Annotated in this window: 54 protein-coding genes, 1 tRNA gene and 1 other annotated feature (2 of these 56 only partly in view); of the genes, 31 read left to right on the top strand and 24 right to left on the bottom strand. The window is 66.5% G+C overall.

The window, feature by feature from the left end; genetic code table 11:
• The 8 genes from LQ953_RS05400 to LQ953_RS05365 form a co-directional block, all read left to right on the top strand.
• On the top strand, positions 1–582 hold the 3' portion of the coding sequence (locus tag LQ953_RS05400; RefSeq protein ID WP_231029658.1) for an undecaprenyl-diphosphate phosphatase. Its footprint begins 219 nt before the window's first position; 582 of the gene's 801 nt are visible here — the last part of the coding sequence; its start codon lies beyond the left edge, outside the window; the stop codon is at positions 580–582.
• Positions 583–725: 143 nt separating this feature from the next.
• Positions 726–2,168 carry an NAD(P)-dependent oxidoreductase gene (locus LQ953_RS05395; protein ID WP_231029657.1) on the top strand — a complete coding sequence of 481 codons (1,443 nt, stop codon included), beginning with the start codon at positions 726–728 and terminating at the stop codon, positions 2,166–2,168.
• Positions 2,169–2,179: 11 nt separating this feature from the next.
• Positions 2,180–2,869: a hypothetical protein gene (locus tag LQ953_RS05390; protein ID WP_231029656.1), complete on the top strand. Its 690-nt coding sequence runs from the start codon at positions 2,180–2,182 to the stop codon at positions 2,867–2,869.
• A complete protein-coding gene (locus LQ953_RS05385) occupies positions 2,866–3,612 on the top strand; it encodes a DUF2059 domain-containing protein (protein WP_231029655.1) in 747 nt (248 codons plus the stop codon). The genes LQ953_RS05390 and LQ953_RS05385 overlap by 4 nt, the downstream gene beginning before the upstream one ends.
• A gap of 40 nt (positions 3,613–3,652) precedes the next feature.
• Positions 3,653–8,161: a glutamate synthase large subunit gene (gltB, locus tag LQ953_RS05380; RefSeq protein ID WP_231029654.1), complete on the top strand. Its 4,509-nt coding sequence runs from the start codon at positions 3,653–3,655 to the stop codon at positions 8,159–8,161.
• Between the two features lie 129 nt (positions 8,162–8,290).
• Positions 8,291–8,710, top strand: coding sequence for a hypothetical protein (locus tag LQ953_RS05375; RefSeq protein WP_231029653.1), 420 nt, complete (start codon positions 8,291–8,293; stop codon positions 8,708–8,710).
• Between the two features lie 46 nt (positions 8,711–8,756).
• Positions 8,757–9,428: a glutathione S-transferase family protein gene (locus tag LQ953_RS05370; protein WP_231029652.1), complete on the top strand. Its 672-nt coding sequence runs from the start codon at positions 8,757–8,759 to the stop codon at positions 9,426–9,428.
• Positions 9,429–9,517: 89 nt separating this feature from the next.
• Entirely contained in the window at positions 9,518–11,137 is a 1,620-nt protein-coding gene (locus LQ953_RS05365; protein ID WP_231029651.1) for an MFS transporter, read from the top strand.
• Between the two features lie 33 nt (positions 11,138–11,170).
• Here LQ953_RS05365 and LQ953_RS05360 read toward each other — a convergent pair whose 3' ends face one another.
• From LQ953_RS05360 to glmM, 4 genes are all read right to left on the bottom strand, one after another.
• Positions 11,171–11,815, bottom strand: coding sequence for a ribonuclease HII (locus tag LQ953_RS05360; protein ID WP_231029650.1), 645 nt, complete (start codon positions 11,813–11,815; stop codon positions 11,171–11,173).
• Complete coding sequence (thiD, locus tag LQ953_RS05355; RefSeq protein WP_231029649.1) at positions 11,808–12,965, bottom strand: bifunctional hydroxymethylpyrimidine kinase/phosphomethylpyrimidine kinase; 1,158 nt, start codon at positions 12,963–12,965, stop codon at positions 11,808–11,810. The genes LQ953_RS05360 and thiD overlap by 8 nt, the downstream gene beginning before the upstream one ends.
• Before the next feature lie 3 nt (positions 12,966–12,968).
• Complete coding sequence (locus LQ953_RS05350) at positions 12,969–13,193, bottom strand: DUF1272 domain-containing protein (protein ID WP_231029648.1); 225 nt, start codon at positions 13,191–13,193, stop codon at positions 12,969–12,971.
• 262 nt (positions 13,194–13,455) lie between these two features.
• Positions 13,456–14,796 carry a phosphoglucosamine mutase gene (gene glmM, locus LQ953_RS05345; protein WP_231029647.1) on the bottom strand — a complete coding sequence of 447 codons (1,341 nt, stop codon included), beginning with the start codon at positions 14,794–14,796 and terminating at the stop codon, positions 13,456–13,458.
• Positions 14,797–14,867: 71 nt separating this feature from the next.
• Here glmM and LQ953_RS05340 point away from each other — a divergent pair, with 71 nt between their 5' ends.
• Positions 14,868–16,130: a dicarboxylate/amino acid:cation symporter gene (locus tag LQ953_RS05340; RefSeq protein WP_231029646.1), complete on the top strand. Its 1,263-nt coding sequence runs from the start codon at positions 14,868–14,870 to the stop codon at positions 16,128–16,130.
• Between the two features lie 52 nt (positions 16,131–16,182).
• Here LQ953_RS05340 and gorA read toward each other — a convergent pair whose 3' ends face one another.
• The 3 genes from gorA to pgi all read right to left on the bottom strand — a co-directional run bounded on the left by gorA (position 16,183) and on the right by pgi (position 19,391).
• Positions 16,183–17,529, bottom strand: a complete 1,347-nt coding sequence (gene gorA, locus LQ953_RS05335; RefSeq protein ID WP_231029645.1) for a glutathione-disulfide reductase — start codon at positions 17,527–17,529, stop codon at positions 16,183–16,185.
• Between the two features lie 69 nt (positions 17,530–17,598).
• Positions 17,599–17,901: an alkylphosphonate utilization protein gene (locus LQ953_RS05330; protein ID WP_231029644.1), complete on the bottom strand. Its 303-nt coding sequence runs from the start codon at positions 17,899–17,901 to the stop codon at positions 17,599–17,601.
• Positions 17,898–19,391 carry a glucose-6-phosphate isomerase gene (pgi, locus tag LQ953_RS05325; protein ID WP_231029643.1) on the bottom strand — a complete coding sequence of 498 codons (1,494 nt, stop codon included), beginning with the start codon at positions 19,389–19,391 and terminating at the stop codon, positions 17,898–17,900. Before pgi ends, LQ953_RS05330 begins: the two co-directional genes overlap by 4 nt.
• Positions 19,392–19,503: 112 nt before the next feature.
• Here pgi and lepB point away from each other — a divergent pair, with 112 nt between their 5' ends.
• From lepB to era, 3 genes are read left to right on the top strand one after another with little or no spacing between them, the layout of a single operon-like run.
• The gene (gene lepB, locus LQ953_RS05320) at positions 19,504–20,349 is read left to right on the top strand and encodes a signal peptidase I (protein ID WP_231029642.1); all 846 of its coding nucleotides are present in this window, start codon (positions 19,504–19,506) and stop codon (positions 20,347–20,349) included.
• Positions 20,346–21,017, top strand: coding sequence for a ribonuclease III (gene rnc / locus LQ953_RS05315; protein WP_443026550.1), 672 nt, complete (start codon positions 20,346–20,348; stop codon positions 21,015–21,017). Before lepB ends, rnc begins: the two co-directional genes overlap by 4 nt.
• A 39-nt stretch (positions 21,018–21,056) precedes the next feature.
• On the top strand, positions 21,057–21,959 hold the full coding sequence (gene era, locus LQ953_RS05310; protein ID WP_231029641.1) for a GTPase Era: 903 nt from the start codon (positions 21,057–21,059) through the stop codon (positions 21,957–21,959).
• 8 nt (positions 21,960–21,967) lie between these two features.
• Here the strand turns inward: era and LQ953_RS05305 are convergent, their stop codons facing one another.
• Positions 21,968–22,663, bottom strand: a complete 696-nt coding sequence (locus LQ953_RS05305) for an NAD-dependent deacylase (RefSeq protein ID WP_231029640.1) — start codon at positions 22,661–22,663, stop codon at positions 21,968–21,970.
• Positions 22,664–22,756: 93 nt separating this feature from the next.
• Here LQ953_RS05305 and LQ953_RS05300 point away from each other — a divergent pair, with 93 nt between their 5' ends.
• From LQ953_RS05300 to LQ953_RS05280, 5 genes are all read left to right on the top strand, one after another.
• A complete protein-coding gene (locus LQ953_RS05300; protein WP_231029639.1) occupies positions 22,757–23,101 on the top strand; it encodes a hypothetical protein in 345 nt (114 codons plus the stop codon).
• A gap of 39 nt (positions 23,102–23,140) precedes the next feature.
• A complete protein-coding gene (gene dapB, locus LQ953_RS05295; RefSeq protein ID WP_231029638.1) occupies positions 23,141–23,869 on the top strand; it encodes a 4-hydroxy-tetrahydrodipicolinate reductase in 729 nt (242 codons plus the stop codon).
• Positions 23,866–24,537 carry an endonuclease III gene (gene nth / locus LQ953_RS05290; RefSeq protein ID WP_231029637.1) on the top strand — a complete coding sequence of 224 codons (672 nt, stop codon included), beginning with the start codon at positions 23,866–23,868 and terminating at the stop codon, positions 24,535–24,537. Before dapB ends, nth begins: the two co-directional genes overlap by 4 nt.
• 45 nt (positions 24,538–24,582) lie before the next feature.
• Positions 24,583–24,659 (top strand) — tRNA-Arg (locus LQ953_RS05285).
• A 25-nt stretch (positions 24,660–24,684) separates the two neighbouring features.
• On the top strand, positions 24,685–25,566 hold the full coding sequence (locus LQ953_RS05280) for an aldose 1-epimerase family protein (protein WP_231029636.1): 882 nt from the start codon (positions 24,685–24,687) through the stop codon (positions 25,564–25,566).
• Between the two features lie 23 nt (positions 25,567–25,589).
• On the opposite strand, the gene LQ953_RS05275 is transcribed toward LQ953_RS05280, so the two are convergent.
• The gene (locus LQ953_RS05275) at positions 25,590–26,720 is read right to left on the bottom strand and encodes a site-specific DNA-methyltransferase (RefSeq protein ID WP_330999383.1); all 1,131 of its coding nucleotides are present in this window, start codon (positions 26,718–26,720) and stop codon (positions 25,590–25,592) included.
• A gap of 362 nt (positions 26,721–27,082) precedes the next feature.
• Here LQ953_RS05275 and LQ953_RS05270 point away from each other — a divergent pair, with 362 nt between their 5' ends.
• Positions 27,083–27,700: a YbhB/YbcL family Raf kinase inhibitor-like protein gene (locus LQ953_RS05270; protein ID WP_231029635.1), complete on the top strand. Its 618-nt coding sequence runs from the start codon at positions 27,083–27,085 to the stop codon at positions 27,698–27,700.
• 142 nt (positions 27,701–27,842) lie between these two features.
• Here LQ953_RS05270 and LQ953_RS05265 read toward each other — a convergent pair whose 3' ends face one another.
• The 4 genes from LQ953_RS05265 to LQ953_RS05250 form a co-directional block, all read right to left on the bottom strand.
• The gene (locus tag LQ953_RS05265) at positions 27,843–28,700 is read right to left on the bottom strand and encodes a glucose 1-dehydrogenase (RefSeq protein ID WP_231029634.1); all 858 of its coding nucleotides are present in this window, start codon (positions 28,698–28,700) and stop codon (positions 27,843–27,845) included.
• A 502-nt stretch (positions 28,701–29,202) separates the two neighbouring features.
• Complete coding sequence (locus LQ953_RS05260) at positions 29,203–30,219, bottom strand: GGDEF domain-containing protein (protein ID WP_231029633.1); 1,017 nt, start codon at positions 30,217–30,219, stop codon at positions 29,203–29,205.
• A 135-nt stretch (positions 30,220–30,354) separates the two neighbouring features.
• Positions 30,355–30,894, bottom strand: coding sequence for a peroxiredoxin (locus LQ953_RS05255; protein ID WP_231029632.1), 540 nt, complete (start codon positions 30,892–30,894; stop codon positions 30,355–30,357).
• 23 nt (positions 30,895–30,917) lie between these two features.
• Positions 30,918–31,967, bottom strand: coding sequence for a phospholipase A (locus tag LQ953_RS05250; RefSeq protein WP_231029631.1), 1,050 nt, complete (start codon positions 31,965–31,967; stop codon positions 30,918–30,920).
• 74 nt (positions 31,968–32,041) lie between these two features.
• Here LQ953_RS05250 and hisN point away from each other — a divergent pair, with 74 nt between their 5' ends.
• Positions 32,042–32,827, top strand: coding sequence for a histidinol-phosphatase (gene hisN, locus LQ953_RS05245; protein WP_231029630.1), 786 nt, complete (start codon positions 32,042–32,044; stop codon positions 32,825–32,827).
• A 6-nt stretch (positions 32,828–32,833) separates the two neighbouring features.
• Here the strand turns inward: hisN and LQ953_RS05240 are convergent, their stop codons facing one another.
• Together LQ953_RS05240 and LQ953_RS05235 are read right to left on the bottom strand one after the other, a co-directional pair.
• Positions 32,834–34,507 carry a PAS domain-containing protein gene (locus LQ953_RS05240; protein WP_231029629.1) on the bottom strand — a complete coding sequence of 558 codons (1,674 nt, stop codon included), beginning with the start codon at positions 34,505–34,507 and terminating at the stop codon, positions 32,834–32,836.
• A gap of 184 nt (positions 34,508–34,691) precedes the next feature.
• The gene (locus LQ953_RS05235; RefSeq protein ID WP_231029628.1) at positions 34,692–36,842 is read right to left on the bottom strand and encodes an AsmA family protein; all 2,151 of its coding nucleotides are present in this window, start codon (positions 36,840–36,842) and stop codon (positions 34,692–34,694) included.
• Between the two features lie 179 nt (positions 36,843–37,021).
• On the opposite strand from LQ953_RS05235, the gene rpmI reads away from it, so the two are divergent.
• From rpmI to LQ953_RS05205, 6 genes are all read left to right on the top strand, one after another.
• Entirely contained in the window at positions 37,022–37,225 is a 204-nt protein-coding gene (gene rpmI, locus LQ953_RS05230; protein WP_184089783.1) for a 50S ribosomal protein L35, read from the top strand.
• Between the two features lie 14 nt (positions 37,226–37,239).
• Positions 37,240–37,605: a 50S ribosomal protein L20 gene (rplT, locus tag LQ953_RS05225; RefSeq protein WP_231029627.1), complete on the top strand. Its 366-nt coding sequence runs from the start codon at positions 37,240–37,242 to the stop codon at positions 37,603–37,605.
• 96 nt (positions 37,606–37,701) lie between these two features.
• Entirely contained in the window at positions 37,702–38,322 is a 621-nt protein-coding gene (locus LQ953_RS05220) for a LysE family translocator (RefSeq protein ID WP_231029626.1), read from the top strand.
• A 58-nt stretch (positions 38,323–38,380) separates the two neighbouring features.
• The gene (gene pheS, locus LQ953_RS05215; protein ID WP_231029625.1) at positions 38,381–39,472 is read left to right on the top strand and encodes a phenylalanine--tRNA ligase subunit alpha; all 1,092 of its coding nucleotides are present in this window, start codon (positions 38,381–38,383) and stop codon (positions 39,470–39,472) included.
• Positions 39,469–41,832, top strand: coding sequence for a phenylalanine--tRNA ligase subunit beta (gene pheT / locus LQ953_RS05210; protein ID WP_231029624.1), 2,364 nt, complete (start codon positions 39,469–39,471; stop codon positions 41,830–41,832). Before pheS ends, pheT begins: the two co-directional genes overlap by 4 nt.
• Positions 41,833–41,834: 2 nt before the next feature.
• The gene (locus LQ953_RS05205) at positions 41,835–42,233 is read left to right on the top strand and encodes a hypothetical protein (RefSeq protein ID WP_231029623.1); all 399 of its coding nucleotides are present in this window, start codon (positions 41,835–41,837) and stop codon (positions 42,231–42,233) included.
• 40 nt (positions 42,234–42,273) lie between these two features.
• On the opposite strand, the gene LQ953_RS05200 is transcribed toward LQ953_RS05205, so the two are convergent.
• The 4 genes from LQ953_RS05200 to LQ953_RS05185 form a co-directional block, all read right to left on the bottom strand.
• A complete protein-coding gene (locus LQ953_RS05200; protein ID WP_231029622.1) occupies positions 42,274–42,888 on the bottom strand; it encodes a DedA family protein in 615 nt (204 codons plus the stop codon).
• A gap of 15 nt (positions 42,889–42,903) precedes the next feature.
• On the bottom strand, positions 42,904–44,982 hold the full coding sequence (locus LQ953_RS05195; protein ID WP_231029621.1) for a M13 family metallopeptidase: 2,079 nt from the start codon (positions 44,980–44,982) through the stop codon (positions 42,904–42,906).
• A 186-nt stretch (positions 44,983–45,168) separates the two neighbouring features.
• Entirely contained in the window at positions 45,169–46,056 is an 888-nt protein-coding gene (locus LQ953_RS05190) for a bestrophin family protein (RefSeq protein ID WP_231029620.1), read from the bottom strand.
• A 38-nt stretch (positions 46,057–46,094) separates the two neighbouring features.
• Entirely contained in the window at positions 46,095–46,295 is a 201-nt protein-coding gene (locus LQ953_RS05185; RefSeq protein WP_231029619.1) for a hypothetical protein, read from the bottom strand.
• Between the two features lie 158 nt (positions 46,296–46,453).
• Positions 46,454–46,509: a sequence feature (sul1 is cis-regulatory element that is thought to sense ions involved in sulfur or methionine metabolism; They are found in Alphaproteobacteria), on the top strand.
• A 74-nt stretch (positions 46,510–46,583) separates the two neighbouring features.
• Here LQ953_RS05185 and LQ953_RS05180 point away from each other — a divergent pair.
• From LQ953_RS05180 to pdeM, 6 genes are all read left to right on the top strand, one after another.
• Positions 46,584–48,080, top strand: coding sequence for a SulP family inorganic anion transporter (locus LQ953_RS05180; RefSeq protein ID WP_231029618.1), 1,497 nt, complete (start codon positions 46,584–46,586; stop codon positions 48,078–48,080).
• A gap of 59 nt (positions 48,081–48,139) precedes the next feature.
• A complete protein-coding gene (locus LQ953_RS05175) occupies positions 48,140–48,886 on the top strand; it encodes an SDR family NAD(P)-dependent oxidoreductase (RefSeq protein ID WP_231029617.1) in 747 nt (248 codons plus the stop codon).
• A 69-nt stretch (positions 48,887–48,955) separates the two neighbouring features.
• Positions 48,956–49,807, top strand: a complete 852-nt coding sequence (locus tag LQ953_RS05170; RefSeq protein WP_231029616.1) for an MBL fold metallo-hydrolase — start codon at positions 48,956–48,958, stop codon at positions 49,805–49,807.
• Positions 49,808–49,817: 10 nt separating this feature from the next.
• Positions 49,818–50,408, top strand: a complete 591-nt coding sequence (locus tag LQ953_RS05165; protein WP_231029615.1) for a 3'-5' exonuclease — start codon at positions 49,818–49,820, stop codon at positions 50,406–50,408.
• Positions 50,409–50,597: 189 nt separating this feature from the next.
• On the top strand, positions 50,598–52,010 hold the full coding sequence (locus LQ953_RS05160; RefSeq protein ID WP_231029614.1) for a M20/M25/M40 family metallo-hydrolase: 1,413 nt from the start codon (positions 50,598–50,600) through the stop codon (positions 52,008–52,010).
• Positions 52,011–52,051: 41 nt separating this feature from the next.
• Positions 52,052–52,714: a ligase-associated DNA damage response endonuclease PdeM gene (pdeM, locus tag LQ953_RS05155; protein WP_231029613.1), complete on the top strand. Its 663-nt coding sequence runs from the start codon at positions 52,052–52,054 to the stop codon at positions 52,712–52,714.
• Here the strand turns inward: pdeM and LQ953_RS05150 are convergent.
• The 5 genes from LQ953_RS05150 to LQ953_RS05130 all read right to left on the bottom strand — a co-directional run.
• On the bottom strand, positions 52,711–53,862 hold the full coding sequence (locus LQ953_RS05150) for a GGDEF domain-containing protein (protein WP_231029612.1): 1,152 nt from the start codon (positions 53,860–53,862) through the stop codon (positions 52,711–52,713). The two genes, pdeM and LQ953_RS05150, sit on opposite strands and share 4 nt — an antisense overlap.
• Before the next feature lie 117 nt (positions 53,863–53,979).
• Positions 53,980–54,702, bottom strand: coding sequence for a head GIN domain-containing protein (locus LQ953_RS05145; protein ID WP_231029611.1), 723 nt, complete (start codon positions 54,700–54,702; stop codon positions 53,980–53,982).
• Positions 54,703–54,806: 104 nt separating this feature from the next.
• Positions 54,807–55,340 (bottom strand): CarD family transcriptional regulator, encoded by a 534-nt coding sequence (locus LQ953_RS05140; protein WP_231029610.1) that lies wholly within the window; start codon positions 55,338–55,340, stop codon positions 54,807–54,809.
• Positions 55,341–55,581: 241 nt separating this feature from the next.
• A complete protein-coding gene (fdxA, locus tag LQ953_RS05135; protein WP_231029609.1) occupies positions 55,582–55,920 on the bottom strand; it encodes a ferredoxin FdxA in 339 nt (112 codons plus the stop codon).
• A gap of 43 nt (positions 55,921–55,963) precedes the next feature.
• Positions 55,964–55,970, bottom strand: partial view of an RNA-binding S4 domain-containing protein gene (locus LQ953_RS05130; protein WP_231029608.1) — the 3' end only. It continues 326 nt past the right edge of the window; the window shows 7 of its 333 coding nt (coding positions 327–333); its start codon lies off the right edge, out of view — the gene reads right to left on this strand; its stop codon occupies positions 55,964–55,966.

The following is a 55,970-nucleotide window of genomic DNA, read 5'->3' as shown; positions in this document are numbered from 1 at the left end:
TCCTGGGAAGCCAATTCGGTGCGGTTCGTGCGCAACCTGCTGATCGCCTTCGTGCCCGCCGTGGCGCTGGGGCTGTTGTTCAACGATCAGATCGAGGCGCTGCTCGAAAACGCGGTGATCGTCGCCTGGGCACTGATCGCCGGCGGCATCGGCATCCTGGTGGTGGAGCGGCTGGCGCGGACCAAAAATGTGCTCGGCATCGCCGGCGTGTCGTTCTCTCAGTCGGTTAAGATCGGCCTGGTGCAGTGCATCGCGATGATCCCGGGCGTCAGCCGCTCGGGCGCGACGATCATGGGGGCGATGGCGCTGGGCGTGGACCGCCGCACCGCCGCCGATTTCAGCTTCTTCCTGGCGCTGCCGACGCTCACCGGCGCGACCGTGCTCCAGTTGTTCAAACACCGCGATGCGCTCACCGCGGACAGTTTCGGGCTGATTGCCGTCGGCTTCGTGGTGTCGTTCATCGTGGCGCTGGCGGTGGTGAAGGCGTTCCTCGCGGTGGTGACGAAGCACGGCTTCGCACCCTTTGCCTGGTACCGAATCGTCGCGGGCACGGCGGCGCTGATCTGGCTGTCGATGCGATAAGGTCCGGTTCGGCCTCTTCTTCTCCGCTGAAGAAGCGGAATGCTAGCCCCTGCGGGAGCTGCTCTGAAGAACTGGGACAGCATTGCTGACCTATTGTTCGAATCATGCGTGACTTGGGTCTGCTGCATCGCTAAACGTACGGCATGGCAAATGATGCGATGCTCAAATTCGTGGGGCGCGACCAGGCGTATCCCGCCAAGCGCCCGGCCGATCTTCGTGCGGAGGATTTCCGGGAGATCGCCAACCGCTATGCGGTGCCGGATGCCGAGGCGCAGGCCGGCCGCTGCTCGCAATGCGGCGTGCCCTATTGCTCGGTGCATTGCCCGCTGCACAACCACATCCCCGATTGGCTGCGCCTGACGGCGGAAGGGCGGTTGCAGGAAGCCTATCAGCTCTCCAACGCCACCTCGACAATGCCCGAGATCTGCGGCCGCATCTGCCCGCAGGATCGGCTGTGCGAAGGCAATTGCGTCATCGAATTCTCCGGCCACGGCGCCGTCACCATCGGGTCGGTCGAGAAGTTCATCACCGACAAGGCTTGGGAAGAAGGCTGGGTGGAGCCGGTGCGCCCCGGCCCGGACAAGGGCCAGTCGGTCGGCATCATCGGCGCGGGGCCTGCCGGGCTCAGCGCCGCCGAATATCTGCGCGAGATGGGCTATGCCGTGCATGTCTATGACCGGCACGACCGTGCCGGCGGGCTGCTGACCTATGGGATCCCCGGCTTCAAGCTGGAAAAAGACGTGGTGATGCGCCGCGTCGCCCGGCTGGAGGAAGGCGGCATCGTCTTCCACACCAGCTTCGAAGTCGGCCGCGACGCGAGCCTGGACGAACTGCGCAGCCGCCACGACGCGGTGCTGGTCGCCACCGGCGTGTACAAGGCGCGCGGCATCAAGGCGCCGGGCGTCGGTGCGCAGGGCGTGGTCGAGGCGCTGGATTACCTGACGGCTTCCAACCGCAAGAGCTTCGGCGACGCGGTGCCGGCGTTCGACGATGGTAGCCTCAATGCGGAGGGCAAGCATGTCGTGGTGGTCGGCGGCGGCGACACGGCGATGGACTGCGTCCGCACCGCGGTGCGCCAGGGTGCGGCGTCGGTGAAGTGCCTCTACCGCCGCGACCGCGCCAATATGCCCGGCTCGCAGCGCGAAGTCGCCAATGCCGAGGAGGAAGGCGTCGAGTTCGTCTGGCTGTCCGCCCCCGAAGCGTTCGACGGCGGCGATGCGGTAACCGGCGTGCGCGCCTCGCGCATGCGCCTCGGCGCTCCCGACGCAACGGGCCGCCGCGCGCCGGAAGTCGATCCCGGCGGCGCCATGGACCTCCCCGCCGACCTGGTGATCAAGGCGCTGGGCTTCGAGGCGGAGGACCTGCCCAAGATGTTCGGCGCGGAGGCGCTCGGCGTCACCCGCTGGGGCACGCTGCGCACCGACGGGCGCACGATGATGACCAGCCTCGACGGCGTGTTCGCGGCGGGCGATATCGTGCGGGGCGCGAGTCTGGTCGTCTGGGCGATTCGCGACGGCCGCGACGTGGCGGCGCACATGCATGCCTGGATGCGGGCGCGCGCGGCATCGGCCGTGCGGGCCGCTTGAAGGAAACCACCATGAAGTCTGTGTTTGCCGCCCTGCTGCTGGGCACCGCCACCGTCGCTTCCTTGCCGGCGCAGGCGCATCCCGTTCTCCAGGCGGCGAACGCCAAGGCGGAGGCCGACCGGCTGGTCGGCGTTATGCTGAGCGATGCGGCGATGACCGACGTCGCCAGCCGCTCCTTCACCTATGGCATGGAGCAGCAGCTGGCGGGCGATCCCGCCACGCAGAAGATGTACGCCGCGAACCCAGGCATGAAGGATCATGTCGCAGGCCAGGTCCGCGCTGAGTTCCTGAAGGTCATGAAGGGCGAGTTGCCGGCGCTGCGCAGCGACGTGTCGCGCCTGATCCAGGCCGATATGACTGCGGGCGAGATCGCCGAAGCCCGCACCTTCCTGGAAAGCGCCACGGGCCGCAAGGTCGCCGCGCAGATGTACCGCTCGATCGGCGACAAGCCCGATCAGTCGCAGGAGCAGATGCAGCAGGCGGCGATGGCATCGCTGATGAGCTCGCTGACGCCCGAGGACTACCCGGCACTGATGGCGTTCGGCGGCAGCCCGGCAGCCCAGAAACTTCAAGCACTTAACCCCAAGATCACCGCCGCCAGCCAGGCCTGGTCGACTCGCCTGATCGCCGCCAACGAAGCCCGCATGAAGGCGCTCGCCGCTCAGTCCGCCGCGCAGTTCCTCAAGGGCAAGAAGCCGTGATCCGCGTCGACAAGATGCTGGCCATCGCCGCCGCGCTGGCGCTCGCCACCGGCAGCGCGTTCGCCCAGACCCCGGCCGATCCCGCCCGCCTCACCGCCGCGCGCCAGGTCGTCGGCAAGCTGCTGCCGCCCGGGACCTACAAGCGGATGATGGACCAGAGCATGGGTCCGCTGATGGGCAGCATGACGCAATCGGTGGGCCAGCTGCCGGTGCAGGAACTGGCGCGGCTGAGCGGCATCACCCAGGAGGAGGCGAGCAGCCTTGGTCAGGGAACGGTGGAGCAGGTCATGGCGATCTACGACCCGCATTGGCGCGACCGGCTGAAGCGCAGCACCGACGCGATGATGGGCGGCATGACGGAGATGATGGGCAGCATGGAACCGGCGATGCGCGAAGGCCTGTCGCGCGCCTATGCCCGCGAGTTCAGCGGCGCCGAACTGAGCGAGATGGACCGCTTCTTCGCCACTCCCGCAGGCCGCCACTACGCGCTCAAGTCGCTCCAGCTGTTCATGGATCCGGAGATGGTGAAGATCATGTCCGACATGGTCCCGGAAATGACCAAGCGCATGCCCGACATGATGGCCAAGGCCGAAGCGGCGGTGGCCAGTCTGCCCAAGCCGCGCACCAACAGCGACCTGACTCCCGCCGAGCGCGACAAGCTGGGCAAGCTGCTCGGCGTCTCGCCCGATACGCTCAAGACCAACCCGGAACCGGAAGCAGGGGCGGACGACGCGGAGGATTGATCCGCCGCCCGCCATATTCCTGCGCCTTAGGACTAACGCCATGACGATCGACCAGACCGAACGCGACCGCCTCGCCCGCGAAGGCATGTACCGCCCCGAATTCGAAGGTGATGCCTGCGGCGTGGGCCTGATCGCGGCGACCGACGGCGTGGCCTCGCGCCGGGTGGTTCAGTCGGCGATCGATGCATTGAAGGCTGTGTGGCACCGCGGCGCGGTCGACGCCGATGGCAAGACCGGCGACGGCGCCGGGCTCCATGTCGACCTGCCCGTGCGCTTCTTCGACGATGCGATCGCAATGGGCGGGCACCGCGTGCTGCCCAACCGGCTGGCCGTCGGCATGATCTTCCTGCCGCGCACCGATCTGGCCGCGCAGGAGACCTGCCGCACCATCGTCGAATCCGAGATCATCGAGGCGGGCTACACCATCTATGGTTGGCGCCAGGTGCCGGTCGACGTGTCGGTGATTGGCATGAAGGCGCAGGCGACCCGCCCGGAGATCGAGCAGATCATGATCGCCGGGCCGCTTCCCGACGATCAGGACGAGGCCGAGTTCGAGAAGAACCTGTACCTGGTCCGCCGACGCATCGAAAAGCGCGTGATCGCGGCACAGGTCGGCGGCTTCTACATCTGCTCGCTGTCCACCCGCTCGATCATCTACAAGGGCCTGTTCCTCGCTGAATCGTTGAGCGAGTTCTACCCCGACCTTCGCGACGAGCGCTTCACCAGCCGCGTCGCCATCTTCCACCAGCGCTATTCCACCAACACCTTCCCGCAATGGTGGCTGGCCCAACCGTTCCGCTGCCTCGCCCACAATGGCGAGATCAACACGGTGCGCGGCAACAAGAACTGGATGCTCAGCCACGAGATCAAGATGGCGAGCATCGCGTTTGGCGAGCAGAGCGAGGACATCAAGCCGGTGATCCCTGCCGGCGCGTCCGATACCGCGGCGCTCGACGCGGTGTTCGAGGCGATCTGCCGCTCGGGGCGGGACGCGCCCACCGCCAAGCTGATGCTGGTGCCCGAGGCGCCGGGCGACGACACGCCCGAAAGCCATGTGGCGATGTACAAATATCTCGCCAGTGTGATGGAGCCATGGGACGGCCCGGCCGCGCTGGCGATGACCGATGGCCGCTGGGCGGTGGCCGGGGTTGACCGCAACGCGCTGCGCCCCCTGCGCTACACGCAGACCGCCGATGGCCTGCTGATCGTCGGGTCGGAAACCGGCATGGTGCCGGTGCCCGAATCCACCGTGGTCGCGCGCGGTCGCATGGGTCCGGGGCAGATGATCGCCGTCGATCTCGCCGAGGGCAGGCTCTACACCGACGCCGAAATCAAGGACCAGATCGCCGGCGAAGCCGATTACGCCGCAATGATCGGTGAGTTCCTGACACTCGACGAACTGCCCGATGGCCCCGCTGATGCCCACTACGACCGCGCCGAACTCACCCGCCGTCAGGTCGCGGCGGGCCAGACGCTGGAGGACATGGAGCTAATCCTCGCCCCGATGATCGAAACCGGCAAGGAAGCCGTGGGATCGATGGGCGACGACACCCCGCTGGCCGTCATCTCGGACAAGCCGCGCCTGATCAGCCAGTTCTTCCGCCAGAACTTCAGCCAGGTCACGAACCCGCCGATCGATCCGTTGCGCGAACGCCATGTGATGTCGCTCAAGACCCGCTTCGGCAATCTGGCGAACATCCTCGACAAGGAAGCCAACGCGTCGAAGGTGCTGGTGCTCGAAAGCCCGGTGCTGACCAACGCCCAATGGCACCGCCTGCGCGCCTATTTCGGGCCGCAGTGCGGTGAGATCGACTGCACCTTCGATGCGCGTGGCGGCCCAGAGGCATTGCGCGCCGCGATCACCCGCATCCGGCACGAGGCCGAACAGGCGGTCCGCGCCGGCTGCACCGAACTGTTCCTGACCGACGAGCATCAGAACGAAGACAAGGCGGCGGTCGCCGGCGTGCTCGCCGCGGCCGCGGTCCACACTCACCTCGTCCGCCGCGGCCTGCGCTCCTATGCCAGCGTCAACGTTCGCTCGGGCGAGTGCCTCGATACCCATTACTATGCGGTGCTGATCGGCGTCGGCGCGACCACGGTGAACGCCTATCTGGCCGAAGCCGCCATCGCCGACCGCCATGGCCGCGGCCTGTTCGGCGACCTCACCCTCGATCAGTGCCTCAAGAACCACCGCAAGGCGATCGACGAGGGGTTGCTCAAGATCTTGTCGAAGATGGGCATCGCCGTCATCTCCTCCTATCGCGGCGGCTATAATTTCGAAGCGGTCGGCCTCTCCCGCGCGCTGGTGAACGATTTCTTCCCCGGCATGCCCGCCAAGATCTCGGGCGAAGGCTATGCCTCGCTCCACCTCTCGGCGATGATGCGGCACGAAGCGGCCTATGACCGCGCGGTAGCGGCACTGCCGATCGGCGGCTTCTATCGCCAGCGCCATGGCGGCGAGACGCACGCCTTCTCCGCGCAGCTGATGCACCAGCTTCAGACCGCGGTGTCGACCGACAGCTATTCCAGCTACCTCGCCTTCTCGCGCGGCGTGCGTGACCTGCCGCCGGTCTATCTGCGCGACCTGCTCGAATTCAACTTCCCGCAGGAAGGGATCGCCATCGACCAGGTCGAGGCGATCACCGAAATCCGCAAGCGCTTCGTCACGCCGGGCATGTCCCTGGGCGCGCTTAGCCCGGAGGCGCATGAGACGCTGGCGATCGCGATGAACCGCATCGGCGCCAAGGCGGTGTCGGGCGAGGGCGGCGAGGACAAGATCCGCTACAAGCCGTACGAGAATGGCGACAATGCCAACTCGGTGATCAAGCAGGTCGCCTCGGGTCGCTTCGGCGTGACGGCGGAATACCTCAATGCCTGCGACGAGATCGAGATCAAGGTGGCGCAGGGCGCCAAGCCCGGCGAGGGCGGCCAGCTGCCCGGCTTCAAGGTGACCGAGTTCATCGCCAAGCTGCGCCATGCCACCCCCGGCGTGACGCTGATCTCGCCACCGCCGCACCACGACATCTATTCGATCGAGGACCTCGCGCAGCTCATCTACGATTTGAAGATGATCAACCCGCGCGCGCGGGTGTGCGTGAAGCTGGTAAGCTCGGCCGGCATCGGCACCGTCGCGGCGGGTGTCGCTAAGGCGCATGCCGACGTCATCCTGGTCGCCGGGCACGTCGGCGGCACCGGCGCTTCGCCCCAGACCAGCGTGAAGTACGCCGGCACCCCGTGGGAAATGGGGCTCTCGGAGGTCAACCAGACGCTCACCCTCAACGGCCTGCGTGGCCGCGTGAAGCTGCGCACCGACGGCGGATTGAAGACCGGCCGCGACATCGTCATCGCCGCGATTCTGGGCGCAGAGGAGTTCGGCATCGGCACATTGAGCCTGGTCGCGATGGGCTGCATCATGGTGCGCCAGTGCCATTCAAACACCTGCCCCGTGGGCGTCTGCACCCAGGACGAGAAGCTGCGGGCGAAGTTCGTCGGCACGCCGGAAAAGGTCATCAACCTGATGACCTTCATCGCCGAGGAAGTGCGCGAGATTCTCGCCAAGCTGGGCTGCACCAGCCTGGACGAGATCGTCGGCCGCACCGAACTGCTCCGCCAGGTCAGCCGCGGCGCCGAGCATCTCGACGATCTCGACCTGAACCCGATCCTCGCCAAGGTCGATGCGACCGACGCCGAGCGGCGCTTCTCCTTGAGCACCTTCCGCAACGAAGTGCCCGACAGCCTGGATGCGCAGATGATCAAGGACGCGGCTCCCGTGTTCGCGCGCGGCGAGAAGATGCAGCTGACCTACAGCGTGCGCAACGTCCACCGCGCGGTCGGCACCCGGCTGTCGTCCGAAGTGACCAACAAGTTCGGCATGTCGACGCTGCAGGACGGGCACGTGCATGTCCGCCTGCGCGGCTCGGCGGGCCAGTCGCTCGGCGCGTTCCTGTGCAAGGGCATCACGCTGGAAGTGTTCGGCGACGCCAACGACTATGTCGGCAAGGGCCTGTCGGGCGGGGTGATCGTCGTGCGGCCGATGGTCAGTTCGCAGATCGAAAGCCGCCGCAACACGATCCTGGGCAACACCGTGCTCTATGGCGCCACCTCGGGTCGGCTGTTCGCCGCCGGCCAGGCGGGCGAGCGCTTCGCGGTACGCAACTCGGGCGCCGACGTGGTAGTCGAGGGCTGCGGCGCCAATGGCTGCGAATATATGACCGGCGGCACCGCGGTGGTGCTCGGCGAAGTCGGCCAGAACTTTGGCGCCGGCATGACCGGCGGCATGGCCTTCGTCTATGACGCGGAAGCCAATTTTACCCGCCGCGCCAACCCGGAGAACATCGTCTGGCAACGCGTCGCCTCGGCGGTGTGGGAGGCCAAGCTGCGCGGCATGGTCGAAGCGCATGCGGCGGCGACCGACAGCAAATGGTCGCGCGGCCTGCTCGACGACTGGGATCGCAGCCTGAACCATTTCTGGCAGGTGGTGCCCAAGGAAATGCTGACGCGTCTGGCGCACCCGCTCGACGACAGCGTCGAGGCCGTCGCGGCCGAATAACTTCTCCCGTCGCCCCGGCCTTGAGCCGGGGTGACGAAGAAGGGCAGGGTCTCGGAGCGGGGCCATTCATCCCCTGCTAAGCCGCTGAAACTTATGGTAAGCGCCATCCTGCCGACTCGGGAGAATGGTATGCGTCCCCTTTTCATCGCCGCAGCAGCGCTCTGCGCCATCGCCGCGCCCGCCGCTGCACAGACCGACAGCAAGGCCGAAGCCGCCGCGCGTGCGCTTGAGAATCCGATGGTGCAGGAAGGTGTGGCGCTGATGGTCGACCAGATCGCCGGCATTGTGCTCGACACCCGCGTCGGCCCGCTCGCCCACTATGTCGATCCGGAAGGCGATGTACGCCCCAACGACACGCTGGGCGATATCCAGCGCCGCCGCGATCCGCACTTCCAGGCCAAGCTCCATGCCGGCACGCGCAATGCCGTGCGCACCGCTGGCGCAGTCGCCAATGACGCGCTGGCGATGGGCGACGAACTCGGCCGCACCGCTGCCCGCCTCCAGGCGGCGCTCGCACCGCTGACTGCGATGCTCGACACCGATAATTGACGTAGAAGCGCTGGACGCGCCGCGCACCGCGGCTCAATAGAACCGCATGTGGCAGCTCCTTCAATTCCCGCTGTGTCCCTTTTCGCGTAAGGTTCGCCTGCTGCTGGGCGAAAAGGGCGTGGCGTACGAGCCCGTGCGCGAATCCCCCTGGATGCGCCGCGACGAGTTCATGGACCTGAACCCCGCCGGCCAGGTGCCGGTGATGGTCGACACCGAACGCGGCGTGACGCTGATCGATTCGGCGGTGATCTGCGAGTTCTTCGAGGAAACGGTCGACAAGGCCGCGATGATTAACGGCACCGCCGTCGACCGCGCCGAAATCCGCCGCCTGACCATCTGGTTCGACACCCAGTTCTTCAGCGAAATCACTGCGCCGCTGCTCCAGGAACGCATGCTCAAGCGGCTGGTCTACAAGCAGTCGCCCGACGGCCAGGTGCTGCGCGCGGCGATGAAGGCTGCGGTCGGCCATCTCGATTACATCGATTACCTGCTCGATCACCGCACCTGGCTGGGCGGCGCGACGATGAGCCTCGCCGATCTTGCCGCCGCCGCGCAGATCTCGATCGCCGATTATCTCGGCGGCATCGACTGGAAGAGCCACGAACAGGCCAAGCGCTGGTATATCGGCATGAAGAGCCGCCCCAGCTTCCGTCCGCTCCTGTCCGAGCGGATGGAGGGCATCCCCCCTCCTGCGGACTACGAGAAGCTGGACCTCTAAGACCCGCGGTGATCCAGCAGACGTGAAGATACGGAACGCTTCGTCTCCGGCCCGGTTGTCCGCCCATTGACGCGCGATACGGGACTTCGATGCTGGCACCGCAACCCTCGATCAGTCCCCAGGAGCGAGAGCGGGCCGCACGCAACCTGCTGATCGACGCCGCCGCCGCGACCGCGATCGGGGCGCTGAATTCCGGTGTCGTGCTGCTCGCGCTCGCCATCCATATCGGCGCGACGAATACCCAGATCGGCCTCTTGGCGGCGATCCCGCTGCTCACGCAGATCCTCCAGGCGCCAACGGTGAAGCTGGTCGAGCGCCTGCGTCGCCGCCGCCTGATCTCGGTCACCAGCGTCTTCTTCGCCCGCCTCGCGCTCCCGGCCTATGCCGCTGTGCCCTTCATCCCCAACCGCGACGTGGCGACCGGCGTGCTGCTCGCCGCCGCGCTGCTTCACTATGGCCTCAACGCGGTGGGCGCGTGCAGCTGGAACAGCTGGATGCGCGACCTGCTTCCGCCCGAGCGGCTGGGCCAGTTCTTCGCCCGCCGTGGCGTGTACGGCACATTGGTCAGCACCGTCGCCACCGTGGCCGCAGCGGTGGCGCTGGACTGGGCGAACGGATCGGATGCGCTGGGCGACCGCATCTATTCCAGCCTCTACATCGCCGGCTTCCTTTTCGGGCTGATCAGCACTGCCTTCCTCGCCATGGTGCCAGAGCCGCAAATGCCCCAGGGCGGACCTACCGCGCCGCTCCACAAGCTGCTGCTCCAGCCGCTCAAGGACCAGAACTTCCGCAACATGCTGCGCTATCTCGCCAGCTGGCAGTTTGCAGTGAACCTGGCGACCCCGTTCTTCACGGTCTATTTCGTCCGCGAACTCGGCTTTACGATGAGCTTCGTGCTGATCCTCACCGTCGTCAGCCAGCTCGCCAATGTCAGCGTGGTGCGCGGCTGGGGCCGACTCAGTGACCGGTTCAGCAACAAGTCGGTGCTGTCGGTCTCCACGCCGTTGTTCCTCATGTGCATCGCCGGCATGGCCTTCGCCAGCGAGTTCGACAGCACCACCGCGCGCGCCGCGTACCTCATCGTACTGCACATAGTCATGGGCGCCGCGGGCGCGGGCGTCGGCCTTGCCTCAGGCAATATCGTCATGAAGCTGAGCCCGGAAGGCATCGCCACCAGCTACATGGCCGCCAATGCGCTGATCAGCGCGGTTGCGGCAGGCGCCGCGCCAATCGTCGGCGGCTGGGCGGCGGACTTCTTCGCGCGGCGGCAGCTGCACGTGGACGTCGAATGGGTTAGCCCCAGCGGCACCAACGCCCTGTTCGGGGTGGTGTTCAGCCATTGGGAGTTCTTCTTCCTGCTCTCCGCGCTGCTCGGGCTCTACACGCTGCACCGCCTCACTGCGATCCAGGAGCCTGGAGAGGTCGAGGGGCGCGAAGTGGTCGGTCATGTCTGGACCTCGGCACGCCGCACCCTGCGCAACGCGTCCTCGGTTGCAGGCTTGCGGATCGGCGTGGCCTTCCCCGGCGGCGACCTGATCCGCGCGCGTCAGGGCAAGCGCGTGTCAATCTTCGCGCTGCTGGAGAGCACCAAGCGCCGCCTCGGCTTCGGCGCAACGGCGATGGCCACCGCGCTGGACGCCAGCTTCCGCGAACCCGAGCCGGATACGAGCTTCGACGATCTGTTGAAGCAGCTCAACAAGATCGACTGAGTCCGGCCTTCGCCGCGGAAACTGCGACGGCGGCTACTCCGCCGCGATCGCCGGTCCGAAATCCAGCTCCGCCTGCGCCACCGGCGCGAAGCTGCGCCGGTGATGCGGCGTCGGCCCCAGCGCGCGCAGCGCCTCCTGGTGCACCTTGGCGCCGTAGCCCTTGTTCGCCTTCCAGCCATAGCCCGGGTGCAGGGCGTCCAGCTCGGTCATGATGCAGTCGCGCCGATGCTTGGCGACGATGGAGGCCGCGGCGATCGACAGGCACAGCGCGTCGCCGCTCACCACCGCCTGACTCTGATGCTCCCAGTTCGGGCAACGATTGCCGTCGACCAGCACAAAGGCGGGGCGGAAGCCGAGCGCATCTACCGCCCGCTGCATCGCCAGCATCGTCGCCCAGAAGATGTTGATCGTGTCGATCTCCTCGACACTGGCGATGCCCACGCCGACCTTGGCACAGGCAAGCAGCTGCGCGCACAGATCGGCGCGCCTGGCCGCGGTCAGTACCTTGGAATCGTCGATCCCCTCGGGGATGCATTTGGGGTCGAGCACCACCGCGGCGGCGACCACCGGTCCGGCCAGCGGCCCGCGCCCGGCCTCATCGACTCCGGCGACCAGCCCCTTATGCAAGCGCTTGTATTTACGTTCGAACTTCAGGTCAGGCGCGGGACGTTCAGGCATCGTCCAGCCGCCATGGCGGAAAGCGGCGCATCTCGCCAGCCTGATAGAGACGAATGGCGTTGCCCGCGGGATCGGTCAGCCGCGCCTCGCGCCAGCCCCACTTCTCGTCGCGTGGTTCCTGATCGAACTTGATGCCCTGTTGCTGAAGATATGCGACGGTGACGTCCAAATCGCCGCATTCCAGATACACGACCGGCGCGGTGTAGGCGGGATCGGTGGCGACCGAAAACGTCGCCCCGCCCTCGGTCTCGAACCGCGCATAGCGTGGGGAAGCCCGCACCACCTGGCGCATGCCGAGCAGCCGATAGAAGCGCTCGCTGGCTGCGAGATCGGTGGCGGGCACCGTCACCTGGTTCAGCATCGGCTCAAAAAAGCTCATATTGCTGTCGAGCCGCACCGCCTGCTGCCCCATCGGGCCATGTCCGCGCCCAAGCCCCGGCGCCTCGCGCATCGCGATGCGCACGAAGCGGCGCGCGCGGGTAACCGCCTCGGGCAGGTCCCATTCCTGTGCAAGGCCACAGGCGATCGCCGAAGACAAAGTGCAGCCAGTGCCGTGCGTCGCGTCGGTCTCGATCCGCGGGTCGCTCCAGCTGATCTCGGGCGGGTCTTCGGGATCGACTGAATAGAGCCGGTCGGTCACGTCGGCGCCGGCGCGATGCCCGCCCTTCACCAGCACCGCGCAGCCATGCGCCCGCACCAGTGCCTGCGGATCGCGGCCCAGTGCCTCCAGCTCGGGCAGATTGGGCGTGACCACGGTGGCGCGGTCCATCAGCCGCTCGAACGCCGCGATCGTCGCTTCATCGGCCAGCCGCGCCCCGGTAGAGGCGACCATCACCGGATCGAACACCACCGGCACGCCGGGCAGTTCGTCCAGCTTCTCGGCGACGGCCAGCGCGGTGCGCGCCGAACCGATCATGCCGATCTTCACGGCGTCGACGCCGATGTCGCGGATCACCGAATCGATCTGCGCGATCACCATGTCGGTGGGGACGGCGTGCACCGCCTGCACGCCCACGGTGTTCTGCGCGGTGATCGCAGTGATCGCGGTCATCGCATGGCCGCCCAGCATCGACACGGTCTTGATGTCGGCCTGAATCCCGGCGCCGCCGCCCGAATCCGAACCCGCGATGATCAGCACACGTGGCGTCATATATCAGCCCTTGAACCTGCGCTGCGTGGAAGCCGGGTGACGCGCCAGCGCCTCGTCCACCCGCGCCGGCCGGTCTAGCAGTTCGCCTCCGCAATTGGGACAGCGCTCGTCCAGCCGGTCGGCACATTCGGCGCAGAAGGTACATTCCAGCGAACAGATGAACGCCCCCGCCTCGTCGGCCGGCAGGTCCACGCCACAGCGTTCGCAATCGGGTCGCATTTCCAGCATGCGCGCTCTGTACGCGTGGGCGCAGGCGAGTGGAAGGCGCTATGCTCACCGCCCTCTCCAGCCCACCACCCCGTCATCCCGGCCTTGAGCCGGGATCCCGCTTCTTCTTCTGTGGGGCAAGGCAGCGGGACCCCGGCTCAAGGCCGGGGTGACGAATATAGACTACAGGCCTGCGCCTGCTGCCAGGCCGTGACAGGCGTCCGAACAAGCGGCGCGCTCGACGGCGCGGAACAATGGCCGCACCGCGCGCGCCACAGGCCAGTCACCCCGCCGCCGCGCGCACCGCGTCGCAGATGCGGTCGACCACCGTCTCCACCTGTGCCTTGTCGTCGCCCTCGGCCATCACCCGGATCACCGGCTCGGTACCCGAGGCGCGGATGACCAGCCGGCCCTTGCCGTCCAGTTCGGCTTCCGCTGCGGCGATCACGTCGTTGACGCGCGGGTCCTCCAGCGGCTTGCCGCCGGCAAAGCGGACATTCTTGAGCAGCTGGGGCAGGGGATCGAAGCGGTGCAGCACTTCGCTGGCTGGCGCGCCCGCGCGGACGATCTCGGCCAGCACCTGCAAAGCCGCGACCAGCCCGTCGCCAGTGGTGGCATAGTCGGACAGGATGATGTGTCCCGACTGCTCGCCCCCGACATTATAGCCCGAGGCGCGCATCTTCTCGAGCACATAGCGGTCGCCCACGCTGGTGCGGATCAGCCCCAGCCCTTGGGCCGACAGATGGCGCTCCAGTCCCAGATTGGACATCACCGTGGCGACCAGCCCGCCACCGGCCAGCCGGCCCCGGCGGGCCCAACCACTGGCGATCAGCGCCATCAACTGGTCGCCATCGACCACCTTGCCGGTCTCGTCGACCACGATCAGCCGGTCGGCGTCGCCGTCGAGTGCGATGCCGATATGCGCGCCCGAAGCGACCACTGTCTCGCACAGGGTCTGCGGCGCAGTGGAGCCCACGCCGTCATTGATGTTCTTGCCATTGGGCGTGACGCCGATCGCGATGATCTCCGCGCCTAACTCCCACAGGGCCGAGGGTGCGACCTGATAGGCCGCGCCATTGGCGCAATCGATGACGATCTTGAGCCCGTCGAGCCGCAAATCCTTGGGAAAGGTCGACTTGGCGAAGTGGATATAGCGTCCCTGCGCGTCGTCCACGCGCCGCGCGCGGCCGATCTCGCTGGAGGGGGCAAGCGGCACGTCGCCATCGATCAGCGCCTCGATCGCCAGTTCATCGGCGTCCGACAGCTTGAAGCCATCCGGCCCGAACAGCTTGATGCCATTGTCGGCATAGGGGTTGTGGCTGGCGGAGATCATCACGCCCATGTCCGCGCGCATCGATTGCGTCAGCATCGCCACGGCGGGCGTCGGCATCGGCCCCACCAGCACCACGTCCATGCCCACGCTGGTGAACCCGGCCACCATCGCGTTTTCCAGCATATAGCCCGAAAGGCGGGTGTCCTTGCCGATCACCACGCGGTGGCGATGCGCGCCGCGCAGGAAGTGGCAACCGGCCGCCATGCCGACCTTCATCGCCATGGTTGCCGTCATGTTGGAAGCGTTGGTCGCCCCGCGGATTCCGTCGGTGCCGAAATATTTTCTTGCCATGCCGCGCGTTCTCACGCCCTTGTCGAGTTATGTGCCCGTCGTGATAGCGGCGAAAACTTCAAAGGGCGAGCATGTCGCAACCCACCCGCATTCTTCTCTCCCTGCTGGCCGGACTGGCGGTCGGCGCGTTGCTCGCGGCGTATTCGCCGCAAGGGGCGCTTACCGCTGCCACTTGGGCGCAGCCGGTCGGTCAGGCTTGGCTGAACGGCTTGCAGATGACGATCGTACCGCTGGTCGTTGCGTTGCTGATCACCGGCGTGACCGCCACGGCTGAGGCTGCGCAAGCCGGGCGCCTGGCCGGCCGTGCCATCGCGCTCTACGTGATGCTGCTGTTCCTCTCGGCAGTCACTGCGGCGCTGCTCACGCCGCTGTTCCTCCAGATCGCGCCCCTTCCCCAGGAATCGGCGGCAAGCCTGCGCGCGGCGCTGAGTGGTGCAGAAAAGATCGGCCCCGTGCCGCCGCTCGGCGAGTTCCTCGCGGCCGTGGTCCCCGCCAACATCGTCAAGGCGGCGGGGGAGAACGCGTTTCTGTCGCTGATCATCTTTGCGCTCATCTTCGCCTTTGCGATCACGCGGGTGGGGCATGAAGCGCGCACGCTGCTCACCAGCTTCTTTGTCGCGGTGCGCGACGTGATGCTGGTAGTGATCAACTGGGTGCTGTGGATCGGGCCGGTGGGCGTGTTCGCGCTGGCGCTGGTGGTGGGTGCCAAGGCGGGCACGGGCGCGTTCGGCGCGCTGCTCCATTACATCCTGATCGTCGCCAGCGTCGGCCTGGTCATCACCCTGCTCGCCTATCCAGCCGCGGTAATCGGCGGTCGCATCGGCCTTGGCCGCTATGTCCGCGCCGCCTTGCCCAGCCAGGCCGTGGCGATCAGCACGCAGTCGTCGCTGGCAACCCTGCCGGTGATGATCGAGGGCGCTGCAACCGTTGGCGTGCCGGTTGCGGTATCGGGCGTCACCATGCCGCTCGCCGTCGCCATCTTCCGCGCCACCGGGCCAGCGATGAACTTCGCGGTGGCGATCTATGTCGCCACCTGGTTCGGCGTGCCGCTGCATGCGACCACGCTGGCGGTCGGCGCAGTGGTCGCGACGCTCACCTCGCTCGGCTCGGTCAGCCTGCCGGGCACGGTGAGCTATGTCAGCGCCATCTCACCCGTCGCCGCGACGATCGGCGCGCCGATCACGCCGCTGGGGCTGCTGGTCGCGGTGGAGACTCTACCGGACATCATGCGCACGGTTGGCAACGTTACCTGGGACCTCGCGACCACCATCTGGCTCTCGCGCGGCGCTGGCGACGTGCCCCGCGACGACGCCGATGAAATCGTAAGTCATTGAAAAGGCTGGGAGCGCATCCTCGCGAGGAGCGCTCCAGCCTCTACGACACGCTCTACTTGAGCAGCACCAGCTCCTCGGCCATGGTCGGGTGCAGCGCTACTGTCTGGTCGAACGCGTCCTTGGTCAGCCCGGCCTTCACCGCCACCGCCGCGGCCTGAAGGATCTCCGGCGCGTCGGGGCCGATCATGTGCAGCCCGACCACGCGTCCGGTGTTGCCTTCGCAGATCATCTTGTACAGCGCCCGCTCGTGCCGGTCGGCCAGCACATTCTTCATCGCGCGGAAATCGGACTGGTAGACTGCGATCGAGCCCAGCTTGTTCTTGGCCTCGCTCTCGGTCATGCCGACGCCCGCCATCGGCGGGTGGCTGAACACAGCGTTCGGGATGCAGCTGTAATCCACCTTGTGCGGCTTGTTGCCGAAGATCGTGTCGGCGAACGCCTGCCCCTCGCGGATCGCGACGGGGGTCAGCTGAACGCGGTTGGTGACATCGCCCACCGCAAAGATGCTGTCCACCGACGAGCGGTTCTCGTCATCGACCTTGATCGCACCCAGATCGTCGATTTCGACACCAACGTCTTCCAGTCCCAGGCCGCGCGTGTTGGGCTTTCGCCCGGTCGCGAACAGCACGCCATCGACTTCGATCGGCTCGAACTTGCTCAACTCGACGCGCAGCGCGCCGCTCTCGAGCTTCTCGATTCTGCGGAACTCGGAGTGGAAGCGGAAATCGATACCCTTGGTGATCGAAATCTGCAGCAGCCGGTCGCGGATCGAATGGTCATAGCCGCGCAGGATCACGTCGGTGCGGTTCACCAGCGTGACATGGCTGCCCAGCTCGTTGAAGATGCCGGCAAACTCGTTCGCGATATAGCCGCCACCCGCGATCAGCACCCGCCGGGGCAGCTTGTCGAGGTGAAAGACCTCGTTCGAGGTGATGCCCAGTTCGCTGCCGGGAAACTCGGGAACCAGTGGGTGGGCACCGGTCGCGATCAGGATGTGCTTGGCCGACACTTTCCGGCCGCTGGCGAGCGTGACTTCGTTCGGGCCGCTGACCGTCGCGCGCTCATTGAACACCTCGACCTGGTTGTTGTGCAGTGTCTGGGTGTAGAGCCCGTTCAGCCGGTCGACATCGGCCAGCACGTTGTCGCGCAGCGTCGCCCAGTCGAAGCGGCAATCGGGCACGTCCCAGCCAAAGCGCCGTGCGTCCTTCAGATCCTCGGCGAAATGCGCGCCAAAGATCAGCAGCTTCTTGGGCACGCACCCCCGAATGACACAGGTGCCGCCGACGCGATACTCCTCGGCCACCGCCACCCGCGCGCCATGCGCCGCCGACACGCGGGAGGCGCGCACGCCGCCCGACCCTGCGCCAATGACGAAAAGGTCGTACTCAAACTCGGCCATGGCGGTTCTGGATCCTGCTTGTCGTGAAGCGACGATATGGAGACGGGAGGCGGGAAAAGCGAGCCGGGCTCAGCGCTTGCGGACGAACTCCGCCCGCAGCACCAGACCCTTGATGCCCTCATATTTGCAGTCGATTTCCTGCGCGTCGCCGGTCAGCCGAATCGACTTGATCAGCGTGCCGCGCTTGAGCGTCTGCCCCGCGCCCTTGACAGTCAGGTCCTTGATCAGCGTCACCTGATCGCCGTCCTGAAGCAGGTTGCCGACGGAATCGCGCACCTCGACGGTGTCGCCAGCATCGGCCTTTGCCGCGGCGTCGGCGGCAGGGATCCACTCGCCGCTCGCCTCGTCATAGACATACTCGTCGCCGCTCATGCGCCGAACGCCCGGCGCATCAGATCGGTGGTGGATGCGTCAAAGGTGCCGCCCTGGTCAGCGGCCTTCGCCATTTCCTTGCCCAGCTCGACGCCGAACTGGTCGAACGCGTTGATGCCCAGCAGCACCGCGTTCACGAAGGTACGCTGTTCGTAAAAGGCGAGCAGCGCGCCCAGCGTGCGCGGGTCGAGATCGTCGAGCAGCAGGGTCGAGGACGGGCGATTGCCGGGATAGGCGCGCGCCTTGTCCTCGGCATCGCGCCCGGCCATCAGCGCCGCGCCCTGGGCAAGCATGTTGAGCAGCAGCTGGCGATGATGCGCCTCGGGCAGCACGTCGCCGGGCTCGATCACGCCGATGAACTCCACCGGCACCAGCCGCGTGCCCTGGTGCAGCAGCTGGAACACCGCATGCTGCGCATCGGTACCCACGCCGCCCCAGGTGATCGGCGCGGTCGGCCAATCGACCGGCTCGCCATCAGCGGTCACCCGCTTACCGTTCGACTCCATCTCCAATTGCTGGAGATAGGAGGGCAGCAGCCGCAGCCGCTCGTCATAAGCGAAGGTGGCACGGGTCTCGCAGCCGAGCGCCTGCGTGTAGTACAGGTCGGCAAAGGCGGCGAGAACCGGGGCATTCTCCGCTAGCGGCGTCAGGCGGAAGTGGCGGTCCATCTCGGCCGCGCCTTCCAGCATCTCCTCGAACGCGGTCCAGCCGAGCGCCAGCGCGGCGGGAAAGCCGATCGATGACCACAGCGAATAGCGCCCGCCGACGCTTTCGGAGAAGGGCAGCACCCGCGTCTCGTCCACGCCCCACTCGATTGCCATTTCGGGCGCCGCGGTCAGTGCGATCACCTTGCCATAGGGATCCTCGACGCCGCCCTCGGCCAGCCACGCCAGCGCGCTTTCGGCGTTCAGCATCGTCTCGGTGGTGGTGAAGGTCTTGGACGCGACCGCGACGATGGTTGCGGCAGGGTCGAAGTTCTTGACCGCCTCCTCCAGCGCGACGCCATCGACATTGGACACGATCGCCACGTCATAACGGTCCGCGTCACGGCCCAGCGCGTCTACCAGAACGTCAGGTCCCAGCGCCGAACCGCCAATGCCGATGTGCAGGATGTGGCGGACCGGCCCCAGCGCCTCGGCTTCGATTGCGTCGATCAGCGCGCGCATGCGGGCGTGGAAACCCTTGGCGAGCGCGACGCTCTCGGGCGAGCCTTCGCCGCGCTGCGCGGTATGCTCGACGGCGCGGCCTTCGGTCACGTTGATCGCCTCACCCGCGAACAGCGCGTCGCGCTTGGCAGTCAGGCCCATCTGCTCGGCCAGGGTCGTAAACGCCTGCACCGCCTGCCGTGTCAGGTGGGTCTTGGACCAGTCGAAATGGATGCCCGCCACGTCCGCCGACAGGGTGGCGACACGGTTCGCGTCACCCTCGAACAACTGCGCCAGCGTTTGGCGCGGAAGGTCCCGGATGGGCGACCAGTCGGGCAATGCCATGTTCATCTCCTGTAAGGCAGCATCTGGCCCAAGCCCCTACGCCCGCGAAACCGTTGCGGCCACCCGTATTCATCGGCTTGACGCCACCCCTCAGCCCAAGCAGAGCATTCCCATGGAAAACGCGCCTTCCGCCGAGCCCCAGGACCAGCCCGTGCGCGCCGCTGCAAAGCCGGCCGCGCCCAAGTCGGAATGGCGCGATCTCACGACATTCCTGGTGAAGCTGGCGCTGATCGTCTTCGTGGTGCGCAGCTTCATCTTCTCGCCCTTTTCGATTCCCTCCGAATCGATGCTGCCGCGGCTGCTGATCGGCGACTACCTGTTCATCACCAAGTGGAACTACGGCTATTCCAAGCACTCGCTGCCCTGGAGCCTGCCGCTGATCCCGGGCCGCGTGTTCCCCGGCACGCCCGAACGCGGCGACGTGGTGGTGTTCAAGGCGCCGCCGGGCAACGATACCGACTGGATCAAGCGCGTCATCGGCCTGCCGGGCGACACCGTGCAGATGCAGGACGGCCAGCTGGTGCTGAACGGCAAGCCCGTTCCCAAGCAGCATGTCGCCAACTTCGTGCTGCCGATCACGCCCAACTTCCAGCGCTGCCAGCCGCAGTTCGAGCAGATCGACGCACAGGGCAATGCGGTCTGCGCAATTCCCCGCTTCCGCGAGACCTTGCCCAATGGCAAGCAGTATGACGTGCTCGATCAGGGCATGCTGCCCAAGGACAATACCGGCGTCTACACCGTGCCTGCCGGCCACGTCTTCATGATGGGCGACAACCGCGACAATTCGATGGACAGCCGCTTCAGCCATGAAGAAGGCGGCATCGAATTCGTGCCGCTGGAAAATCTTGAGGGCAAGGCGATCGTGAACTTCTGGTCCACCGACGGCAGCGCCAACTGGCTGCTGCCCTGGACCTGGTTCACCGCCGCGCGCTGGAGCCGGATCGGAGAAGGTTTCTGAGCGCGCAATCGCTGGGGGACTGGCTGGGCAAGACCTTCGGCCGCAAGCCGGGCGCGCTCGCCAGCTATGAGCGCGCGCTGACCCATGGCAGCCAGGCCGCCGACAATTACGAGCGGCTGGAGTTTCTGGGCGACCGTGTGCTCGGCCTCACCATCGCCGAATGGCTGTTCGAGCGTTTCCCGCAGGAGCCCGAAGGCGCGCTCTCGCGCCGCCTGAACGCGCTCGTCACCGGCCCGGTCTGTGCCGATGTCGCACGCGCGGTCGGCGTGGTGCCGCACCTGCGTCTGGGCAAGCAGGCGCGCGAGGATGGCGCGGCCGACAGCGACAATGTGCTGGGCGACGTGATGGAGGCGCTGATCGGCGCCTATTATCTGGAACATGGCTTCGAAGCGGCACGCGCCTTTGTCCGCAAGGCGTGGGACGACCGCGTCGACGTCCATACCAAGGCGCCCAAGCACCCCAAGTCCGCGCTGCAGGAATGGGCCGCCGCGCACAACCGCCGCGCCCCCGAATACGAAGTGGTGGACCGCTCCGGTCCCAATCACAGCCCGCGCTTCAAGGTGAAGGTCGCAATCGGCAAGCTTGCCGAGGCGACCGGCGAAGGCACCTCAAAGCAGGAAGCCGAAACCGCCGCCGCCGAAGCGCTGTTGAAGCAGTTGGAAAAGTGACACTCCCCCGTTTGAGGGTGGAGCGCTAGGAACATAAGAATGAACATCGAAACGCAGCGCTGTGGCCTGGTCGCCATCGTCGGCGCGCCGAACGCCGGCAAGTCCACGCTGGTCAATGCCCTGGTGGGCCAGAAGGTCGCGATCGTCTCGCCCAAGGCGCAGACCACGCGCACCCGCCTGATGGGCCTGGCGATCCAGGACGAGACGCAATTGCTGCTGGTCGACACCCCCGGCATCTTCACGCCCGAGCGGCGCCTGGACCGCGCGATGGTCGCCGCCGCCTGGGATGGTGCGAAGGACGCCGACGTCATCGCGCTGGTGGTCGATGCCAAGGGCGGCATCGGCAGCAAGGTGCAGGCGATTGTCGACAACCTGGCCGGGCGCCCGGAGCCCAAGATCCTGATCCTCAACAAGGTCGACATCGCCGACAAGCCTCGCCTGCTCGGCCATGCCGCCAAGCTCAACGAGGCGTTCGCGTTCGAAGAGACCTTCTTCGTCTCCGCCCAGACCGGCGACGGCGTGGCCGAGATGAAGGCGGCGCTCGCCGAACGCATGCCCCAGGCCCCCTGGCACTTCCCTGAGGACCAGGTCTCCGACGCCACCGACCGGATGCTCGCCGCCGAAGTCACTCGCGAGCAGCTCTACCTCCAGCTCCATGCCGAGCTGCCCTACGCCTCGGCGATCGAGACCGAGAAGTATAGCGAGCGCGAGGACGGATCGGTCGAGATCCACCAGCAGATCCTAGTCGAGCGCGACACCCAGCGCGCGATCGTGCTGGGCAAGGGCGGCACCCGCATCAAGGAGATCGGTGCGCGCGCCCGTGCCGAGCTGTCGCGGGTGATGGGGGTGCCGGTGCACCTCTATCTGCACGTCAAGGTGAAGCCAGGCTGGGAGAATGACCGCTCGCTCTACCGCGAGATCGGGCTCGACTGGGTCGAATAAGCCGCGCCTCAGCCGCGCAGCACTTCCTCAACCCAGGCCGGCACCAGCGTGCCCGCCGGACCCATGCGGCTGTCGTCGAACCAGATGCTGCCTTCGGACGGATCGAGGTTCAGCTCCAGTGTCTGCGCGCCATAGTGCCTGGCCGTGCGCACGAACCCCGCGGCAGGGTATACTGCGCCCGAGGTGCCGATCGACACGAACAGGTCGGCGTTGGCCAGCGCAGCCTCGATGGCATCCATCTGGTATGGCATCTCGCCAAAGAACACGATGTCAGGCCGCAGCGTCGGCGCCTGGCAGGTCGGGCAGATGGGCGGAAGCGCCGCATCCCACGGCCTCCGCATCCCGCATGCTGCGCAGAGCGCCGACTTCAGCTCGCCATGCATGTGGAGCATGCGCGTCGACCCGGCACGCTCGTGCAGATCGTCGACATTCTGCGTGACCAGCAGCAGCCCGCCCGTCCATTCGGCGTCGAGCCGCGCCAGTGCTTCGTGCGCGGCGTTGGGCCGGACCGTGCTCAGCTTCGCCCGCCGCTCGTCATAAAAGCGGTGCACCAGCTCGGGCTGCCGCTCCAGCGCCTTCGGCGTGCAGACATCCTCGACTCGGTGCCCTTCCCATAGCCCGCCCGGGCCGCGAAAGGTTGCCACGCCGCTCTCGGCCGACACGCCGGCGCCGGTGAGGATCACGATGTTCTGAATGTCGCGCATAGGGGCGAAGATAGTACGCGATCGTTCATGCCGCCACGCCGCTGCCGCAATCGCCCCGCAGCTTGCCCGGCGAACCGCTGGAGACGCCGGGCCATGCTGATTGCCGCGTTGCTGCTTTCGTTCGCCGTGCAGGACCGCCCCCCGGTATTTCCGGGCAGCGACGAGGCGATTCCGCCGGTGCTGCCCACGCGCAGCTGCCAGCCGGGGGCGGGCGAGGACGTGGTGGTGTGCGGCAAGGCCGATCCCGCCCGCTTTCGTGCCCGCGTCATCGAAGACGACCGGTATCGTGAAAAGCCGCTGCGTTCCGAATTCAACATCGCGGGCGTGGGTAGGGCGGACGTTCAGGCGGTGCAGCGCACCTTCCCCGGCGCCAGCGCGCCCGGGCTGATGTTCTCGCTCAAGATCCCGTTGGGGAAGAAGAAGGACAAGGACGAATAAGCCTGTCGCTTGGCGGCGCGCTGGTGCAGAAGCGCGGCCATGACGAGCATCGGTATCTTCGGCAGCATGGGGCGGATGGGGCAGGCGATCGCGGAGGTCGCGCCCAAACTCAACGCGCCGGTCGCCGGCGGCTGCGACATGGGCGGCGACGCCGATGCGCTTGCCCGCATGGCCGATACGCTGGTCGATTTCTCCGCCCCTGCCGCGCTCGAGGCGCATATCGCCGCCGCCCGCGCCGCCGGCACGCCGATCATGATCGGCACCACCGGGCTCGGCGCCCGTCACCACGCGTTGATCGACGCCGCCGCCCGTGACATCGCCGTGCTTCAGACCGGCAATACCTCGCTTGGCGTCGGCTTGCTTTCGCACCTGGTGCGCGAGGCCGCGGCGCGGCTTGGCGCGGACTGGGACATCGAGATCGTCGAGATGCACCACCGGAACAAGGCTGATGCACCCTCGGGCACGGCGCTAATGCTGGGCGAGGCTGCGGCCAAGGGCGTCGGCACAACGCTTGCCGAAGCTGGCGTGCAGGGCCGCGCCGGGCTCACCGGCCCGCGTGCGAACGGCACGATCGGCCTGGCCTCGCTACGCGGCGGATCGGTGGTGGGCGATCACACCGTTGTCTTTGCCACTGCTGGTGAGCGCATCGAATTGACTCACCGCGCCGACGACCGCGCGATCTTCGCGCGTGGTGCGGTGCGCGCCGCGCTGTGGCTGGCCGGCCGGGCTCCCGGGCGCTACACGATGGACCAGGTTCTCGGCGTGTGAAGAAAGCGGACGTCGTCCAGTTCTTCGCCCGGCTGGCGGAGGACAATCCGCACCCCGAAACCGAGCTGGAATATGTCAACGCCTTCACCCTGCTGGTGGCGGTGGTGCTCTCGGCGCAGATGACCGATGCTGGGGTGAACAAGGCGACACGGCGGCTGTTCGCCGAAGCCGACACGCCCGAGAAGATGGCGGCACTGGGCGAGGACGCGCTCAAGGATCATCTCAAGACGATCAACTTCTACAACACCAAGGCCAGGAACGTCCTGGCATTGAGCCGCGCGCTGATCGAACGGCATGGCAGCGAAATCCCTGCGGACCGCGAACTGCTCGAAGCGCTGCCCGGCGTCGGCCGCAAGACCGCGAACGTGGTGCTCAATTCCGCCTTTGGGCGCGAGACCTTTGCCGTCGACACCCACATCTTCCGCGTCTGCAACCGCACGCGCCTCGCGCCGGGCAAGACGCCGCTCGCCGTCGAGCTCAAGTTGGAAAAGGCGGTGCCCCAGCCCTTCCGCCTCCATGCGCATCACTGGCTGATCCTGCACGGCCGCTACACCTGCAAGGCGCGCACCCCGGAATGCTGGCGCTGCGTCGTGGCGGACCTGTGCCCCTTCAAACCCAAGACACCTCCGCCCGAGGCGCGCAAGGCCCGCAAGCGCGAACCCGCATAAACCGGCTGGCGCCCGCCGCCATGCTTTGCTAGTCGCCATTGCCACGCACCCGTAGCTCAGCTGGATAGAGCGCTGCCCTCCGAAGGCAGAGGCCACAAGTTCGAATCTTGTCGGGTGCGCCAGCTCTCATCGCAGTACGGAGTTGTCATGACCGATCCCGCGACGATCGAGATTGCCTCCGGCCAGCTCAGCGCCACGCTCAATCCACTGGGTGCCGAGCTGACGCATCTGCGCGATGCCGAAGATCGCGAGTTGATGACCGATGCCGATCCGGCGTTCTGGACCGGGCACGCGCCCTTGCTGTTCCCGATCGTCGGGCGGCTGGCGGGGGATCGCTACCGCCTGGACGGGAAGGAGTACGCGCTTCCGCAGCATGGCTTCGCTCGGCGCCAGCCCTTCGCGTTGATCGAACACGGCAAGACCCGCGCTGTCTTCAGGCTGACCGACAATGACGCCACCCGCGCGGTGTATCCGTTCGCCTTCACGCTCGATGCGGCATATTCGCTGACCGAAGCGACGCTGGCGATCGACGTCACCGCCACCAATTGCGACGATCGTCCGATGCCGGCGAGCTTCGGCTTTCACCCCGCTTTCGCCTGGCCGCTGCCGTTCGGGCGACCCCGCGAATCGCACCGCATCCTCTTCGCTCAGCCTGAGCCCGGCGGGCTCGCCCCGATCATTCCCGGAGGACTGATCGGCGCGGAGCCGCTGCCCTCACCCGTGCACGGCCGCGAACTCCACCTCCACGACGATCTGTTCGCCCGTGATGCGCTGGTCTGGAACACGCCGGCGAGCGATCGCCTGCGCTATGACGGCGGCAGCGGCCCCGGGCTGGAGCTCGGCTTTGCCGGCATGCCCAAACTCGGCATCTGGACCAAGCCCGGCGCCCGCTTCGTCTGCGTCGAACCCTGGCACGGCATCGCCGACCCACAGGGCTTCGACGGCGAGATCTGGGATAAGCCCGGCATGCTGCGCTTCGAACCCGGCGAGGCGCGGTCCTTCAGCATGCAGGTGACGCTGGCGGACTGAGCCCGCCAGCGCTCCAGCTATAATTAGGGCTGCGTCGCCAACAGGTAGGTCTGCCGCAGCGTGTCGATCGGCTTCAGCTTCCCCTCGACCTCATGGTGCCAATAGGTCCAGCCATTGCACGACGGCGCGCCCTGCAGCGTTGCGCCCAGCTTGTGGATCGACCCCGCGTCGTCGCCACAGCGTAGCGACCCGTCGGCGCCCACCACCGCGACGTGCTTACGCTTGGCGTCGGTCAGCACTGCGCCGGGCATCAGATAGCCGTTCTCGACCAGCTGTCCGAATGCCACCCGCGGCGCGGCCTTGGGCGCCTGCATCGTCTTGAGCTGCGATTCGTCGAGCGGCAGGGCCGCCGCGATCCGCTCCATCGCCGCGTCGACATAGTCCAGCTCACGCTCGATGCCGATCCAGTGCCGCCCCAGCCGCTTGGCCACCGCGCCGGTGGTGCCGGTGCCGAAGAACGGGTCCAGCACCACGTCGCCCGGCTTGGTCGACGCCAGCAGGATGCGGTACAGCAACGCCTCGGGCTTCTGCGTCGGATGGACCTTGTGCCCGTCCTTCTTCAGCCGCTCCTGCCCGCCGCAGATCGGGAATTCCCAGTCTGAGCGCATCTGCAACTCGTCGTTCAGCGTCTTCATGCTGCGATAGTTGAAGGTGTACTTCGCCTTCTCGCCCGACGACGCCCAGATCAGCGTCTCATGCGCGTTGGTGAACCGCGTGCCCTTGAAATTGGGCATCGGATTGGCCTTGCGCCAGATGATGTCGTTCAGGATCCAGAAGCCCAAATCCTGGATCGCCGATCCCACCTTGAAGATGTTGTGATAGCTGCCGATCACCCAGATCGTGCCGTCATCCTTCAGGATGCGCCGCGCTTCGGCCAGCCATTCGCGGGTGAACTTGTCATAGGCCGAAAGGCTGTCGAACTTGTCCCAATGGTCGGTGACCGCGTCGACATGGCTGCCGTCCGGACGGTTCAGATCGCCGCCCAGCTGCAGGTTGTAGGGCGGATCGGCGAAGATGCAGTCCACCGACTTGGCCGGCAGCGAGCGCATCGCCGCGATGCAGTCGCCCATCAGGATCTGGTCGAGCGGAAGCTCCGCCGGCGCCACCTGGGCAGCCGCGCGGCTGCGCGTCCTTACCTTTTCCAAAACCCCCATGTCGTCCTGCTCCCCTTGCCCAGTCGCGCGTTGTGATCGGGCGCGGACTCCGGCGTCAACCAAGTTTTGGTTAACCGAAAAGCCTGCCGATCCAAGCAGATGCCGGAACATTTCGGCACTCACCCAGATGTTGAGTCAAGAAGTTATCCACAGGCCCCAATGCTGGTGGTGTGACCGAAAAGACTCAGCCGGAATAGTTATCCACAGGCCGCGCGGGCCGGAGGCGATGCACCGGGGCTGCGAAAAGGACGGAATCCTCCACGGAATTGCCCACGGGTTATCCACAACGTTGTCCACAGCGGTAGGACAAAGGGAGCGAATCACGGCCCGAATCGGTTGAGCCTTCCGAACCCGGAGGCACCATGCTCGAACACATCCCCCATTGGCTCGGCAGCGCGCTCAAGAACCTGCGCGCAGGGCCAGAGAAGCTGGCCATCGCCCAGCCCGACCTTGGCAGCTTCGAATCGCTGCATCTCGCCAGCCCGGCCTTTGGCAACGGCGCACGCCTGCCCGATCGCTTCACCGCCGATGGCGAAGGCGTGTCGCCGCCGCTGTTCTGGACCGGCGTTCCGGACGGTACCGAGCGGCTGGCGCTGCTGGTCGAGGATCCCGACGCGCCTGCGCCACAGCCGCTGGTCCACGCCGTGGTCTGGAACCTGCCGCCGCACGAGGGTGAACTGAAGGAAGGCGCAATCCGGGCCGATGGGCAAGGCAGCATCCGCGGAAGCGATGTCGGCCGCAACAGCTATCTGGGCGAAGGCTGGCTGCCGCCCGATCCCCCGACCGGCCACGGCGCGCATCATTATGCCTTCCAGCTGTTCGCGCTCGGGCCCGGGCCGGACCTCGCCACCAACCCGGGACGCGGCGCGCTGATAGAAGCCATGGCGGGCCGGGTGCTGGCAGCCGGGCTGCTCACCGGCACCTATTCGCGCGGTGAGGAAGCGCCCATCGGCCTGCTCGGCGAAGCGGCTCCGGCGTGATGCCACCCTCTCGAGTACTCTCATCTCTCTCTCGTCACCCCGGCCTTGAGCCGGGGTCCCGCTTCTTCTGTTTGGCTTGAGAAAGCGGGACCCCGGCTCAAGGCCGGGGTGACGAAGAAGGAAAACCAATCCTCCCCCTAGCTCACCCGTTCACCACCGTGCCGCCATTCGGATGCAGCACCTGCCCCGACATATAGCTCGAATCCTCGCACGCCAGGAACAGGAACGCCGGTGCCACTTCGTTGGGCTGCCCCGGACGCCCCATCGGCACGTCCTCGCCAAAGCTTTCCAGCTTGTCCGGGCTCGCCCCGCCCATCGGGTTGAGCGGGGTCCAGATCGGACCCGGTGCCACCGCGTTCACGCGAATACCCTTCTTGACCAGGTTCATCGACAGGCTGCGGGTGAACGCAGTAATCGCGCCCTTGGTCGAGCTATAGTCCAGCAGCTCGGGCTCGCCCTGGTACATCGTCACCGACGTGCAGTTCACGATCGCCGCGCCTTGCTTCAGGTGCGGCATCGCCGCCTGCACCATGAAGAACTGGCCAAAGATGTTGGTCTGAAAGGTGCGCTTCAGCTGCTCCTCCGTGATATCGGTGATCTCCTTGTCCGGGTGCTGCTCGCCGGCATTGTTTACCAGCACGTCGATGCGCCCGAACTTCTCGATCACCTGCGCGACCGCGCGCTCGCAGAAATCCTTGTCGCCGACGTCGCCGGCGATGGTCAGCGCCTCGCGCCCTTCGCTGCGTACGATGTCCGCGGTCATCTGCGCGTCGTCATGCTCGCACAGATACAGGATGGCGACATGCGCGCCTTCACGGGCATAGAGTGCAGCCACTGCGCGGCCGATTCCGCTGTCGGCGCCGGTGACGATCGCCACCTTGTCCTGCAATCGGCCGGAGCCGGGGTACCGCGGCTCCCATTGGGGTTTGGGTTCGAGGGCGCTCTCATGTCCGGGCAGCGCATCCTCATGGATCATCTCGATCGTCTCGGTCTCGCTCATCGGCTGCACTCCTTGAAGGATTTGCCGAGGGAAACCGGTGCGGAAGGCCCGCGGTTCCGCGCTTTGTCTGGGTTAGCGGGCCAGGGTTCAGGCCAGGCCCGAACCCTGGGTGCAGGTGACGAGGATGGTGGCGGCGGTGAGGGCGAACGACACGGTGCCGATCATCAGGCTGCGCAACATGGCGAAATCTCCTTGTCCGGCTCGATCAGGCGATCGGAACGACGGGGGTCGAAAAGACCACCAGCGCGACGGTGAAGAAGACAGCGCCAAGAGCGGCAACCGAGCGGTTAAGCGAGTCGAGGCGTGCGGTCATGATCAAACTCCCTGGTACCTTCGGCTGTCCGAACCATTCGGCTGCCGATGCCAGATACTTTGCAGGGAGCGTGCCAATTTGCTAAGTCATTGAAGTTGCTGGGGCGGCATTTCGCCCTGGTTCAGACTTGGGATTTCTCACACCGAGCTTTGGCAAAATACACCAACTCACGGCGAGCCACTGGGTGGGCTATTCCGTGAACAACCGGTTCCGTCCAGCCGACTTCGCCGCGTACAGCAGGCGGTCGGCGCGATGAAAGGCAGTGCCGAGCACCTCATGGTTCTCGGCATGGGTCAGCCCGGCGGAAAAGGTGATCGCGCCCAGCGGCGCATCGCTTTCGCGCAGCCGGTAACGCTTGGCGGCAACCGTGACGAGCGCCGTCTCCATCAATGCGCGGGCCGCTTCGATGGTGATGCCGGTAAACAGGATGGCGAACTCCTCGCCGCCATAGCGCGCCACCAGATGGTTCGGACAGCTCTGGCTCAGCGCATCGCCGATGGCCTTGAGCACCCGGTCGCCCACTGCATGCCCGAATCGGTCATTGACCGACTTGAAATGGTCAACGTCGCACACCGCGATGCACAGCCTGGCGCCGGCGGCGGCCTGCGCGGCATAGGCTTCCTCGAACGCCCGGCGATTCGGCAGCTCGGTCAGCGGGTCGCGGCGGGCATTGTCGCGCGCTTCCTCCAGCTTCTCGCGCAGCTCGCTGGCTTCGCGCGTGGCCGTCTCCAGCCGGGCCTCGGCGGTGCGGACGCGCTCGATCATGGTGGCGGTGATCCGCGCGACCTGATCCGCCGCGATGGTGCCGGCGTTCCCATCCGTCGACCGCGACATCTCCGCGGCGCTTTCGGCCAGGTCCCGGCCAAAGCCCGCCGTCTCGGCACGCATAGCGGTCACCATGTCGGCAAACCCTTCCACCTGCATCTGGGTCTGTGCGACCAGCCCGTCTGCCTTCTTTGCAGCGTCGGGTCTGCTCAGTGACTGAACGTCCAGGTTCATGGCGTCCACATCGTGCTGCGTCAGCCGCACGCCGCCATTGGTCAGCGCTTCCACCGCGCGCGCCACCGGGCTCTTGGGCTCGGTGAGCAGGTGATAGGCAAAGGCGTAATTGGCCGGAGTCGCGCTCAGCCGATGATCGCGCAGGAATGCTCCCACGTGCTCGAAGAGACTGGCGGTCTCCACCTCCCCGCTACTGCGCACGGCCATTGCTCTGGCCATAAGTTGAAACCCCTAGCGTTTTCCGGTTTCCTCGCGGTCCCGACCGCACATCTTTCTTTGCGCGCGACACTAGGGGCCAATAGCTAAAATTGGGTGAGCGGGGCCCCTGGCGCCTGCGGTCGCTCAGCGGCGCGACTGCCGATACTTGCGCACCGCATCCAGCGTCAGGCGCACATGCCCGGCGGGGTTCATGTCGCTATGCGCGTAGAGGATGCGGCCGTTGGGCGCGATCACATAGCTGGTGCGGGTGGTCATCATGCCGCCGCCGGGCTTCTGCAACAACACGTCATAGCCGCGAATCACCTGCGGGCTCGCCGCGGCGACGGCGAACTTGCCGGCGCAGTGCTCGGCGGAGAATTTCTGCAGCTGGTCGACATTGCCGGCGGTCATGCCGATCACCGTCGCACCCGCCTTGGTAAAGTCGGGCAGCGCCTCGGCAAAGGCGTTCGCCTCGGCATTGCACCCGCCGGTGTAGGCGGCGGGGAAGAAATACAGCACCACCGGACCCTTTTTGAGCGCCGCGGCCAGGTGCACGCTGATCGGTTTGCCGGCGGCCGCGCCATTCGCCGTGAAGTCCGGCGCGCGGGCGCCAGGCGCGAGCGCGGCGTCGAGCGGGGCGCCCAGGGGGAGGAGCAGGGCGGCGAGGAGCAGGCGCTTGCGCATAGAGGGTCTCCTAGAGGGTAGCGTCATCGGGTTAGCGCTATGCCGATCCTGGCATGGGCGTCGCTGCGGCGATAGTCGTCCAGCGTTTCGGCATGTCCGGCAAAGGCCTGGCCGAACAGGTAGAAGCCCATGCCGCCCCCGATTCGCGCCAGCGGATACGAGGCGAACAGCTCGGCCGATCCCTTGCCGGTCTCGACATTGCCGCGCGCGGTCAGCGACAGCTTCAGGCCATCGCGCTGCTGAATCGCGGCGGTCAGCGACGTGTAGCCATAGTAATCGGGCACGTCATGCGCCGCACCGCTCGACCCGACATAGAACCAGGCCATCGGTGCGATATCGAGCCGCCAGTCGTTGCCGAGGTCGAACTGCTTCTCCACCCGCGCGAAGATGCGGTTGAGGTCGACCGAGTCGAGATCGCCGCGCCCGTTGGAATCATGCCGCCACCCAATCGCCACGCGCGTCGTGTCATCAAGCGCGCTGTCGGCATAGACTTCGGGGCTGTAGATGGTCGAGTTGAACGGGCCGGAGGGCTGCTGGATCGCCCAGAACATCGTCTGGGTATAGGCAAAGCGCAGATTGCCGAGCTTGGCCGGCGCATCCTCGGCAAAGGGCTTGAAGCCCAGGCTCACCTGAAGCTTGGCACCGGAATCGCCCATGCCGAACACGCCATAGATCGGCTCATGCGGTTCGAACCGCTCCACGAATGCCGAGGATGATCCGGTCGAGCTCTGTACCACCGTTTCGCCATCAGGAATGGGGGCGGCGGGATGTTGTGCCGATGGCGGCACCGCCACCGATGCGACGCTCACCGGGATATAGCGCACCTTGGCGAAGGCGCCGGGCGCGATCGTGCGGGTCGGGCCGGGTGCGCGCTCCAGCACCAGCCGGCTGCCGTCGGCGGCGGTGACTTCGATTTGGCGCGGTCCGGCATCGGCCACGGGCGCGTCGGTCTCGTTGACCAGGAACACCTCGACGCCGCGCAACGCCGCCTGCTCCGACTCCGGCTGCGCCGGTACGGCGCGAACCTGGGCAGCGGCGGGCGTGGCGGCGATCAGGCCGGCAAGGACAAGCATCGAGCGCATCGCCGCGAGGACTGGCAGTGCTTTGTGACCTTGGCGAGTCAAAATCGGCTGGCTAGGGCAGGGGCATGCCCGTCACGCAAACCGATATCGATCTCGCCAACCGCCTCGCCGATGCGGCAGGCGCGGCGATCCGCCCCCGCTTCCGTGCCGAACACGGGCTGGAAGCCAAGGAGGATCTGTCGCCCGTAACCCTGGCCGACCGCGAGGCCGAAGAGGCCATGCGCAAACTTATCATCGCCGAACGGCCTATGGATGGCATCATCGGCGAAGAATTCGGCGTCCGCGAAGGCACCAGCACTCGGCAATGGGTGCTCGACCCCATCGACGGCACTCGCGCCTTCATCTCCGGCCGCGCAACTTTCGGCACCTTGATCGCGCTGATCGAAGACGGCTGGCCGCTGCTCGGAATAATCGATCAACCGATCATCGGCGAACGCTGGCTGGGCGTTATGGGCCGTCCCACGCTGTTCAACGGCAAGCCGGCCAGCACGCGCCGCTGCCGCGACCTGAAGCAGGCGATCCTGGGCACCACCTCGCCTGCATTGTTCACCGACGACCAGCTCCACGCCTTCGAGCATCTAGATGCTGAAGTGATGAGCACGGTTCTGGGTGGCGACTGCTATGCCTATGGATGCGTCGCCAGCGGCTGGATGGACGTGGTGGTCGAGGCTGGCCTCAAGCTCCACGACTTCGCCGCACTGGTCCCGGTGGTCGAAGGCGCGGGCGGCCGCATGTGCGATTGGCAGGGCGATCCGCTCCACGCGGGCAGCAACGGCGAAGTGATCGCTGCCGGCGACCCGGCGCGAATTGAGGAAATACTCGAAGCGCTCGCCTGCCGCGGCGGGCACTGACCGGGGTCAGGCCTCCGCCGCGCCGAAGTCCGATGGGCGCCGCCGAGTCCGGTCCTGCTGCCCGCGCTGATTGAGCGCCTGGCGGATACGGTCGAGCAGATCGGTCTTGCGGTACGGCTTGCCGAGCACGTCGCGCCCGGAACGTAGCGGCCCGTCCACCACCAACTGCTCATTATACCCGGTGGTCATCAGGACGACGATGCCGGGATCCAGTTCGCTGACTTGATCGGCCAGCGCGATGCCATTGATGCTGCCGGGCATCACCAGGTCGGTGAAGACCAGGTCGAAGGGATCGTCCTGCAACGCGTGTTTGAACGCCGCCAGCCCGGCATCGCCGGTGGGCGCGGTGCTGACCCTGTATCCCGCGTCGATCAGTATCTCGCAGGCAAGCTCCATGACTTCGGCGCTGTCTTCGACGACCAAGATGTGGCTCGCCCCCACATCGGGAAGCGAGGCGCCCGCTTGTGCCGGCCGGTGACTGGGGTCCTCCTCCGCATCCACGTCGCTGCCGGCGACGGGGAACAGCATGCGCACCGTGGTGCCCTCGCCCAAATCGCTCTCGATCTCCAGCCGCCCGCGCGACTGTTGGACAAAGCCGCTGGCCATGGCGAGCCCGAGGCCGGTTCCCTTGCCGGTCGGCTTGGTGGTGAAGAAGGGTTCCACTGCGCGTTCCAGCACGTCGGGGGACATGCCATTGCCCTGGTCCTGCACTTCGACGGCGAGATAGTCGCCAGCCGACAGGTTCCGCCCGGCACTGTTCTCGGTAACGCTCACCTTGGCGGTGGAGATAGTGATCACACCGCCCTCAGCCATCGCGTCGCGCGCGTTGATGGCGATGTTGAGGATGGCCATTTCGAACTGTTCGGGATCCAGGATCGCCTTGGGCAGACCGCGCCGCGTGCTCAGATGGATCTCGACCTGCTTGCCGACCGAGCTCTCGATCATCTCGGCAAAGCTGTGGATGCACTCGCTGATGTCCACCGGCCGCGGTTCGAGCCGCGTCTTGCGGGCGAATGCGAGCAACTGGCTGGTCAGCTTGGCCCCGCGCTCGGCGGCCGATCGCGCATTGTGCAGATAGCGTTGGCTGCGCGGGTCATCGATCCGACTGTCCAGCATCTCCAGATTGCCGTTCACGACCTGGAGCAGATTGTTGAAGTCGTGCGCCAGCCCAGCGGTAAGCTGTCCGATCGACTCCATCTTCTGCGCCTGGCGAAAGGATTGCTCGGTCTCGCGCCGGCGCGTCACGTCCAACTGGCTGGCGAAGAAATACAGGAGCGTGCCGGAGGTGTCGTAGACCGGGCCGATGAACACGGCGTTCCAGAACGGCGTGCCGTCGCGCTTGTAGTTCAGCACCTCCAGCGCCACCGAGTGGCGCTGCTCCACTGCCTGCCGCATCTCGGTGACCGGCTGCGGCTCTGTCTGCGCGCCCTGCAGGAAGCGGCAGTTTCGGCCCAGCACCTCGTCTTCCTCATACATGGTGAGGTCGAGAAACGCCTTGTTGGCGAAGACGATGGGATTGTCGGGGAGGTTGGGGTCGGTGAGAATCATCGGCATCCGAGTCATCTCGATCGCCGCGAAGAACACATTGCCGCGGTCGTCCAGCCCAGGCTGGGTGATGGTGCTTTCACGCCAGTGATGTAGCCCGCGGCTCTCGATCGGCTCGTTGGCACCTACGTCCATGGCACCTTCGGCCGGGACTCCCGTGCTCTGTCCGACCGGAGGCTTGATCAAGCCCTCGTCCCGTTCCGTCGACAACCCAATACCTCTCCGTTCGCGTTTTCCGCGAAAGCCCCAAAAACGCAGCGAAGGCAATGTCGTCGCGGCAAAAAGGTTGCCGGGCAGCCGCGGTCAGCGCTCGAACAGATCAGAAGATGCCCAGGAACTTCTTGCGCTGTTCCTTGCGCTCACCCTTGCTGCGCTTGCCGTCTTCGGATTTGGCGGTCGTGCCCTTGCCGACATCGTCGCGCGGCTGACCCTTGCTGTCGCGCTGGGCCTTGGCCGTTGCGCCCGCCAGCACGGGGCCGCACGCAGCGGACTTGGCGTCGCCGACATCCACAAAGGCCACCACCGCCGCGATGGGACTCGCGACCACCGCAAGCCCAAGGCCCACGCCCGCCCGCGCCAGCAGTTCGGGCGTGATCACGTCGATCGAGGGCTGAGAGAAATAGCCGCCAATCCCCACCGGCGACTGACCGGCGAACAGGCTGAACTTCTTGCTGTCGGCGCGGAAGGCCAGGTCAAGCGTCTCGTTCTTGAAGGAAAAGCCGCCGCGCCCGAGCATCACGTTCTTGCTCGTGTCGATCAGGATCGGATCGGCCGCGGCAATGCCGTTGCGCACGGTGAAGCCGAGCAGCCCGCAATTGATCTGCACCGGTTCCTTCAGCTTCTTCTCGAACATCTTCTGCACGAACGTGCCGACGTCGATCTCCGACAGCTGGATGTTGCGCGTCCAGAAACTTCCCTTGGGCAGGATGATGGCGATTCGCCCGTTCGAGTTGGCCAGCGAATCGCGAACGCTGTTGCCCAGACCGGTAATCTTCACCCGCGCCTTCACGGTGCCGCTGGTGCCCGACTCCTCCACGCCAAACCCGGCGAGCAGCACGCCCATTGGCGTGGGCGACAGGCGGATGTCATAGTCGGTGAAGACCGGCTGGCGCCGCGCGTTGATGGTGATGTCAGAGTTGATCGTGCCGCGCGCGATGCTGAAGTTGAGCGGGCTGAGCTTGAGCAGACGGTTGTCCAGCGTGAGGCCCAGTTCGATGTTCGACATGGGGAGCCTGTTGGCGCGCACGCGGGCCACGTTCCACTTCACCCGCGCGTCGAAATTCTTGAGCGCTTCGATACGCAGCGGCGCGTCGGGAAGGATGCGCGGCGCCCCGCCGACCCGCTCGATCGTGCCCGCTCCGCCCTGCGCTTCGATCTTGTCCGGGTTGTAGCCGATGAACGGCGCGGCATCGATGATGTCGAGCGTGCGGGTCGCCAGGTCGGCGGTCAGCAACAGGCGCGGCTGCTTCATGGCGACGGTAAACCGCCCGCCAAGGTCGCTGTCCCCGAACCGTCCCTTGACCCCGGTGAAGCGCCATTCGTCGCCACGCTTGGTCAGCGCCGAGGTCAGGCGATAGCGGCGCGTGTCCGGCACGGCGATGCCGAACACCAGGAAGATGTCGGCCAGGTTGCGGCCGCGCAGGTCCATGCGCAGGTCCGCGCCTTCGATCTCGGTCGCGCCAGGCAGGGTGCCGGTGATGTCGACGCTGGTCCGCACCCCTTCGGCGCGCAGCTGCAGCTTGTTCGCGCCGCCGGACACGGTCTCGTTGGGCGACAGCAATGCGCCCGCCAGGGTGAAGCGGGCGCCCCGTGCGGTGCCGATGCCATCGAAGCGGATGCTGTTCTCGACTCGGGTCTCGCGTGCTTCCACGGTATGGACGCGAATCGCCGCTTCGATCCGCATCCGCGGATCGAGATAGCGCAGCTGCGTGCCTTGAACGATGCCACGGCGCACCGAAGGTAGCTCGAACGGATCGCCGCCTTCATCGCCGGACTTGAACGTCCAGGTGTTGCGCCGCCCCGCCTTGTCCCATTGCAGGTCGATCCGGCCGTCCTGGAGACCTAGCCAGTTGAACCGATATTTGTGGGTGACCAGGCTCCAGGTCGAGATGCGGCTGTCGACCTTGGCTGCCGCGAAGAAGTTGCCGCCACCCGCCCAATCCGGATTGGAGACGGTGATGCGCTCGGCCAAGAACTTGACGTTAAACGGCGCGAAATACAGCTGGAAGTCGCCCGCGACCTTCACCGTGCGCCCGCTCTGCGCGCTGGCGATCCCCTCGAACGTATGCTTGAGGAACCGGCCCTTGGTGATGAACAGGATCGTCCAGGCGAGCACCAGCAGACCTAGGAGCGTGACGACCACGGAAATGACGCTGGCAAGCGGCGTGCCGAGCGCGCGGACCGGCTTTGCCGGGGCAGTGCCCGCCTGTGCCGGGTCGGCGGCAGTTATGGACGCGTCACGATCGGCCATCGGAGGCACAAAGCGCGTAAAGGGTCGCGGTTCCCATTAGCACCCGCCGCGCCCGCAGGACTCTGGTTGCAATGCGGCACATGCTCGGCTATGCGCCCGCCTTTCCGCGATCGAGGGACCGTCCGGCTAACAAGGGCTGCCGCGGCTGTCTGCAATCGTCGAACCATAAGGAGACGAAAATGCCCAAGCTCAAGACGAAGAGCGGCGTTAAGAAGCGCTTCAAGTTCACCGCCACTGGCAAGGTGAAGCATGGAGTCGCCGGCAAGCGCCACCGACTGATTTCGCACAACGCGAAGTATATCCGTACCAATCGCGGCACTTCCGTGCTGGCCGATGCTGACGTCGCACGCGTTGTCGCGTGGGCGCCGTACGGCCTGAAGTAAGGGAGGCCTGACACATGGCACGCGTAAAACGGGGTGTTACCACCCGCGCCAAGCACAAGAACATTCTGGAACAGGCGAAGGGCTATCGTGGCCGTCGCAAGAACACCATCCGCATCGCGCGGCAGGCCGTCGAAAAGGCCGGCCAGTACGCGTATCGCGACCGCAAGGTTAAGAAGCGGACGTTCCGGGGTCTCTGGATCCAGCGCATCAACGCCGGCGTTCGCGCCGAAGGCCTGACCTATTCGCAGTTCATGCACGGGCTCAAGCTCGCCGGCATCGAACTCGACCGCAAGGTCCTGGCTGACATCGCAATGCACGAAGGTGAAGCGTTTAGCGCCATCATCGCGCAGGCGAAGGCGGCTCTGCCCCAGGCCGCCTGAGCGAGCCTGTAGCAGTTGATCGAAAAAGGGGCGTCGGTGGCAACACCGGCGCCCTTTTCGTTTCCGGCACCATGTGGTGCCGAGAAGGGTGAGCAGATGGCACTCCACACCTGGTGGCTCTATGTCACCGCCGTGTTCCTGATCGCCGGCACGCCGGGTCCGAACATGCTCCATGTCATGGTGCAGAGCATTCACCACGGTCCGCGCCGGGCGCTGTTCTCAATGGCCGGGCTGATGAGCGCGGTGCTGCTGTGCCTGCTCGCCTCCGCGATGGGATTGGGCGCCCTGCTAAAGGCCTCGCCGCGCGTGTTCGACGTGCTGCGCTATGCCGGCGCGGCCTATCTCCTGTGGCTGGGGATCAAGGCATGGCGCGCGCCGGTAAGTGCCGGGACGGAGGCCGATCCGCACACCCGCCCCCGTGCCGGCGCACTCTATGCCGCCGCACTGGGCACGGGATTGTCGAACCCCAAGCTCATCATCTTCGCTGCCGCGCTGTTCCCACAGTTCCTGGATGTAGGCCGTCCCTTCTGGACGCAGTTGGGGATCCTGGTGGTCAGCTTTGCAGTGATCGAGGGCGGCTGGTACGTCACCTACGCGCTGGGCGGACGCTCGCTGGCGCGGTGGCTGGCGCCCGCGCATCGGCAGCGGCGGTTCAATCGCGCGACCGGCGCCATGTTCATCGGCTTTGGCGGCGCGCTGCTGGCGAGCCGGGTATAGGCTTGACGCGACGCCACGACTGGGGTTCGGCCCTTCACGACTTAACGAACGGAATGCGATGACCACCGATCTAGACCAACTTCGCCAGGACCTGGTCGCGTCGATCGACGCGGCGGCGGGGCTCGACGCGCTGGAAGCGATCCGCGTCCATGCGCTGGGCAAGCAGGGTGCGATCACCGGGCTGTTGAAGACGCTGGGCGGCATGAGCCCGGAGCAGCGCCAGGCCGAAGGGCCGCGCATCCATGGCCTTCGCGAGGCGGTGACGGCGGCGCTGGGCGCCCGCAAGGACGCACTGGAAAAGGCGGCGCTCGACGCCCGGCTGGCTTCCGAAAAGCTCGACATGACGCTTCCCGTCGATGGCGTGCCCGCGGGCAGCGTCCACCCGGTCAGCCAGGTGATGGACGAACTGGCCGAGATCTTCGCCGACCTGGGCTTCGCAGTGGCAAGCGGGCCCGAGATCGAGGACGACTGGCACAATTTCACTGCGCTCAACATTCCAGAGACGCATCCGGCGCGGGCGATGCACGACACCTTCTATCTGGCCGGCGAGCATGAGCGGCCGATGGTGCTGCGCACCCACACCAGCCCGGTGCAGATCCGCACGATGATGGCGAACAAGCCGCCGATCCGGATCATCGCGCCCGGCCGCGTCTATCGCTCGGACAGCGATGCGACCCACACGCCGATGTTCCACCAGATCGAAGGGTTGGTGATCGACAAGGGCATCACGCTCGGCCACCTGAAATGGACGCTGGAAACATTCCTCAAGGCGTTCTTCGAGCGCGACGACATCGTGCTACGCCTGCGCCCCAGCTACTTCCCCTTCACCGAACCGTCGGCGGAGGTCGATGTCGGCTTCACCTGGACCAACGGCAAGCGCGTGATCGGCGGCAGCGGCGATGCGGCGGGCGGCGGCTGGATGGAAGTGCTGGGCTCCGGCATGGTCCACCGCAAGGTGATCGAGGCCGCCGGGCTGGACCCCAATGAATGGCAGGGCTTCGCCTTTGGCACCGGCGTGGACCGGCTGGCGATGCTCAAATACGGGATGGACGATTTGCGGCCCTTCTTCGACGGCGATCTGCGCTGGCTCAAGCATTACGGTTTCTCGGCGCTCGACGTGCCCACGCTGAGCGGGGGAGTGGGGGCATGAAGTTCACCCTGGGCTGGCTCAAGGAGCATCTGGATACCGACGCCTCGCTGGAGGGTGTCGTAGAGGCCCTGACGCGTGTCGGATTGGAAGTAGAGGGGGTCGAGAACCCGGCCGAGAAGCTGACCGGCTTCCGCGTCGCGCGGGTGCTGACCGCCGAGCGTCACCCGCAGGCGGACAAGCTGCAGGTTCTGAGCGTCGACACCGGCGAAGGTGCCCCGCTCCAGGTGGTGTGCGGCGCCCCGAATGCGCGTGCGGGCCTAGTCGGCGTGCTGGGGCTTCCCGGCGCGACCGTGCCTGCCAATGGCATGCAGCTGAAGGTGTCGGCGATCCGCGGCGTCGAATCGAACGGCATGATGTGTTCGACGCGCGAGCTGGAACTCGGCGAAGATCATGATGGCATCATCGAGCTGCCGCAGGATGCACCAATCGGCACGGCCTTCTCCGACTATGCGGAGCTCGGCGATCCGGTCATCGACGTGTCGATCACGCCGAACCGCCAGGACTGCATGGGCGTGCGCGGCATCGCCCGGGATCTGGCCGCTGCGGGCCTCGGCACGCTCAAGCCGCTGACGGTTGCGCCGGTCGAGGGCGAAGGTCCGGGACCTGATGTGCGGACGCAGGACGAGGGTTGCCCCGCTTTCTTCGCGCAGAGCGTCTCCGGCGTGACGAACGGTGAGTCGCCCGAATGGATGCGCCGCCGGCTGACCGCGATCGGGCAGAAGCCGATCTCCACGCTGGTCGACATCACCAACTATGTGATGGTCGACCTCGGCCGTCCGCTGCACGTCTATGACCGCGCCACGCTGAAGGGCGGGCTGGTCGCGCGCAAGGCGCAGGCCGGCGAGCAGGTGCTGGCGCTCAATGGCAAGACCTATACGCTCGACGAGACGATGACGGTCATCGCCGACGACGAAGCCGTGCACGACATTGGCGGCGTGATGGGCGGCGAGCATTCAAGCGTGCAGCCGGGCACGACCGACGTGCTGATCGAATGCGCCTATTTCGAACCCGAGCATATCGCGCGCACCGGGCAGAAGCTGGCACTGACCAGCGACGCACGGCAGCGTTTCGAGCGCGGTGTTGATCCGGCGTTTCTGGAAGACGGCCTGGCGATCGCCACCCGCATGGTGCTTGACCTGTGCGGCGGACAGGCAAGCGGCATCACCCATGCCGGCCAGCCGCCGGTCGCGACGCGGACGATCGGCTATGATCCGACGCTCGCCGAGACGCTGGGCGGGCTGGCAATCGCGCCGGAGCGCCAGCGCGACATCCTGATCCGGCTGGGCTTCTCGGTGTCCGAGGACTGGCAGGTGGTGGTCCCGACTTGGCGCCGCGACGTGGACGGCCCGGCCGACCTGGTCGAGGAAGTGATCCGCATCGAAGGTATCGACCATGTCCCCTCGACGCCGCTGGAGCGCGTGCCCGGCGTGGCGCGTCCGACCGCCACGCCCGAGCAGAAGCTGGAGCGCAAGCTGCGGCGCACCGCCGCCGCGCGCGGGCTGAACGAAGCCGTCACCTGGAGCTTCATCTCCGAAAAGGATGCAGCCGTGTTCGGCGGCGGCGCCTGGAGCCTGGCCAACCCGATCAGCGAGGACATGAAGGTGATGCGCCCGTCCTTGCTGCCGGGCCTGCTGGCCGCGGCCGAGCGCAACCTGAAGCGCGGCGCCACCAGCGTGCGCCTGTTCGAGATCGGGCGGCGCTATCTGGCCGACAAGGAGCGGCTGACGCTCGGCGTCGTGCTGGCCGGAAGCCGTACCCCGCGCGGCTGGCAGGGCGGCAAGGCACAGGGCTTCGGCGCGTTCGATGCCAAGGCCGAAGCGCTGGCGCTGCTGGAGGCTGCCGGTGCGCCGGTCGCCAACCTGCAGGTCATGGGTGAGGCAGGCGACGCCTATCACCCCGGCCAGTCCGCCACGCTGCGGCTGGGGCCCAAGACCGTGCTCGCCGCATTCGGCGCGGTGCATCCCAGCGTCGCCAAGGCATTCGACCTGTCGGGCGATGTCGTTGCGGTGGAGCTGTATCTCGACGCGCTGCCGGCCAAGCGGGGATCGGGCTTCATGCGCCCGGCCTTCACCCCGCCGGCGCTGCAGGCCGTGACGCGCGACTTCGCCTTCCTGGTGCCCGAGACGCTGGTCGCGGGCGACCTGGTCCGCACGGTGAAGGGCGCCGACAAGGCGCTCATCACTGACGCGCGGCTGTTCGACGTCTTCGTCGGCCAGGGCGTGCCCGAGGGGCAGAAGTCGCTTGCGGTGGAGGTCACGCTGCAACCGGGCGAAAAGAGCTTCACCGACGCCGACATCAAGGCGGTGGCCGACAAGGTCGTCGCCGCCGCGGCGAAGCTGGGCGCGGTGCTGCGAGGCTGATGGTGATCGAGCGGTTCCTTACAGGACTTGCGGCCAAGATGCAGGAGCCGCTCGACACCCGATACATGATGATCGTGCTCCCTGAGGATCTCGATCCCATGGAGCGGCACCTGCGCTACAGCGTGTCGCTCGACGCCGAGCTGCGCCTCGCCGGGCTGGGGTGCAGCGAAGGCGGCGCAACCATGCTGAGCGAGGAGAACGCGCATGGCGCCCGCGACGTGCTGTTCACCGTCGTCGATGTCGACGCCACCGACGTGGACCGCGCCCGCGCCCTGCTGCGCCTTCATTTGCCCGAGCTTGGCTGCCCCGTCGGCACGCTGATCCAGTATGACGAGCTGGAGGACCGCTATGACGGCGAACGCTGGCTGCTCGCCCAGCCGCTGAGCGTCATCGAGGAATAGCGGCGTCCCGGCTTGACCACTCGCCCTGGTGAGCGAGCCGTCAGGCGCGGCGGCGCACCAGATGGAGGATCAGCGCCGCCACGCCTGCCACCGCCAGCACCGGCAGGATCATGGCGCCTGCCTCGCGCACTTGGCCGAACGCCGCTTCGATTGCCTCCCCGAACCAATAGCCCAGGCCCACGAACACCATCCCCCACACCATTGCAGCAGCGGCGTTGAGCAGCAGGAAGGTGCGGGCCGGCAGCTGCGTCGTCCCGATCGCGATCGGGCTGACGGTGCGTAGCCCATAGAGAAAGCGGAAGGCGAAGACGAAGGCGGCGGGATGCCGTTCGAAGATGCGCAGCGCCCGGACGAATGCGGGCCGCGCCTGCATGCGCTGGACGAAGGGCCGGTCGCGAAAGCGCCGCCCGAGCAGGAAGAAGAGCTGGTCGGCAAGGAACGAGCCCCCCGCGGCGGCGGCGGCGGCGGGCCAGAAGGGCAGCAATCCGTGGTGCACCATGGTGCCGCCGATCAGAACGACGGTCTCGCCCTCCATTGCGGCGCCCAGGAACAGCCCCAGCAGGCCATAGTTCGCGATGATCTGTTCGAGTGAGATCGCAGCAGCCTCGGCGGTTGATGTGCCCCAGGGTCCCGGCGCATGAACCCGTAAGGTCATGCGCCGGGGCACCGATTACCAGATGCGGACGCGCTCCGCGGGCGCGAGATACTGCTTCTGGTCGGGCGTGACCTTCCAGGCGGCGTACCACGCATCGACGTTGCGCAGCGGGTTCACCGCGCGGATATGCCCGGGCGAGTGCGGATCGCTGACCAGCTGCTGCTGGAGCGCTTCGTTGCGGAACAGCGTGCGCCACACCTGGCCCCAGCCCAGGAAGAAGCGCTGGTCGCCGGTGAAGCCGTCGATCACGCGCGCCTTCTTGCCACCCAGCGAGGCGTGATAGGCGTCGAGCGCGATCAGCACGCCGCCCAGGTCGCCGATATTCTCGCCCATCGATGCGCGGCCGTTGATGTGGACGCCCGGCAGCCCTTCAAACGTATAGGCTTCGTACTGCGCGCCCAGGCGCACCGCCTGTGCCTCGAACTTGCTGGCGTCTTCCGCCGTCCACCAGTCGCGCAGCACGCCATTGCCGTCGGACTTGCGGCCCTGGTCGTCGAAGCCGTGGCTGATCTCGTGGCCGATCACGCCGCCGATGCCACCATAGTTGATCGCGTCGTCGGCCTTGGGATCGAAGAAGGGCGGCTGCAGGATCGCGGCGGGGAACACGATCTCGTTCTTGACCGAGTTGTAGTACGCGTTGACCGTCTGCGGGGTCATGCCCCACTCGGCCTTGTCCACCTGGCCGCCGATGCGGTTGCGGCGGTAATCCCATTCGAAACGGCCGGCGCGCTCGGCATTGCCGACCAGATCGCCCGGCCGAACCTCGAGCGCGGTGTAATCGCGCCACTTCTCCGGATATCCGACCTTGACGGTGAAGCCCTTGAGCTTGGCCTGGGCCTGCTCCTTGGTAACCGGGCTCATCCAGGGCAAGTTGTCGATGCGGCCGGCGAGCGCGACGCGCAGATTGGCGACCAGCGTATCCATCTTCGCCTTGGATGCGGGCGGGAAATACAGCTCCACATAATCGCGGCCGATGCCCTCGCCCACCGCGCGCTCGGTAAAGGCGACGGCGCGCTTCCAGCGCTCGCGCTGCTCGGGCTGGCCGTTCAGGAACTTGGAGCGGAAATCGAACTGCGCGTCGACAAAGCGCTTGGACAGCAGGGGCGCGATGTCGTCTGCGGTGCGGAAGGCCTGCCAGGCCTTGAGCGTGTCGAGATCGGTGTCGGCGAACAGCTTGGCGATCGCCGGGAAGGCGGTGTTCTGCGCGACAATGGCGCGCTCGGCCTTGCCGATGCCGGCGGCCTGGCGGAACGACTCCCACGGGAAGCCGGGCGCCTGCGCCTTCAGCTCGGCGACTGTCATCAGGTTATAGGTCTTGTCGCGGTCGCGGCTCTGCGCGCGGGTCCAGTGGGCCTGGGCGAGCTTGGTCTCCATCGCGACGACATTGGCGGCCGCTGCCTCGGCATTGGGCCACCCCGCCATGGTCAGCATCTGTGCGACATACTGGCGATAACGCGCGACCTGCGGCGCGAACTTGGCGTCGAGATAAAGGTCGCGATCGCCCAGGCCCAGGCCCGACTGGCGCAGATACAGCGAATAGATGTCGGGCTGCTTGGCGTCGTCATTGACCCCGGGCGCAAAGAAGCTGCCGCCGAAGCCGCCGAGTGACGCGCCCATCAGCCGGGCGATGTCGTCCTTCGACGCCGCGGCCTTGATCGGCTGAAGCCGCTGGGTAAGCGGCTGCGCGTCCAGGCGCTCGGCAGCGGCTTCGTCCATATAGCCGCTATAGAGGATCGCGGCCTTCATCCGGTCGGGATGCGCGGTGTCTGCGGCGTTGTAGCCCGAGATCAGGCTGCGCAGGCGCATTTCCGACAAGTCGCGCAGCACCGCGAATGCGCCATAGGAGGAGCGGTCGGCCGGGATCTGCGTCTTGGCGACCCAGCTGCCGTTGACGAAGCGGAACCAGTCGTCGCCGGGCTTCACGCTGCGGTCCATGCCGGCAATGTCGAAGCCCCAGGGGCCATAGCTGGTGGCGGCGGCGGTATCGGCGGCGGCAGCGGGCGCGGCGGGCGCCGCAGCCTGCTGGCTGAGCGCAGGAGCGGCAAGGGCGGCGGCGCACAGCGTGGTCGCCAGCAGGGCATGCTTCAGGTTCAAGGGAATCGTCTCCGGAATCAGGCGCTTATCCGCCTTGCCTGGGCAATCTACACAGGCCCGGCTGCTTGGCAATCGCCCCATTCCTCCCTCGCGTCAGCGGGGGAGGTGGCATGCGAAGCATGACGGAGGGGGCATCTCCGCAGGGGAAGGCGCTCTGTCAGTCAAGCATGCGAGGCGGGATTCGCCTCACCACAGCACCCCGGTCTTGTCGGGCTTCATCGGCTCGGGCGCTTGGTCGCCGATCGCCTGAAGCAAGTCGATCTCGATGGTGCGGCACATCGCGCAGAGCGGCAGGTCGTGCACCGTGTTTGCGAACGGGTCGACCAGATCGTCGCCGATCGCCAGCACGATCAGGAACATGAGCCCGGCAATGGTCGAACCGAGCGGCGTCGCCAGCCCCAGCGTCTCCACCAGCCCGATCGGCAGCAGGATGCAGAACAGGTGCGTGAAGATCGTGGGAAAGAACCGGTACTGGTTGGGCAGCGGCGTGTTCTTCAGCCGCTCCATGCCACCTTGGGCATTGGCGATGTCGACCAGAATGCTTTCCATCGCGGTCTGCTGGATGGTGTCGATCCAGCCATTCTGCCGCGCGATGTTGATGCGGCGGCTGGTGCCGTCGACGATCCCGTTGGCGACGTTGGTGCGGGCGAGCGCGAAGTCGGCCTCGCCGCGTGAGAGGAAGCGGAGCACTTCCTGATCCACCGGCTGGCGGCGAAGCTGACAGCGCAGCGCGTTCACATAGGCGATCTGGCGCAGCACGATGGTGCGCTTCATGTCCAGCGCTTCGCCATCGGGCAGGAAGTTGCGGGCGTGGCGCGCCAGGTTGCGGCTGGCGTTGATCATCAGCCCCCACAGCCCGCGCCCTTCCCACCAGCGTTGATAGGCCGAGTTGCTGCGGAAGCCGAGAAACAGCGCCAGCGCCGAACCCAGCAGCGTAAGCGGCAGCGATGGCGCGCGAAACGGCAGCAGGACGTAGGTGATGGTGACGATCACGTCCCACACGAACAGGAGCGCCAGCGGCTTCCAGATTTCGCGAACGACCTGTTTGAAATTTGGCGCGGCGGTGACGATCATGGGCGGCTCAAACGCTCAACAGCGCAACACGGCTCCGCTCACGAAGCCCGCGAATTATCCGCCGGCGCACCGGGCTCGCCCGGCATCGCCGCGGCGGCCACCGTGGAAGGCTGCTTCGACCATTCGGCGCGGTCGATCGCGACCAGGAAGGTGAGCGTGCACAGGCCGAAACCGAACAGGAGCAGCAAGCCGCGAAGCTGCTCGAACAGGGGCTTCTTGCCATCATTGTCGGGATGCATGGGCGAACCTCTGCTGTGATCTTGGTTGGAGCCGAAAAGTAGGAAGCGCTGCTTGTCTGTGCATGTGCGGTTCGTAAGGAAATTTTGCTGCGGCGCAGCAGAGTTGCCCGGCAAAGGCTTGCGCGCCCCGATCCAGCGGCTAGAAGCGCGGCCATTCGCAAGGACCCGGTGCAAATCCGGGTGGCTCTTCTGGCCGCCGATCCGCCAGACAACCGCATAAGCGCTTAAGCGATCCGCCGCTCCTTCTCGCAGCTGCGAGGCCCTTGTGCCGAAACCATGGTTCCTTCGATGACTGTTACGCTGTCCCGCGTCCGCGCCGAATGGCTTCCCAGCGCCGTGCAGGCGCGCCGCGACATCCTTGCCGGAATCGTCGTTGCGCTGGCGCTGATCCCCGAGGCGATCGGCTTCTCGATCATCTCGGGCGTCGATCCACGCGTCGGGCTCTATGCCTCGGTGGCGATCGCCATCGTGATCTCGTTCCTGGGCGGGCGGCCCGGCATGATCTCGGCAGCGACCGCTGCCGTCGCCGTGGTCGTCACGCCGCTGGTGCGCGAGCATGGCGTTCAATATCTCTTCGCCGCGACCATCCTGATGGGCGTGATCCAGATCGTCGCCGGGCTGCTGCGGCTAAACCTGCTGATGCAGTTCGTCTCGCGCTCGGTGATCACCGGCTTCGTCAATGCGCTCGCCATCCTGATCTTTATGGCGCAGTTGCCGCAGCTGATCGGGGTGAGCTGGCACAGCTATGCGATGATCGCGGCGGGGCTGGCGATCATCTACCTGGTACCGCGTCTGACCCGGGCGGTACCCTCGCCGCTGGTGGCCATTCTGGTGCTGGCGGCGATCAGCATCTTTATGGGCCTGCCGGTGCGAACGGTCAGCGACATGGGCCAGCTGCCTGAAGGGCTCCCCAGCTTCGCGCTGCCGAACGTGCCGCTGGCTTGGGAGACGCTGCGGATCATCCTTCCCTACTCGCTTACCATGGCGGCGGTGGGCCTGCTGGAATCGCTGCTGACCGCGCAGATCGTCGACGACATGACCGATACCGACAGCGACAAGCGCCGCGAGTGCATGGGGCAGGGCGGGGCCAACATGGTCGCGGCGCTGGCCGGCGGCATGGGTGGCTGTGCGATGATCGGCCAGTCGGTCATCAACGTGACCTCGGGCGGTCGCGCGCGCCTGTCGACCTTCACCGCCGGCGCGTTCCTGATGTTCCTGCTGGCGGTGCTCGGCCCCTGGGTCGGGCAGATCCCGATGCCCGCGCTGGTGGCGGTGATGATCATGGTGTCGATCGGCACGTTCAGCTGGAACTCGATTCCGAACCTGCGCCGCCACCCGCCGACATCCTCGGTGGTGATGCTGGTGACCGTGGCCGTGGTGGTCGCCACCCGCGACCTGGCGCAGGGCGTGCTGGCCGGCGTGCTGCTGTCGGGCATCTTCTTTGCCGGCAAGGTGCGGCGGATGTTCGCTGTCGAGCGCCGCGTCTCCGAAGACGGCCTTACCGCGACCTATACGGTGACCGGCCAGCTCTTCTTCGCCTCGGTGGATCGCTTTACCCAGTCTTTTCAAAGTGTTGAAATCGCAACGCGCATCGTGATCGACGTGTCGGCCGCGCACTTCTGGGATATCTCCGCCGTTTTCAGCGTCGACAAGATAGTGGCCCGCCTCCGCCGCGAGGGGCGCGAAGTCGAAGTGGTCGGCTATAACCAGGCGAGCCGCGACCTGGTCGACCGCTTCGCGCTGCACGACAAGACCGGCGTCGAAATGGGCGTGGTGCCGCATTGACGATGCGCGGGGCGGGTCCACATAGGGCGGCCATATCCACCCCGCGCAGGAGTTTCCGCATGCCAACCGTTCTAGTCACCGGCGCGACCGCCGGCATCGGCGCGGCAACCGTCCGCGCCTTTGTCGCGGCAGGTTGGCATGTGATCGCCACCGGACGCCGCAAGGACCGGCTCGAGTCCCTGACCACGATCATGAGCGAGAACCGCATCCACCCGCTCGCCTTCGACGTGCGTGACGAGGCGGCGCTGGACGAAGCGCTGGCATCCTTGCCCGAGGGGTTTCGTGACATCGACCTGCTGGTCAACAATGCCGGCCTGGCGCTGGGAACCGAGGCGGCGCAGGACGCCAAGCTCGCCAACTGGCAGACGATGATCGACACCAATGTGACCGCGCTGGTGGCGATCACCCACAAGCTGCTGCCCCAGCTGATCGCGCGCAAGGGCGGGATCATCAACCTGTCGTCGGTGGCAGCCAGCTATCCCTATGCCGGCGGCAATGTGTACGGCGCGACCAAGGCGTTCGTGCGCCAGTTCAGCCTGAACCTGCGGTCCGACCTGCTGGGCACGGGCGTGCGCGTAACGTCGATCGAGCCGGGGATGGTGAAAACCGAGTTCACCCTGGTGCGCACCGGCAGCCAGGAAGCGTCGGACAAGCTGTATGGCGGGGTGAACCCGATGACGGCCGAAGACATCGCCAAGACGATCCTGTGGGTGGCGCAGCAGCCCGCGCATCTCAACATCAACACCCTGGAGCTGATGCCGGTGAACCAGGCGTTCGCCGGCTTCGCGGTGCACCGCGAAGGCTGATCTGCGTTAGCGCACTGAACCGCTTCCCCTTCGCTTCGTTTGCCGGACGAACCAAAGGGAGAGGCGGCCTTGCGTATCCATCATCTCAATTGCGGGACCGATTGCCCGCTGGGCGGCGCGCTGTTCGACGGGCGCAGCGTCGGGCTGACCGGGCATCTGGTGTGCCATTGCCTGCTGATCGAGACCGACGCGCACGGGCTGGTGCTGATCGACACCGGCTATGGGCTGCGCGACGTCGACCATCCGCACCGCGATCCCGCGCGGATCACGCGGACGATGCGGACGATGCTGAACATCAAGCTGCGCGAGGAAGACACGGCGATCCGCCAGATCCAGGCGCTGGGCTTCACTGCGCAGGACGTGCGGCACATCGTGCTGACCCATCTCGACTTCGACCATGCCGGTGGGCTGGAGGATTTTCCGTTCGCGACGGTGCATGTGATGGAACGGGAGTTCATCGCTGCGACGGGGCCGCGCACCGGCTTCGTCCCGCGCAACCGCTATCGCCCGGCGCAGTTCGACGAAGTGCAGAACTGGCGGCGCTATGCGAGCACCGGCGAGCCGTGGTTCGGCTTCGATGCGGTGCGTGGGCTGGAAGGATTGCCCCCCGAGATCCTGATGGTGCCGCTGCCGGGACATACCTGGGGCCATGCCGGCATCGCGATCGACCGCGGGCGCGACGGCTGGCTGCTCCATGCCGGCGACGCGTACTTCTATCGCGGTGAGATGCGGCAGGCGACGCGGCACTGTACGCCCGGGCTGCGTGGCTACCAGACCTTGATGGAAGTCTCGCGCGAACAGCGGCTGCGCAACCAGGAGCGGGTGCGGCGGCTGTCCGTGGAGTGTGCGGACGAGGTGAAAGTGCTGTGCGCGCATGATCCGGTGGAGTTCGAGCGCGCGGCGGCGGGGAAGCTGTTGTAACTCCTCCCCTATGTCGGGGAGGATCGGTGCGGCACCCGATCGCTCCCTGCACGTTCCCCTCGATATGCTGGTGTTTCTCGACTTCGAAGCGTCGTCCTTGTCCAAGCAAAGCTATCCGATCGAGGTTGGCTGGGTGTTCGAGGATGGAACGTCCGAGGCGCATCTGATCCGGCCGGCGCCGGACTGGACCGATTGGGATCCGGCGGCCGAAGCGATCCACCACATCCCGCGGATCGAACTGGAGCGCGAGGGTACGCCGCATGACGCGGTCGCGCAGCGGATGATCGAAGTGCTGAGCGGCCACGACCTGCTTGCAAGCGCGCCTTCCTGGGACGGCAAGTGGCTGAGTACGCTGCTGCGTGCGGCTGGGCTGCCGCGGCACAGCCTGAGGCTGCGGGACAGCGACGCGGCGTTGCGGGAGACCGCGCGGGCCGGGCTGCGGGGGCGGGTTGCGGAAGATCGGCTGGAAGAGGAAGCGGCGAACCTGGTGGCGCTGTGCGAGGTGCGTGAGGCGGGCGTGGCGCCTGCGCATCGCGCCTTGGCGGATGCGCAGGAGGAGCGGGCGCGGTGGCTGGCGGTGAGGGCGGCGGCCAAAGGATGACCTGAACCGTACCAGCTTGTTCCCCGGCGCAGGCCGGGGCCCAGCTGCCACATTGTCGCGCGGGCGGGATGCCGCCGAAAGCATCCCGAAGCTGGGCCCTGGCCTTCGCCGGGGAGCTGCTTTTCTAAAGCTTCAGCCGTGTCGAGGGCCTCGCTTGCTACCCAAGCGCGTGAGGCGTAGCGGAGGCGCATGACCGATACCGCCAAGCCGCTCGAATTTGTCGACAATCACCTCGACGAGTCGCTCGACCGCCTGTTCGCGCTGATGCGCGTGCAGTCGATCTCGACCGACCCTGCCTATGCCGCGCATTGCCAGACGGCCGCGCAACTGCTGTCCGATGAACTGACCGGGTTGGGCTTCGCCGCGCGGGTGGCGCCGACGCCGGGGCATCCGATGGTGGTGGCGCATCATGACGGTGATGGGCCGCATGTGCTGTTCTATGGCCATTATGACGTGCAGCCGGTCGACCCGATTGAGCTGTGGCGGCGCGATCCGTTCGACCCCGCGCTGGAAACGCGTGCCGACGGGTCGAAGATGATCGTCGGACGTGGCGCGTCGGACGACAAGGGCCAGCTGCGCACCTTTATCGAGGCTTGCCGCGCGTGGAAGGAGACCACGGGCAAGCTGCCGTGCCGCGTAACGATTCTGTTCGAAGGGGAGGAGGAATCGGGTTCGGAAAGCCTGGAGCCGTTCCTGCATGTCGCGGCGGAAGAGCTGAAGGCCGATTTCGCGCTGATCTGCGACACGTCGATGTGGGATACGCAGACGCCGGGGCTGACCATCGGGCTGCGCGGCATGGCGGGTGGCCAGGTGACGGTGCGCGGGCCGAGCCGCGACTTGCACTCCGGGCTGTATGGCGGGCCGGCGCGCAATCCGTTGCAGCTGCTCTCTACCATTCTCGCCGAGATGAAGGATGCTGATGGGCACGTCACGCTGGAGGGCTTCTATGACGGCGTGCCCGAACTCAGTGCCGATGTGCAGGCAAGCTGGGACGCACTGGGCTTCGATGCCGCGCAGTTCCTGGGCGATGTGGGCTTGAGCGAGCCAGCGGGCGAGAAGGGATATGGCGCGCTGGAGCAGAGCTGGGCGCGGCCGACCGCCGAGATCAACGGCATGTGGGGCGGTTATATCGGCGAAGGCTACAAGACCGTCATTCCGGCCGAAGCGCATGCCAAGCTGAGCTTCCGACTGGTGGGCGATCAGGACCCGGACCAGGTGTGGGCGGCGTTCCAGGCGCATGTTCGCGCGCGGCTGCCCGCCGACTGCACCGCCGAGTTCAAGGATCGCGGCGGATCGCGGGCGATCAGCTTGGCGAGCGACAGCGCGCCGGTGGCGGCGACGCGCGCGGCGCTGGACGCCGAATGGGGCAAGTCCGCGCTGCTGGCGAGCGGCGGGTCGATCCCGGTGGTCAATTCGATCAAGACCATCCTGGGCATGGACAGCGTGATGGTCGGCTTCGCGCTTAACGACGACCAGATCCACTCGCCCAACGAGAAGTACGACCTCAAGAGCTTCCACAAGGGCATTCGCTCGTGGGTACGGATCCTGGCGCAGCTGGGAGCGATGCAGCGGGTGGAGGCTGGCGAGGCGGTTCCCGCCTAAGTGCTTGACAGAACAGGCCGGCGGGGCGGATAGGCGGGGCCATGGTTCCCCTTTCGTTCGCCGGCCACGAGTTTCGCGCGCTTGCGCAGGGCGCGCTGTACTGGCCGGCCCGGCGGGCGCTGCTGGTCGCCGATCTGCATTTCGAGAAGGGCAGCTGGTTCGCGACCAAGGGGCAGATGCTGCCGCCCTATGATTCGCTGGCGACGCTGAGCGCGCTGAGCGCGCTGGTCGAGCGGGTGAACCCGGCCGAACTGTGGTGCCTGGGCGACAGCTTTCACGATACAGCCGGGTGCGAGCGGTTGCCGGCGCAGGCGCGGGCGGTGCTGACCGGGCTCACCGGGCGGCTCGACTGGCATTGGATCACCGGCAACCATGATGCGGCGTTGGTGGATCATTGCGGCGGCACCATCCATGACGAGGCAGTGGTAGACGGGCTGGTGCTGCGGCACGAGGCCGACCCGCGGGATGCGCGGCCCGAGATGTCGGGGCATTTCCACCCCAAGCTGCGCGTCAATGTGCGCGGGCGGCTGATTGCGCGGCGCTGCTTCGTGGCGACGCAAGCCAAGCTGATCCTGCCGGCGTTTGGGGCGCTGACTGGTGGGCTAGACGCCCATCATCCCGAGATCGTGCGCGCAGTGGGCACGGGAGCGCAGGCGCTGGTGGCGCTGGAAGACCGGTTGCTGCGCTTTCCGGTGGCCGCCTAGGCCGCGGCGCGGAGCTTCTGCGGCGCGGCCGCAGGGGTGAGGTGCAAGCGATCGCGCCCGCCATGCTTTGCCGCGTAAAGCGCGATGTCCGCACGGTCGATCATGTCGCTGATCGTGGCGGGGCAATCCACCAGCGCGGCACCGATGCTGAGTGTCGCGATATCCGTCTTTGCCGCGAACCGGCTGCGCAGCGTGTCGGCGGCGGCTACCGCTGCGTCCCTGCCGGTGTCGCCGAGCAGGATGGCGAATTCATCGCCGCCCAAGCGCGCGGCCAGGGCATGCTCGGCCACGCTCGTTCGTAGCATATCACCGAGCAGGACGAGCAGGCGATCGCCGGCGCCGTGCCCGTGCTGGTCGTTGACCTGCTTGAAACGGTCGACATCGATGAGCAGCAGCGCAGCGGGGCGGCGGGCACTGGTGCTCTCCAGCATCGCGGCAGCGCGTTGATCGAAGGCGCGGCGGTTGAACAGACCGGTCAGCGGATCGCGCTCGGCAAGCTGCACGATCTGGGTTTCACGGCGGCGGCGCACCGTGCCGGTCATAGAAAGGGCGATCAGCACCTCCACCATCACCCCCTCAAGCAAGGAGGCCGGGATCAGCAGTCCGCGAAACGCCGCGGGGTCGACAAAGGCACCCGGTGCGAAAACCAGCATCGTCTTGACCAGATAGAACAAGCCATGGCCGAGAAGGACGAGGCGAAGCTGCTCGCTGGCAACGTCGACCACACCGTCGCGCGGGCGCAGCAGCTCGGCCGCTCGGAAGCAGAGCGCCGCAACCAGCCCGGAATTGAGCAGGCCATAGGCGAGCGTGGCCATGCGCCCATCCGGCAGCAGCAGCAACGCGGCCCAGGGCAGCGCGACCGCGCACCAGCGCAGCGGCAGCCGCGCGCCTGCGAAACTGGCGACGCCAAACAGGAAAAACAGATGGGCCGAGACCAGCAACCCGTTGGCGACCCAGATGCCAACGAAAGATGCGCCGAGCACCCGAAGCAGCGACAGTCCCGATCCCATGGTTATCGAGGCGAAGCCGGCGCACCAGTAAAGCAGCGCTCGATCCCGCACCAGCCGCCACTCCGAAGCGAGATAGACGGCCACTGCGGCGGCAATTGTCATGGTGAGTGTCAGCAGGGTTGGGGCGTCAAGCGCCATGTCTGGTCCGGTCCTTTAAGATAGGGCGAGCGCTAGCAGCAGCTCGTCACCAAATCCTTTCAGACCTGCGCCATCACGCAACGGCGCCCAGCGGCGTTACGCACGATCGTTAGGCGATTAGCTGCAGCGCGCCTCGCCAGGGCCGAGGGTCCTTGTCTTGCAGCGGGCGCCGCCGGTCAGCTCGACATCGCCCGTGCCGAGGATCTCGATCGTTGCATCGCCCCGTACCTGTCCGCGCACGCTGCCGGCGCCCGCAATTGAGATCTCACCGCTGGTGGCGGACAGTTCGCTCGCATCGATGTTGCCTGATCCCGCGATCGAAGCCTTGAGGCGGCGGGTGGTGCCCGAAACCTTCATGTCGCCCGAGCCGGCGATCGACAGCTCCGCGTCGTCTGCGCGCACCGATCCGATCACGAGATCGCCCGCGCCGGCGATGGTAGCGTCGACATCGCCTTCGACGCGCTCCACGTTCAATGAGCCTGCGCCGGCGATAGTCGCGTCGCTGCTTCGCGGCGCGATGACATGGATACGAACCGTTCCCTTGTCCTTGCCGAACCAGTTGTGGCCCGTCTGACGGCCGATGCGCAAGTCGCCATTGACGACCTGGATGTCGAGCTTGCCGAGAATAGCTGGATCGCCTTCGGCGGTTAGGGCGAAGTTCGGTCCAACCTTCACATCGACATTATCAGGGCCGCGCAGATCAACGCTGTCAAAGCCAGAGACCGTGAAGGTGCGCGAGCTGCCGTTGGCCTGCGCCGCGCCGGCCTGGCGCGCATCACGATCGGCATTGGCGTTGCAGGCTGCGAGCGGCAGTACCGCGGCGATCAACAACAGGCGCATGGTTCCTCCGGAACTGTGTTGAGAACACAATACACCAGGCGTGGGTCAAAGAAAAGGGCGGCCGTTGCGGGCCGCCCTCTTTTCCGGTCACGAGATCCGCTGGCTCAGGCCGGGACCTTGTCCTTGTTCCAGATCGCCGCGGACTTGCGCAGGATGTCCAGGATCTTGTTGAGCGCAGCGGGCTCGTCGGTCTCTTCCATCGCCGCGAGTTCACGGGCGAGGCGCGAGGCCGCACCTTCGAAGATCTGACGTTCCGAATAGCTCTGCTCGGGCTGGTCGTCGGCCCGGAACAGATCGCGGACCACTTCGGCGATCGACACCAGGTCGCCCGAATTGATCTTGGCTTCGTATTCCTGGGCCCGGCGCGACCACATGGTGCGCTTTACCTTGGGCTTGCCCTTCAACGTTTCCAGCGCTTCGCGCAGCGTCTTGTCGCTCGAAAGCTTGCGCATCCCCACGCTCTCGGCCTTGTTGGTCGGCACGCGGAGCGTCATTTTTTCTTTTTCGAAGCGCAGCACATACAGCTCGAGCTGCATGCCCGCAATTTCCTGCTTCAACAGCTCAACCACACGGCCAACGCCGTGCTTGGGGTAAACGACATAATCGCCGACATCGAAGGACAGCGCCTTGGCAGCCATGTGCGAGGAACCTTTCGTGTAACCGGCCCCGAACTATTGCGGTGTCGGCCGCCCGCGCTTAGGCGGAGGGCAGGCGTTTCCGGGGCGACTAGTATTCTTCTCCGGGCGGAGGCGGATTTCGCCTACGTCGTGGCCCTTTTAACACGCTCGTAATAAAATTACCAGTCAAACATGGCCGCCCGTGCCAGAAAACGCGCGGTTTTCCGGGGGGCGGAGCAGCTCGGAGTCGGTGACCGCCGGCTTAGGAGCCGGTGCCGGGCTCGGCCGAAAAATACTTGTCGAACTTGTCGGTTTCGTTCTTCATCGCGTCGGCATCGGCCGGCGCTTCACCCTTCACGGTGATGTTGGGCCATTGCTCGGAATAGGTGCGGTTGAGCTCCAGCCACTTCTCCAGGCCGTTCTCGGTATCCGGCAGGATCGCTTCGGCGGGGCACTCGGGCTCGCACACGCCGCAATCGATGCACTCATTCGGATTGATGACGAGCATGTTCTCGCCTTCATAGAAGCAGTCGACCGGACAAACTTCGACGCAGTCCATGTACTTGCACCGGATGCAGGCGTCGGTGACGACATAGGTCATGGGAGTGCAGGCCTCTGAAGCGAACGTCTGGAAAGCGGCCCTGCTATGCG

The organism is Sphingomonas sp. IC-56 (genome assembly GCF_021043375.1).
Lineage (GTDB): Bacteria > Pseudomonadota > Alphaproteobacteria > Sphingomonadales > Sphingomonadaceae > Sphingomonas.
This window is presented reverse-complemented; position numbering and strand designations above follow the sequence as displayed.

What these genes read in the sequence shown, in the direction of transcription:
- LQ953_RS05395 (WP_231029657.1), top strand. Translation starts at nt 726, where the DNA reads ATGGCAAATGATGCGATGCTCAAATTCGTGGGGCGCGACCAGGCGTAT.
- LQ953_RS05390 (WP_231029656.1), top strand. Translation starts at nt 2,180, where the DNA reads ATGAAGTCTGTGTTTGCCGCCCTGCTGCTGGGCACCGCCACCGTCGCT.
- gltB (WP_231029654.1), top strand. Translation starts at nt 3,653, where the DNA reads ATGACGATCGACCAGACCGAACGCGACCGCCTCGCCCGCGAAGGCATG.
- LQ953_RS05375 (WP_231029653.1), top strand. Translation starts at nt 8,291, where the DNA reads ATGCGTCCCCTTTTCATCGCCGCAGCAGCGCTCTGCGCCATCGCCGCG.
- LQ953_RS05370 (WP_231029652.1), top strand. Translation starts at nt 8,757, where the DNA reads ATGTGGCAGCTCCTTCAATTCCCGCTGTGTCCCTTTTCGCGTAAGGTT.
- LQ953_RS05365 (WP_231029651.1), top strand. Translation starts at nt 9,518, where the DNA reads ATGCTGGCACCGCAACCCTCGATCAGTCCCCAGGAGCGAGAGCGGGCC.
- LQ953_RS05360 (WP_231029650.1), bottom strand. Translation starts at nt 11,815, where the DNA reads ATGCCTGAACGTCCCGCGCCTGACCTGAAGTTCGAACGTAAATACAAG.
- thiD (WP_231029649.1), bottom strand. Translation starts at nt 12,965, where the DNA reads ATGACGCCACGTGTGCTGATCATCGCGGGTTCGGATTCGGGCGGCGGC.
- LQ953_RS05350 (WP_231029648.1), bottom strand. Translation starts at nt 13,193, where the DNA reads ATGCTGGAAATGCGACCCGATTGCGAACGCTGTGGCGTGGACCTGCCG.
- glmM (WP_231029647.1), bottom strand. Translation starts at nt 14,796, where the DNA reads ATGGCAAGAAAATATTTCGGCACCGACGGAATCCGCGGGGCGACCAAC.
- LQ953_RS05340 (WP_231029646.1), top strand. Translation starts at nt 14,868, where the DNA reads ATGTCGCAACCCACCCGCATTCTTCTCTCCCTGCTGGCCGGACTGGCG.
- gorA (WP_231029645.1), bottom strand. Translation starts at nt 17,529, where the DNA reads ATGGCCGAGTTTGAGTACGACCTTTTCGTCATTGGCGCAGGGTCGGGC.
- LQ953_RS05330 (WP_231029644.1), bottom strand. Translation starts at nt 17,901, where the DNA reads ATGAGCGGCGACGAGTATGTCTATGACGAGGCGAGCGGCGAGTGGATC.
- pgi (WP_231029643.1), bottom strand. Translation starts at nt 19,391, where the DNA reads ATGGCATTGCCCGACTGGTCGCCCATCCGGGACCTTCCGCGCCAAACG.
- lepB (WP_231029642.1), top strand. Translation starts at nt 19,504, where the DNA reads ATGGAAAACGCGCCTTCCGCCGAGCCCCAGGACCAGCCCGTGCGCGCC.
- era (WP_231029641.1), top strand. Translation starts at nt 21,057, where the DNA reads ATGAACATCGAAACGCAGCGCTGTGGCCTGGTCGCCATCGTCGGCGCG.
- LQ953_RS05305 (WP_231029640.1), bottom strand. Translation starts at nt 22,663, where the DNA reads ATGCGCGACATTCAGAACATCGTGATCCTCACCGGCGCCGGCGTGTCG.
- LQ953_RS05300 (WP_231029639.1), top strand. Translation starts at nt 22,757, where the DNA reads ATGCTGATTGCCGCGTTGCTGCTTTCGTTCGCCGTGCAGGACCGCCCC.
- dapB (WP_231029638.1), top strand. Translation starts at nt 23,141, where the DNA reads ATGACGAGCATCGGTATCTTCGGCAGCATGGGGCGGATGGGGCAGGCG.
- LQ953_RS05280 (WP_231029636.1), top strand. Translation starts at nt 24,685, where the DNA reads ATGACCGATCCCGCGACGATCGAGATTGCCTCCGGCCAGCTCAGCGCC.
- LQ953_RS05275 (WP_330999383.1), bottom strand. Translation starts at nt 26,720, where the DNA reads ATGGGGGTTTTGGAAAAGGTAAGGACGCGCAGCCGCGCGGCTGCCCAG.
- LQ953_RS05270 (WP_231029635.1), top strand. Translation starts at nt 27,083, where the DNA reads ATGCTCGAACACATCCCCCATTGGCTCGGCAGCGCGCTCAAGAACCTG.
- LQ953_RS05265 (WP_231029634.1), bottom strand. Translation starts at nt 28,700, where the DNA reads ATGAGCGAGACCGAGACGATCGAGATGATCCATGAGGATGCGCTGCCC.
- LQ953_RS05260 (WP_231029633.1), bottom strand. Translation starts at nt 30,219, where the DNA reads ATGGCCGTGCGCAGTAGCGGGGAGGTGGAGACCGCCAGTCTCTTCGAG.
- LQ953_RS05255 (WP_231029632.1), bottom strand. Translation starts at nt 30,894, where the DNA reads ATGCGCAAGCGCCTGCTCCTCGCCGCCCTGCTCCTCCCCCTGGGCGCC.
- LQ953_RS05250 (WP_231029631.1), bottom strand. Translation starts at nt 31,967, where the DNA reads ATGCTTGTCCTTGCCGGCCTGATCGCCGCCACGCCCGCCGCTGCCCAG.
- hisN (WP_231029630.1), top strand. Translation starts at nt 32,042, where the DNA reads ATGCCCGTCACGCAAACCGATATCGATCTCGCCAACCGCCTCGCCGAT.
- LQ953_RS05240 (WP_231029629.1), bottom strand. Translation starts at nt 34,507, where the DNA reads ATGGACGTAGGTGCCAACGAGCCGATCGAGAGCCGCGGGCTACATCAC.
- LQ953_RS05235 (WP_231029628.1), bottom strand. Translation starts at nt 36,842, where the DNA reads ATGGCCGATCGTGACGCGTCCATAACTGCCGCCGACCCGGCACAGGCG.
- rpmI (WP_184089783.1), top strand. Translation starts at nt 37,022, where the DNA reads ATGCCCAAGCTCAAGACGAAGAGCGGCGTTAAGAAGCGCTTCAAGTTC.
- rplT (WP_231029627.1), top strand. Translation starts at nt 37,240, where the DNA reads ATGGCACGCGTAAAACGGGGTGTTACCACCCGCGCCAAGCACAAGAAC.
- LQ953_RS05220 (WP_231029626.1), top strand. Translation starts at nt 37,702, where the DNA reads ATGGCACTCCACACCTGGTGGCTCTATGTCACCGCCGTGTTCCTGATC.
- pheS (WP_231029625.1), top strand. Translation starts at nt 38,381, where the DNA reads ATGACCACCGATCTAGACCAACTTCGCCAGGACCTGGTCGCGTCGATC.
- pheT (WP_231029624.1), top strand. Translation starts at nt 39,469, where the DNA reads ATGAAGTTCACCCTGGGCTGGCTCAAGGAGCATCTGGATACCGACGCC.
- LQ953_RS05200 (WP_231029622.1), bottom strand. Translation starts at nt 42,888, where the DNA reads ATGACCTTACGGGTTCATGCGCCGGGACCCTGGGGCACATCAACCGCC.
- LQ953_RS05190 (WP_231029620.1), bottom strand. Translation starts at nt 46,056, where the DNA reads ATGATCGTCACCGCCGCGCCAAATTTCAAACAGGTCGTTCGCGAAATC.
- LQ953_RS05185 (WP_231029619.1), bottom strand. Translation starts at nt 46,295, where the DNA reads ATGCATCCCGACAATGATGGCAAGAAGCCCCTGTTCGAGCAGCTTCGC.
- LQ953_RS05180 (WP_231029618.1), top strand. Translation starts at nt 46,584, where the DNA reads ATGACTGTTACGCTGTCCCGCGTCCGCGCCGAATGGCTTCCCAGCGCC.
- LQ953_RS05175 (WP_231029617.1), top strand. Translation starts at nt 48,140, where the DNA reads ATGCCAACCGTTCTAGTCACCGGCGCGACCGCCGGCATCGGCGCGGCA.
- LQ953_RS05165 (WP_231029615.1), top strand. Translation starts at nt 49,818, where the DNA reads ATGTCGGGGAGGATCGGTGCGGCACCCGATCGCTCCCTGCACGTTCCC.
- LQ953_RS05160 (WP_231029614.1), top strand. Translation starts at nt 50,598, where the DNA reads ATGACCGATACCGCCAAGCCGCTCGAATTTGTCGACAATCACCTCGAC.
- pdeM (WP_231029613.1), top strand. Translation starts at nt 52,052, where the DNA reads ATGGTTCCCCTTTCGTTCGCCGGCCACGAGTTTCGCGCGCTTGCGCAG.
- LQ953_RS05150 (WP_231029612.1), bottom strand. Translation starts at nt 53,862, where the DNA reads ATGGCGCTTGACGCCCCAACCCTGCTGACACTCACCATGACAATTGCC.
- LQ953_RS05145 (WP_231029611.1), bottom strand. Translation starts at nt 54,702, where the DNA reads ATGCGCCTGTTGTTGATCGCCGCGGTACTGCCGCTCGCAGCCTGCAAC.
- LQ953_RS05140 (WP_231029610.1), bottom strand. Translation starts at nt 55,340, where the DNA reads ATGGCTGCCAAGGCGCTGTCCTTCGATGTCGGCGATTATGTCGTTTAC.
- fdxA (WP_231029609.1), bottom strand. Translation starts at nt 55,920, where the DNA reads ATGACCTATGTCGTCACCGACGCCTGCATCCGGTGCAAGTACATGGAC.